Annotated in this window: 45 protein-coding genes (2 of these 45 only partly in view); 27 read left to right on the top strand and 18 right to left on the bottom strand. The window is 66.7% G+C overall.

The annotated features are described in order from the left end of the window. The 7 genes from QEP15_RS16795 to QEP15_RS16765 all read left to right on the top strand — a co-directional run. Window positions 1–1,011 carry the 3' portion of a polysaccharide biosynthesis/export family protein gene (locus QEP15_RS16795; protein WP_062839163.1) on the top strand. The gene continues 126 nt to the left of window position 1, outside the view, so 1,011 of the gene's 1,137 nt are visible here — the last part of the coding sequence; its start codon lies off the left edge, out of view; it ends in the stop codon at window positions 1,009–1,011. 65 nt (window positions 1,012–1,076) lie between these two features. After that, entirely contained in the window at window positions 1,077–3,338 is a 2,262-nt protein-coding gene (locus QEP15_RS16790) for a GNVR domain-containing protein (RefSeq protein ID WP_152384960.1), read from the top strand. Window positions 3,339–3,359: 21 nt separating this feature from the next. Continuing rightward, the gene (locus QEP15_RS16785) at window positions 3,360–4,757 is read left to right on the top strand and encodes a phosphomannomutase/phosphoglucomutase (RefSeq protein WP_152384959.1); all 1,398 of its coding nucleotides are present in this window, start codon (window positions 3,360–3,362) and stop codon (window positions 4,755–4,757) included. A 13-nt stretch (window positions 4,758–4,770) separates the two neighbouring features. Beyond that, a complete protein-coding gene (gene pgi, locus QEP15_RS16780; protein ID WP_056323725.1) occupies window positions 4,771–6,438 on the top strand; it encodes a glucose-6-phosphate isomerase in 1,668 nt (555 codons plus the stop codon). Between the two features lie 12 nt (window positions 6,439–6,450). Continuing rightward, complete coding sequence (gene galE, locus QEP15_RS16775) at window positions 6,451–7,503, top strand: UDP-glucose 4-epimerase GalE (protein WP_056323728.1); 1,053 nt, start codon at window positions 6,451–6,453, stop codon at window positions 7,501–7,503. A 182-nt stretch (window positions 7,504–7,685) separates the two neighbouring features. After that, a complete protein-coding gene (gene epsC / locus QEP15_RS16770) occupies window positions 7,686–8,633 on the top strand; it encodes a serine O-acetyltransferase EpsC (protein WP_056323730.1) in 948 nt (315 codons plus the stop codon). Window positions 8,634–8,709: 76 nt separating this feature from the next. Further along, window positions 8,710–9,528: an NAD-dependent protein deacetylase gene (locus tag QEP15_RS16765; RefSeq protein WP_175155893.1), complete on the top strand. Its 819-nt coding sequence runs from the start codon at window positions 8,710–8,712 to the stop codon at window positions 9,526–9,528. Between the two features lie 159 nt (window positions 9,529–9,687). On the opposite strand, the gene QEP15_RS16760 is transcribed toward QEP15_RS16765, so the two are convergent. The 3 genes from QEP15_RS16760 to QEP15_RS16750 all read right to left on the bottom strand — a co-directional run bounded on the left by QEP15_RS16760 (window position 9,688) and on the right by QEP15_RS16750 (window position 13,538). Beyond that, window positions 9,688–10,542 (bottom strand): inositol monophosphatase family protein, encoded by an 855-nt coding sequence (locus QEP15_RS16760; RefSeq protein WP_056323738.1) that lies wholly within the window; start codon window positions 10,540–10,542, stop codon window positions 9,688–9,690. Between the two features lie 121 nt (window positions 10,543–10,663). Continuing rightward, window positions 10,664–12,133 carry an NAD-dependent succinate-semialdehyde dehydrogenase gene (locus QEP15_RS16755; RefSeq protein ID WP_056323741.1) on the bottom strand — a complete coding sequence of 490 codons (1,470 nt, stop codon included), beginning with the start codon at window positions 12,131–12,133 and terminating at the stop codon, window positions 10,664–10,666. 142 nt (window positions 12,134–12,275) lie between these two features. After that, window positions 12,276–13,538, bottom strand: a complete 1,263-nt coding sequence (locus tag QEP15_RS16750; protein WP_175155892.1) for a 4-aminobutyrate--2-oxoglutarate transaminase — start codon at window positions 13,536–13,538, stop codon at window positions 12,276–12,278. Between the two features lie 96 nt (window positions 13,539–13,634). Here QEP15_RS16750 and pdxR point away from each other — a divergent pair, with 96 nt between their 5' ends. Next, window positions 13,635–15,146 carry a MocR-like pyridoxine biosynthesis transcription factor PdxR gene (pdxR, locus tag QEP15_RS16745; protein WP_425285958.1) on the top strand — a complete coding sequence of 504 codons (1,512 nt, stop codon included), beginning with the start codon at window positions 13,635–13,637 and terminating at the stop codon, window positions 15,144–15,146. A gap of 7 nt (window positions 15,147–15,153) precedes the next feature. On the opposite strand, the gene QEP15_RS16740 is transcribed toward pdxR, so the two are convergent. After that, window positions 15,154–16,068: a DUF72 domain-containing protein gene (locus tag QEP15_RS16740; RefSeq protein ID WP_280147748.1), complete on the bottom strand. Its 915-nt coding sequence runs from the start codon at window positions 16,066–16,068 to the stop codon at window positions 15,154–15,156. 114 nt (window positions 16,069–16,182) lie between these two features. Between QEP15_RS16740 and QEP15_RS16735 the strand changes: the two genes are divergently transcribed. The 8 genes from QEP15_RS16735 to QEP15_RS16700 all read left to right on the top strand — a co-directional run bounded on the left by QEP15_RS16735 (window position 16,183) and on the right by QEP15_RS16700 (window position 27,153). Continuing rightward, a complete protein-coding gene (locus QEP15_RS16735; RefSeq protein WP_280147747.1) occupies window positions 16,183–18,312 on the top strand; it encodes an ATP-dependent helicase in 2,130 nt (709 codons plus the stop codon). Window positions 18,313–18,396: 84 nt separating this feature from the next. Then, window positions 18,397–19,407 (top strand): magnesium and cobalt transport protein CorA, encoded by a 1,011-nt coding sequence (locus QEP15_RS16730; RefSeq protein WP_152384954.1) that lies wholly within the window; start codon window positions 18,397–18,399, stop codon window positions 19,405–19,407. Then, complete coding sequence (locus QEP15_RS16725) at window positions 19,404–20,081, top strand: thermonuclease family protein (protein ID WP_180098308.1); 678 nt, start codon at window positions 19,404–19,406, stop codon at window positions 20,079–20,081. Before QEP15_RS16730 ends, QEP15_RS16725 begins: the two co-directional genes overlap by 4 nt. 101 nt (window positions 20,082–20,182) lie before the next feature. Next, window positions 20,183–22,420 (top strand): ABC transporter substrate-binding protein, encoded by a 2,238-nt coding sequence (locus QEP15_RS16720; protein ID WP_056323755.1) that lies wholly within the window; start codon window positions 20,183–20,185, stop codon window positions 22,418–22,420. Next, window positions 22,417–23,394, top strand: coding sequence for an ABC transporter permease (locus QEP15_RS16715; protein WP_056323758.1), 978 nt, complete (start codon window positions 22,417–22,419; stop codon window positions 23,392–23,394). The genes QEP15_RS16720 and QEP15_RS16715 overlap by 4 nt, the downstream gene beginning before the upstream one ends. A gap of 5 nt (window positions 23,395–23,399) precedes the next feature. Beyond that, a complete protein-coding gene (locus QEP15_RS16710) occupies window positions 23,400–24,911 on the top strand; it encodes an ABC transporter permease (RefSeq protein WP_152384952.1) in 1,512 nt (503 codons plus the stop codon). Beyond that, window positions 24,908–26,599 carry an ABC transporter ATP-binding protein gene (locus tag QEP15_RS16705; protein WP_152384951.1) on the top strand — a complete coding sequence of 564 codons (1,692 nt, stop codon included), beginning with the start codon at window positions 24,908–24,910 and terminating at the stop codon, window positions 26,597–26,599. Before QEP15_RS16710 ends, QEP15_RS16705 begins: the two co-directional genes overlap by 4 nt. 95 nt (window positions 26,600–26,694) lie before the next feature. Continuing rightward, complete coding sequence (locus QEP15_RS16700; RefSeq protein ID WP_152384950.1) at window positions 26,695–27,153, top strand: DUF1178 family protein; 459 nt, start codon at window positions 26,695–26,697, stop codon at window positions 27,151–27,153. Between the two features lie 48 nt (window positions 27,154–27,201). On the opposite strand, the gene efp is transcribed toward QEP15_RS16700, so the two are convergent. From efp to QEP15_RS16685, 3 genes are all read right to left on the bottom strand, one after another. Continuing rightward, window positions 27,202–27,762, bottom strand: a complete 561-nt coding sequence (efp, locus tag QEP15_RS16695) for an elongation factor P (RefSeq protein WP_006225610.1) — start codon at window positions 27,760–27,762, stop codon at window positions 27,202–27,204. A gap of 128 nt (window positions 27,763–27,890) precedes the next feature. Then, the gene (gene earP / locus QEP15_RS16690; RefSeq protein WP_152384948.1) at window positions 27,891–29,003 is read right to left on the bottom strand and encodes an elongation factor P maturation arginine rhamnosyltransferase EarP; all 1,113 of its coding nucleotides are present in this window, start codon (window positions 29,001–29,003) and stop codon (window positions 27,891–27,893) included. 7 nt (window positions 29,004–29,010) lie between these two features. After that, window positions 29,011–30,213 (bottom strand): DUF2863 family protein, encoded by a 1,203-nt coding sequence (locus tag QEP15_RS16685; protein WP_152384947.1) that lies wholly within the window; start codon window positions 30,211–30,213, stop codon window positions 29,011–29,013. A gap of 233 nt (window positions 30,214–30,446) precedes the next feature. Between QEP15_RS16685 and QEP15_RS16680 the strand changes: the two genes are divergently transcribed. Continuing rightward, window positions 30,447–31,220 carry a DODA-type extradiol aromatic ring-opening family dioxygenase gene (locus tag QEP15_RS16680; protein ID WP_226846342.1) on the top strand — a complete coding sequence of 258 codons (774 nt, stop codon included), beginning with the start codon at window positions 30,447–30,449 and terminating at the stop codon, window positions 31,218–31,220. A 234-nt stretch (window positions 31,221–31,454) separates the two neighbouring features. Here the strand turns inward: QEP15_RS16680 and acnA are convergent, their stop codons facing one another. Both acnA and QEP15_RS16670 read right to left on the bottom strand, forming a co-directional pair. After that, on the bottom strand, window positions 31,455–34,160 hold the full coding sequence (gene acnA / locus QEP15_RS16675) for an aconitate hydratase AcnA (RefSeq protein ID WP_280147746.1): 2,706 nt from the start codon (window positions 34,158–34,160) through the stop codon (window positions 31,455–31,457). Window positions 34,161–34,409: 249 nt separating this feature from the next. After that, on the bottom strand, window positions 34,410–35,318 hold the full coding sequence (locus QEP15_RS16670; RefSeq protein ID WP_280147745.1) for a LysR substrate-binding domain-containing protein: 909 nt from the start codon (window positions 35,316–35,318) through the stop codon (window positions 34,410–34,412). 151 nt (window positions 35,319–35,469) lie between these two features. Between QEP15_RS16670 and QEP15_RS16665 the strand changes: the two genes are divergently transcribed. Together QEP15_RS16665 and QEP15_RS16660 are read left to right on the top strand one after the other, a co-directional pair. After that, entirely contained in the window at window positions 35,470–36,378 is a 909-nt protein-coding gene (locus tag QEP15_RS16665; RefSeq protein WP_280147744.1) for a pirin family protein, read from the top strand. 231 nt (window positions 36,379–36,609) lie between these two features. Further along, on the top strand, window positions 36,610–38,838 hold the full coding sequence (locus QEP15_RS16660; RefSeq protein ID WP_280147743.1) for a TonB-dependent receptor: 2,229 nt from the start codon (window positions 36,610–36,612) through the stop codon (window positions 38,836–38,838). Between the two features lie 193 nt (window positions 38,839–39,031). On the opposite strand, the gene QEP15_RS16655 is transcribed toward QEP15_RS16660, so the two are convergent. The 4 genes from QEP15_RS16655 to QEP15_RS16640 form a co-directional block, all read right to left on the bottom strand. After that, complete coding sequence (locus QEP15_RS16655) at window positions 39,032–39,628, bottom strand: transglycosylase SLT domain-containing protein (protein ID WP_056323789.1); 597 nt, start codon at window positions 39,626–39,628, stop codon at window positions 39,032–39,034. A gap of 207 nt (window positions 39,629–39,835) precedes the next feature. Next, window positions 39,836–42,427 carry a bifunctional aconitate hydratase 2/2-methylisocitrate dehydratase gene (gene acnB / locus QEP15_RS16650; protein WP_056323792.1) on the bottom strand — a complete coding sequence of 864 codons (2,592 nt, stop codon included), beginning with the start codon at window positions 42,425–42,427 and terminating at the stop codon, window positions 39,836–39,838. A gap of 233 nt (window positions 42,428–42,660) precedes the next feature. Then, on the bottom strand, window positions 42,661–43,548 hold the full coding sequence (locus tag QEP15_RS16645) for an FxLYD domain-containing protein (protein WP_175155881.1): 888 nt from the start codon (window positions 43,546–43,548) through the stop codon (window positions 42,661–42,663). Further along, complete coding sequence (locus tag QEP15_RS16640) at window positions 43,538–44,416, bottom strand: FxLYD domain-containing protein (protein WP_152384941.1); 879 nt, start codon at window positions 44,414–44,416, stop codon at window positions 43,538–43,540. Before QEP15_RS16640 ends, QEP15_RS16645 begins: the two co-directional genes overlap by 11 nt. A gap of 299 nt (window positions 44,417–44,715) precedes the next feature. Here QEP15_RS16640 and QEP15_RS16635 point away from each other — a divergent pair, with 299 nt between their 5' ends. After that, window positions 44,716–45,480, top strand: a complete 765-nt coding sequence (locus QEP15_RS16635) for a TSUP family transporter (RefSeq protein ID WP_056323801.1) — start codon at window positions 44,716–44,718, stop codon at window positions 45,478–45,480. A gap of 39 nt (window positions 45,481–45,519) precedes the next feature. On the opposite strand, the gene QEP15_RS16630 is transcribed toward QEP15_RS16635, so the two are convergent. The 3 genes from QEP15_RS16630 to QEP15_RS16620 all read right to left on the bottom strand — a co-directional run bounded on the left by QEP15_RS16630 (window position 45,520) and on the right by QEP15_RS16620 (window position 48,229). Further along, complete coding sequence (locus QEP15_RS16630) at window positions 45,520–45,960, bottom strand: CBS domain-containing protein (protein WP_056324612.1); 441 nt, start codon at window positions 45,958–45,960, stop codon at window positions 45,520–45,522. Window positions 45,961–46,064: 104 nt separating this feature from the next. Continuing rightward, window positions 46,065–47,069: an acyl-CoA dehydrogenase family protein gene (locus QEP15_RS16625; protein ID WP_152384940.1), complete on the bottom strand. Its 1,005-nt coding sequence runs from the start codon at window positions 47,067–47,069 to the stop codon at window positions 46,065–46,067. 11 nt (window positions 47,070–47,080) lie between these two features. Then, the gene (locus tag QEP15_RS16620; protein WP_152384939.1) at window positions 47,081–48,229 is read right to left on the bottom strand and encodes an acyl-CoA dehydrogenase family protein; all 1,149 of its coding nucleotides are present in this window, start codon (window positions 48,227–48,229) and stop codon (window positions 47,081–47,083) included. Window positions 48,230–48,441: 212 nt separating this feature from the next. Here QEP15_RS16620 and bktB point away from each other — a divergent pair, with 212 nt between their 5' ends. Further along, the gene (gene bktB / locus QEP15_RS16615) at window positions 48,442–49,623 is read left to right on the top strand and encodes a beta-ketothiolase BktB (RefSeq protein WP_175155879.1); all 1,182 of its coding nucleotides are present in this window, start codon (window positions 48,442–48,444) and stop codon (window positions 49,621–49,623) included. A gap of 57 nt (window positions 49,624–49,680) precedes the next feature. Here bktB and QEP15_RS16610 read toward each other — a convergent pair whose 3' ends face one another. Continuing rightward, a complete protein-coding gene (locus QEP15_RS16610; RefSeq protein ID WP_280147742.1) occupies window positions 49,681–50,460 on the bottom strand; it encodes an IclR family transcriptional regulator in 780 nt (259 codons plus the stop codon). Between the two features lie 112 nt (window positions 50,461–50,572). Here QEP15_RS16610 and QEP15_RS16605 point away from each other — a divergent pair, with 112 nt between their 5' ends. From QEP15_RS16605 to QEP15_RS16580, 6 genes are read left to right on the top strand one after another with little or no spacing between them, the layout of a single operon-like run. Continuing rightward, window positions 50,573–51,436, top strand: a complete 864-nt coding sequence (locus tag QEP15_RS16605) for an enoyl-CoA hydratase (RefSeq protein ID WP_152384937.1) — start codon at window positions 50,573–50,575, stop codon at window positions 51,434–51,436. Then, window positions 51,433–53,517, top strand: coding sequence for an acetate--CoA ligase family protein (locus QEP15_RS16600; protein WP_152384936.1), 2,085 nt, complete (start codon window positions 51,433–51,435; stop codon window positions 53,515–53,517). Before QEP15_RS16605 ends, QEP15_RS16600 begins: the two co-directional genes overlap by 4 nt. Window positions 53,518–53,549: 32 nt before the next feature. After that, window positions 53,550–54,518, top strand: coding sequence for a Bug family tripartite tricarboxylate transporter substrate binding protein (locus QEP15_RS16595; RefSeq protein WP_152384935.1), 969 nt, complete (start codon window positions 53,550–53,552; stop codon window positions 54,516–54,518). Between the two features lie 4 nt (window positions 54,519–54,522). Beyond that, entirely contained in the window at window positions 54,523–55,725 is a 1,203-nt protein-coding gene (locus QEP15_RS16590; RefSeq protein ID WP_175155878.1) for an acyl-CoA dehydrogenase family protein, read from the top strand. A 6-nt stretch (window positions 55,726–55,731) separates the two neighbouring features. Beyond that, a complete protein-coding gene (locus QEP15_RS16585) occupies window positions 55,732–56,751 on the top strand; it encodes an acyl-CoA dehydrogenase family protein (RefSeq protein WP_152384933.1) in 1,020 nt (339 codons plus the stop codon). Window positions 56,752–56,786: 35 nt separating this feature from the next. Further along, window positions 56,787–57,557 carry a class I SAM-dependent methyltransferase gene (locus QEP15_RS16580; RefSeq protein ID WP_152384932.1) on the top strand — a complete coding sequence of 257 codons (771 nt, stop codon included), beginning with the start codon at window positions 56,787–56,789 and terminating at the stop codon, window positions 57,555–57,557. 2 nt (window positions 57,558–57,559) lie between these two features. On the opposite strand, the gene QEP15_RS16575 is transcribed toward QEP15_RS16580, so the two are convergent. Next, window positions 57,560–57,671: the final stretch of a type II toxin-antitoxin system RelE/ParE family toxin gene (locus tag QEP15_RS16575; protein ID WP_152384931.1), read on the bottom strand. Its footprint extends 215 nt past the window's final position; 112 of the gene's 327 nt are visible here — the last part of the coding sequence; its start codon lies beyond the right edge, outside the window; its stop codon occupies window positions 57,560–57,562.

The following is a 57,671-nucleotide window of genomic DNA, read 5'->3' as shown; positions in this document are numbered from 1 at the left end:
CCGAACTCCAAGGCTGTCATCAAGGAAATCACGCCGTCGCTGGTGCTTGATGAGCAGCGCGCGCGTGAAGCGCTGCTGGACAACGAAGGCATTGGCCACCTGGTTGGCAAGCCCGGTCCCTACCTCATCGGACCGGGAGACATCCTGTCGATCGTCGTGTGGGATCACCCCGAGCTCGTGCTTCCGACGCAAACCTACGCCATCGGATCAGGGGCAACGGAATTAGCCATCGGGGATACCGCCTCGGGCATTCCGGGCTATACGGTCTCATCCACGGGATATATCCAGTTTCCGTATACGGGACTGCTGAAAGTGGCGGGGTTGACTGAACTTCAGGCGCGCAATCTCATAGTCAACAGTTCTAGCAAGTACATACAGGACCCGCAGATCACCGTACGCGTTCTGGGATTTCGCAGCAAGCGCATCTTCGTCGATGGCGAGGTAACGACGCCGGGCACGGTTGCGATCAACGATGTTCCCATGACCCTGTTGGAAGCGCTCAACAGGGCCGGAGGCATTCTGCCTACCGGCGATCGCAGTGCGGTTTATGTGATCCGCGATGGCCGTCGTACTCGCGTGAACCTTCCCGCGCTGATCGAGCGCGGCCAGGATCTGAACCAGGTCATGCTCAAGGCAGGGGACATCGTGAGAGTCACGCCGCGCGACGACAGCAAGGTGTTCGTGATGGGCGAAGTCTTCCTGCCCGGCGCCTCGGTCATGCGCGATGGCCGCATGTCGCTGACCGAAGCACTGGGCCTGGCGGGCGGGCCGAACCAGCTCACGGCCGACCCTTCGCAAATTTTCGTCGTGCGCGCCACGGAGGAGGCAAAGCCTTTGGTCTACCACTTGAACGCCGCATCGCCGCAAGCCCTTGCGGTCGGCGCGAAGTTTGAATTGCAACCCAAAGACGTCGTGTTCGTGGATACGGCCAGCCTGGTGCGGTGGAACCGCTTCATCAGCAACCTGTTCCCGAGCGCGCAAACCGTACAGACCGTCAAGTCCATCGATTAGTCCGCCTGAAAAACCCGCCTTTGGGGGCGCCGCTACCGCGGCGGCGCCCTCTCCTGGAGAGCTGCATGTCGTTGCCCATCGAATCGTTCGAGCCGTCAGTACCGGCCCGTCAGCAGGAAACCCCCTTGTCGTCCCACGTGGACGCCATTTTTTCCAACCGCTGGATGATCATTGCGATCACCCTGTTTGCGTTTCTCGGCGCGCTGGCCTACGTGATGGTGACGCCGTCGGTCTATTCGGCTGACATCATCGTGCAGGTCGAGGAGGAGCTTCCGAACGGGCAGGCGCGAAGCCTGCTGGGCGATGTGTCGTCGATGTTCGATACCAAGGCGGAAACGTCCGGCGAAATGGAAGTGCTGCGTTCGCGCATGGTCGTCGGTCCCGCGGTCGACAAATTCCTGCTCTACATCCACGCCAAGCCGCGCTATTTCCCCGTGGTGGGCGAGTGGCTTGCGCAGCGCTATGAAAGCCTGCCGTATCCGTCCGGCTTGCCGCGCGGCGGCTATGCGTGGGGCGGCGAGACCATCGCGATCTCGCAGCTGGACGTGCCCAACGAATGGCTGGGCAAGCCGTTTCGCCTGACCACGCTGGGCGAAGGCCGCTACACGCTCAGCGACAAGCTGACCGGCGCAACGTTCACCGGCACGGTGGGCAAGCCCGAACGCTTCCTGCTGCCGGGCGGCGGCGCCATGGACGTGCATGTGGACGCGTTGTCGGGCCGTCCGGGCACCGAGTTCACCGTGTCGCGCAGCTCGCGCCTGGCGGCCATCGAGAACGTGCAGTCGCACCTGGGCATCTTTGAGCGCGGGCGTACGTCGGGCGTGATCGGCGTCACCCTGGAGGGCAACGATCCGGCGCTGACGACCGCGGTGCTGAACCAGATCGGCCAGGAATACGTGCAGCAGAACGTGAACCGCAAGTCGGCCCAGGCCGAGAAGTCGCTGGTGTTCCTGGAGCAGCAGCTGCCGCAGCTGAAGGCCGAGCTGGACGCCGCGGAAACCAAGTACAACCAGTTGCGCAACAAGCGCGGCACGATCGACCTGAGCGAAGAGGCCAAGCTGATCCTCGGGCAGTCGGTGGATGCGCAGACTCGCGTGATGGAACTGCGCCAGAAGCGCCAGGAACTGATCACGCGTTTTGCGCCGACGCACCCGAGCATCGTGGGCATCGACCGTCAGATCGCGTCCTTGACCGGCGACGTCAACCGCCTGGGCAACAACATCAAGCAGCTGCCCGATCTGGAACAGGACGTGGTGCGCCTGGTGCGTGACGTGCGCGTCAACACCGAGCTGTACACGGCGCTGCTCAACAACACGCAACAGCTCAAGCTGATCCGCGCCGGCAAGGTGGGCAACGTGCGCATCCTGGATGCAGCCGTGCAGCCCGACAAGCCGGTGCGTCCGAAGGCCGCGATCATCATTGGCGTGGCCACCGCGGCCGGCCTGATCTTCGCCATCCTGTGCGCGTTCGTGCGCAACGCCCTGTTCGGCGGCCTGTCCGAGCCGGAAGACGTCGAGCGCCATACCGGCCTGCCGGTGCTGGCGGCCATTCCGTACAGCGACGTGCAGGACAAGCTCTGGCGCCGCAGCCGGCGCAAGAACGCCACCGTGCCCGCGCTGCTGGCCCAGAGCCAGGGCAACTCGCCACCCATCGAAAGCTTGCGGTCGTTCCGCAACGTGCTGCAGGCCTCGCTGCGCCAGTCGGCCAACAACATGGTCATGTTCACGGGGCCGGTGGCGGGCGTGGGTAAATCCTTCCTGTCTGCAAATTTTGCCTTCATCCAGGGCGGCGTCGGCAAGCGCGTGCTGCTGATCGATGCCGACTTCCGCAAGGGCCAGCTCAACCGGTATTTCGGCGTGCCCAAGGAAGATGGCCTGTTCGAAGTGCTGACCGGCACGATCCCGCTCAGCCGCGTCAGAAAGCACAGCGTGTCCGAGGGCGTGGACTTCATCGCCACGGGCGCCGTCACCTTCGATCCGTCCGAGCTGCTGGCGTCGCCCGTCTTCGGCGAAACCCTGCGGGAACTGGCCACGCAGTACGACATGGTGATCCTGGACACCGCGCCCGTGCTGTCCTCGCCCGACGCGGCTGTGGTCGGCACGCACGCCGCGGCCGTCATGGTGGTGGTGCGGTCCGGCATGAACACCGTGGGCGAGATCCGCGAGACGGCCAAGCGCCTGATCCAGGCGGGCGCCCCGGTGGACGGCGTGCTCTTCAATGGCTTGAAGCTGATGCCGGAACGCTTTGGCTTCCGGTCCAAGTACGGCGGTTATCGCTACTCCCGTGCGGCGTACTACGGTGATTTCAAACACAACGGTCCCAAGTGAACGCCACCCGGAGAAACTGGCATGCACGGAACTTTTGGCTGGGACACGCCGCAGATTCTGGATGCGGTTTTCAAGGCCTACGACATACGGGGAACAGTACCGGACGAATTGGATGCAAGGTTTGCCCACAGCCTGGGGATGGCGGTGGGCGCCAAGGCCCACGAGCAGGGCGTGCGGTCGATCGTGGTGGGCCGCGATGGCAGGCTGAGCAGCGTCGAACTGTCCGCGGCGTTGCAGGCGGGGCTGCGTTCGGCGGGCATGCACGTCATCGATATCGGCATGGCGACCACGCCGATGGTGTATTTCACGACCCGGCTGATGGACACCGGCACCGGCATTGCGGTGACGGGCAGCCATAACCCGCCCACGCACAACGGCTTCAAGATCGTGATGGAGGGCGGTTCGTTGTACGGCGACGGGCTGACGGCGCTGCGCGATGCGATGCGCCAGCCGATCGATTCGGCGCCCGTGGCGGGCGGGCGCACGCAGATGCAGATCACCCCGTGCTACGCGGCGCGCCTGGTGGGCGACATCCGCATGGCGCGGCCCATGAAGATCGCCATCGATTGCGGCAGTGGCGTGGCGGGCGCGGTGGCGCCGGGGCTATTTCGGGCGCTTGGCTGCGAGGTCACCGAACTGTTCTGCGAAGTGGATGGCTCTTTTCCGGGGCATCACCCGGATCCGGCCGATCCCCACAACCTGCAGGACCTGATCTATTGCCTGCGCTATTCGGATTGCGAGGTGGGCCTGGCGTTCGACGGCGACGGCGACCGGCTGGGCGTGGTCACAAAATCGGGACAGATCATCTGGCCGGATCGCCAGCTGATCCTGTTCGCCCGCGACGTGCTGGCGCGCAACCCGGGCGCCGAGGTGATCTACGACGTGAAATGCAGCCGCCATGTGGCCCGCGCCATCACCGAGGCGGGCGGCAAGGCGACCATGTGGAAGACAGGGCATTCCCTGATAAAGGCCAAGATGCGGGAGTCGGGAGCGCTACTTGCTGGAGAGATGAGCGGCCACATTTTCTTCAAGGAGCGCTGGTATGGCTTTGACGACGGTATCTACGCCGCCGCCCGCCTGCTGGAAATCCTCTCGTCGGCGCCGGACCCCTCGGCTTTGCTGGAAAGCTTGCCGCAGTCCTGCGCCACCCCCGAATTGAAACTGGAGACCACGGAAGGCGTCGAGCTTGTGCAGGCGCTGCGCGATCAAGGGGAGTTCCCCGGCGCAGTGTCGATCAACGAGCTCGACGGGATCCGTGTGGATTACGCGGATGGCTTCGGCCTTGCGCGACCGTCCAACACCACGCCAACGGTGGTACTCCGGTTCGAAGGAGACAACGTGGCCGCGCTGGCTCGTATCGAGGAGGACTTTCGCAAGGCGTTCAAGCGCATTGCACCTCACATTCGTTTACCGTTCTAAGGAGCATCACGCGATGGGAAAGGCTCAACAGGCGATTGAGGCGTTAAGGGCAGACTCCGGACTGGCAAACAGCCCCGAGTGGATGGCTTTCGCGCAGGCTGCGCAGAACGCCGAACTGGACGCCAGTGCGCTCAAGGTGATCGAGGCGGCAGGCTTGTGCGTGGACCTGACCATGCAGCGCCAGTCGCCGTCGCTGGACGGCGCCGGCATGGCGCTGCTGCAGGCGCGCGGACTGGAAGAGGCGCGCCGCGCGCTGTTTGCCGGGGAACCGGTCAACTGGACTGAAAACCGCGCGGCATGGCATACCGCGCTGCGCGCGGGACGCACGCGCGAACAGCCCGAAGGGCAGGACGCGGATTCCGTCTGCGAGTATTCGCGCATGACCGACTTTGTGCGGCGCGTGGACCAGACGGCGGACTTCTCCACCGTCCTGCACATCGGCATCGGCGGCAGCGACTGGGGCCCGCGCCTGGCGGTGCAGGCCTTCGGCGGACCGCTGCAGCGCCGGCAGATCCGCTTTGTCTCCAACATCTGCGGCCATGCGTTCCATGACGCCGTGGCCGGGCTGGACCCGCGCCGCACGCTGGTGGTGGTGTCGTCCAAATCCTTCACCACGACGGAAACGCTGCACAACGCCCGCGCCGCCATTGCATGGCTCAAGCAGGGCGGGGTGGCCGACGTGTCCGACCATCTGGCGGCGGTCACCGCCAATGCGCCGGCCGCGCGCGCGCTGGGCGTGCCGTCCAGCCAGGTCTTCAAGATGTGCGACTGGGTGGGCGGGCGCTATTCCGTCTGGTCGGTCGCCGGCTTGTCGATCGCGCTGACGGTGGGCGTGGACGTGCTGATCGGCATGCGCGCGGGCGCCGAGGCGATGGACCAGCATTTCCTGCAGACGCCGTTCGCAGCCAACGCGCCGGTGCAACTGGCGCTGGCCGGGCTGGTCAATTGCAGCGTGCTGGGATTCAACTCGCTGAACGTCGCGGCCTATAGCGGGCGCCTCTTGCACCTGGTGACCTATCTGCAGCAGCTGGAGATGGAATCGCTGGGCAAGCGGGTCGCGGGCGATGGCTCGGCAGTCGGCGTGCCGACGGCCCCCATCATCTGGGGCATGCCGGGCACCGACGGCCAGCACACGTTCTTCCAGTGGCTGCATCAAAGCGAGGAAGGCGCGCCGGTCGACTTCATCGCCAGCCTGCAAGGGCATGCCGACAGCCCCGATGCGCATCGCATGCTGCTGGCCAACTGCCTCGCGCAGCGCCAGGCGCTGTTGCGCGGCAAGAGCCTGGAGCAGGCGATGCTGGACGTGGCGCACATCGACAACCAGGAGCGCGCGCTGACGTTGGCGCAGCACATGGTGCATCCGGGCGGCCGGCCGTCGACGCTGATCGTCCTGCGCCAGCTCGATCCGCGCAGCCTGGGCGCGCTGCTGGCCCTGTACGAGCACAAGGTGTTCGTGCAGAGCGTGGTCTGGGGCATCAACCCCTTCGACCAGTACGGCGTGGAACTGGGCAAGCGGCTTGCCAGCGGCATCGAGCGCGAGCTGGCGGTGCCGGTGTCGGCGGGCGTGGTCGACTGGGGCCATGATGCCTCCACGTCGTACTGGATCGACCGCTACCGCAGCCATGCGCAGGCCCCGCGTCCCCGCCATGCGTGGGTGCCGGGCATGGCGGCCCATCTCTGACGGAGCATCGACATGCCGGACACGCACGTGCTGGTGACGGGCGGCGCAGGGTATATCGGCACCCACACGCTGGTGGCGATGATCGCCGCCGGCCTGCGGCCGCTGGTGCTGGACAACTTCAGCAACGGCAGCCGCGAGGCCGTGCGCCGCGTGGAGCAGCTTTGCGGCACGCCGATCCCGCTGGTCGAAGGCGACATCCGTTCGCCCGGGCTGGTGGCCGGCGTGCTGGCGCAGGCGGCGGCACGCGGCATGCCCGTGCAGTCGGTGCTGCACCTGGCCGGGTGCAAGGCGGTGGGCGAATCGGTGGCGAACCCGCTCAAGTATTACGACAACAACGTGCAGGGTTCGCTCGTTCTCTTGCGCACCATGCGTGAGGCGGGCGTGTCGCGGCTGGTGTTCAGCTCGTCGGCCACGGTGTACGGCGAACCGCAATACCTGCCGTTCACCGAGGCCCATCCGCTGGCGCCGGCCAATCCGTATGGCCGCACCAAGCTGATGGTCGAGGAAATGCTGAAGGACGTCTGCGTGGCCGATCCCGCCTTCAGCGCCGTCACGCTGCGCTACTTCAATCCCATCGGCGCGCATCCCAGCGGATTGATCGGCGAGAGCCCGCGCGACCTGCCCAACAATCTCTTTCCGTTCATCACGCAGGTGGCGGTGGGGCGCCAGCCGTTTTTGCGCGTGTTCGGCGACGACTACGACACGCCCGACGGCACCGGCGTGCGCGATTACCTGCACGTCATGGATCTGGCGCGCGGCCATGTGCAGGCGCTGACCTATGCGGAAACCCATCCGGGGTTCGTGGCGGTCAACCTGGGAACGGGGCAGGGCACCAGCGTGATGGAACTGGTCCACGCGTTCGAGCGTGTCAATGGCTGCAAGATTCCGCTGCGCGTCCTGCCGCGGCGGCCGGGCGATGTCGAGCGCATGTGGGCCGATCCGGCGCTGGCGGCGTCGCTGTTGGGCTGGTCCAGCACGCACGGCGTGGACGCCATGTGCGCGGACGGGTGGCGCTGGCAGCAGGGCAATCCGCAGGGCTACGAGGTCGAGCCGGCAACGGCATAACCCCAACGCCATATCGGATGACTTTCGGCCTGCGCGCCAGAGCGGTTACAGTTGACGGAATTATTGCGAAGCAGCATTGCCCGGAGCCTTGCCCCGGGGGCTTCGCACCGTCAGCGAGGCAAACCCATGTTCGTTATTCATCCGACTGCCGGAACCGCCGGCTCCCTGTCCGGAGTCCGGCAATGAGCGGCCCCACCCATTTCCCCACCGCGCACTGGAACCTGGACGGCATCGTGTCCGGCCTGCGTGAGGCCCGCGTCGCCTGGCGCGGCCCGCGCGGCCGCCTGCGCGACGATGCCGGGTTGCGCGAGTTCCCTTCTCAAGAGAGCCTGCGCCAGATCGTCAAGGATCTCTGTGGCGCCTTGTTCCCGATGCGCCTGGGTCCCATCGACCTGCGCGAGGAAGTCGAGGACTTCTACGTCGGCCACACCATTGGCGCCGCGCTCGATGCGCTGCTGCATCAGGTCTGTCTGGAACTGCAATACGAAGGCCGGCATGACCCAGCCCTGCAGGCCGACACGCAACAGCGTGCCACGGAGATCGTGCGCCAGTTCGGCGCCCAACTGCCGGCCGTGCGCGCCGCGCTCGACCTGGATGTGATGGCCGCCTATCAGGGCGACCCGGCCGCGCACAACGTGGACGAAGTGCTGCTGTGCTATCCCGGCGTGGCGGCAATGATCCATCATCGTCTTGCCAATGTCCTGTATCGCCTGGGCGTGCCGATGCTGGCGCGTATCGTGGCCGAGATCGCTCACGCCGACACCGGCATCGACATTCATCCGGGCGCGACCATCGGCCGCAGCTTTTTCATCGACCACGGCACGGGCGTCGTGATTGGCGAAACCGCCATCATTGGCGACCGCGTGCGGCTCTACCAGATGGTCACGCTGGGCGCCAAGCGCTTCCCGCCTGGCGAAAACGGCGAACTCAAGAAGGGCCTGGCGCGCCACCCGCTGATCGAGGACGATGTCGTGATCTACGCGGGCGCCACGATCCTGGGCCGCGTGACGATCGGCAAGGGATCGACCATTGGCGGCAATGTGTGGCTCACGCGCAGCGTGCCGCCGGGCAGCAATGTGACGCAGGCAAGCCTGGTCAGCGACATGCCCGATTGCGGGCTGGGCGGCTGAGGGCCGCGGCTCGCGCGGCGCGAGCTGCGGCGCGCGGGTGTGGCCATCGCGGGTGCGTCAATTCGAGGAGCGAGGATTGGATACAGCAGTTCCGGAGCTGGCCGCGCTGCGCGGCTTCATCGACCGCCATCCGCGGCTCTTCGTCCTGACCGGGGCCGGCGTCAGCACCGACTCGGGCATCCCTGACTATCGCGACACCGAAGGCGAATGGAAACGCCAGCCGCCCATGACGCTGCAGATGTTCATGGGCGGCGAACTGGCCCGCGCGCGCTATTGGGCGCGCAGCATGGTGGGCTGGCGCCGCTTCGGGCACGTTCGGCCCAACGCGTCGCATCTGGCGCTGGCGCGTCTGCAGGCGCGCGGCAACGTCGACATCCTGGTGACCCAGAACGTGGACGGCCTGCACGAGGCCGCGGGCAGCCGCGATGTCGTGGACCTGCACGGCCGCCTGGACGCCGTGCGCTGCATGAACTGCGACTGGCGGGGCGGCCGCCACGACTGGCAGGAAAAACTGCACGCGCTGAATCCGGACTGGATGCAGCTGGAGGCCAGCGATGCGCCCGACGGCGACGCCGACCTGGACGGCCACGACTTCTCGCGGTTCGCGGTGCCGCCCTGTCCGCGCTGCGGCGGCATCGTCAAGCCCGACGTGGTGTTCTTCGGCGAGACGGTCCCGCGCGAGCGCGTGGAGCGCGCCAATGCGGGCCTGGAAAGCGCCGACGCGGTGCTGGTGGTGGGCTCGTCCCTGATGGTGTATTCGGGCTATCGCTTCGTCACCGCCGCGTCGCGTAACGGCTTGCCCATCGCCGCCATCAATCTGGGACGCACCCGCGCCGACAGCCTGCTGACCCTGAAAGTGGAACTGCCCTGCGCGGTGGCGCTGGAAGCGCTTTAAGAAGAAGCGGGTCGGCCGGTTTTTGAGCGGTCTAAGCAAGTGCTTGCCCGGCAACGCTTTTTTCGGCCGGTTACAGACCTTTCCATAGGGTTGTCCACAGGAACTGGGGATAACTCCTAGGGATAACCCCAGTTTTTCGGGGTGGTTTCAAGCGCGCTGTCAAGTCTCGATGGATTCCAATGCGTCCCCCAGCAGCGCCTTGCGCGCCGCATGCCAGCTTCCGGCGTCAGGGGCGTAGAGCAATCCGCCCGTGCGGTGGGTGGGCTTGTAGGGCGAGCCGTCGAAATGCGCCGCATAGCCGCCCGCTTCCCGATGCAGCAGCCAGCCGGCAGCGTGATCCCACGCGGTCAGCTGGTTGTACAGCGCCACATGGCAATGGCCCGCGGCAAGCATGCGGTATTCGTGCGCGGCGCAGCGCAGCGAGGCTGTGCTGCCCAGCTGCGAGAGGTTGCCATTGACGGTGGTACGCAGCGGCTCGGGCAGGGCGCCGGTGGAGATCATGCCGTCCATGTCATGCGGGGGCGCGGGGCTGGCAACCGCCAGCGGCGCCCGCTTGCCGTTTTCGAATTCCAGCCAGGCGCCTTCGCCGCGCACCGCCAGCGCGCTGTCGCGGCTGACCGGGTCGTAGATCACGCCAGCGATCACGTCGCCGCGATGGCAGGCCGCGATCATCATGCCGAACAGCGGCAGGCCCGCGACGTAGTTGCGCGTGCCGTCGATGGGGTCGATGAGGAATGCGAGGTCGGCGTCGACCAGCATGTTCAAGAGGGCGGGATTGCGCGCCGAGGCTTCTTCGCCGATCAGCACGGCGCCGGGATGCAGCTTGGCCAGTCGCGCGGCGATCAGGCGTTCGGCGGCCTCGTCGGCGTCGGTGACCAGATCGCGCGGGGAGGTCTTGCCGCGCACGGCGCCTTCTGGCAGGTTGCGAAACCGCGGCATGACTTCCGCCTGCGCGGTTTCCGCCAGGATGGCCGCCAGCCTGCGGGTGTCCTCAAGGGTGAAGGTTCTGCTCATACGGACTCTTCCAGGGAACGCGCAAATCTAACACGCCTGGATGGTATCGGAATGAACACGGCGCGCACATCGGCCACGCGGTCGACAGGCGCGCGCGGCGGGCCGCCGCGCGCGCCTGATTTCATGCGCCGAGGTCGACGCAGAGGTACTTGATCTCCAGGTACTCTTCGATGCCGTACTTGGAGCCTTCGCGGCCAAGGCCCGACTGCTTGACGCCGCCGAACGGGCCGACCTCGTTGGAGATGAGGCCGGTGTTGATGCCGACGATGCCGTATTCCAGCGCTTCGGACACGCGCCAGATGCGGGCATAGTCGCGCGTGAAGAAGTACGCGGCCAGGCCGAAGATGGTGTCGTTGGCCATGCCGATGACTTCGTCCTCGGACTCGAAGCGGAACAGCGGCGCGACCGGCCCGAAGGTTTCCTCGCTGGCAAAGCGCATCGATTGCGTCACGTCGCGCACCACGGTGGGTTCGAAGAACGTGCCGCCCTTCGCGTGCGGCTTGCCGCCCGCGATGACCTTGGCGCCGTGCGCGGTGGCGTCGGCGATGTGCTCCTGCACCTTCTCGACCGCGTTGCGGTCGATCAGCGGACCCTGCGTCACGCCGTCTTCAAAGCCGTCGCCCACCTTCATGGCGTTGACCTTGTCGACCAGGCGCTTGGCGACTTCCTCGTACACGCCGGCCTGCACGTAGATGCGGTTGGCGCACACGCAGGTCTGGCCGGCATTGCGGTACTTCGAGGCCAGAATGCCGTCGACCGCGCGGTCCAGGTCGGCGTCGTCGAACACGATGAAGGGCGCGTTTCCGCCCAGTTCGAGCGACAGCTTCTTGATGGTGGGCGCGCATTGCTCCATCAGCGTGCGGCCGACTTCAGTCGAGCCGGTGAAGCTCAGCTTGCGCACCACGTCGCTTTCGCACAGGGCCGCGCCGATGTCGCGCGAGCTGCCGGTGATGACGTGAAAGACGCCGGCCGGCACGCCGGCCTCTTCGGCCAGCACGGCCAGCGCCAGCGCGGTCAGCGGCGTCTGCTGGGCGGGCTTGACGATCATGGTGCAGCCGGCGGCCAGGGCCGGGCCGGCCTTTCGGGTGATCATCGCGGCCGGGAAGTTCCAGGGCGTGATCGCGGCGGTGACGCCGATGGGCTGCTTGAGCGCCATCAGGCGTTGGCCGGCCTTGGGGCTTTGCAGGATGTCGCCGTCGACGCGCTTGGCTTCCTCGGCAAACCACTCCAGGAACGAGGCCGCGTAGGCGATTTCGCCGGCCGCCTCGGTGACGGGCTTGCCCTGTTCGGACGTCATGATGGCAGCCAGGTCTTTCTGGTTCTGCATCATCAGTTGCGCCCACTTCAGCAGGATCGCGGCGCGTTCCTTGCCGGTCTTGGCGGCCCAGGCGGGCAGCGCGGCCTGGGCGCTGGCGATGGCCTGTTCGGTTTCCTTGCGGCCCAGCTTGGGCACCGACACGATGGTCTTGCCGGTGGACGGATTGTCGACGGGGATCGATGCGCCTTCGCCGGCGCCAACCCACTTGCCGTTGATGTAGCAGGCGTCGCGCAGCAGGTCGGGACGGGCGAGGGGATGGGACAGTGCTGTCATTTGGGAGTCTCCTTGATGGGTGCGGCGGGCCAAGCGACGACGGGCGCGGCAGGGTTCAGGCTTGAGATCCAAGCCGGGAACCTGCTACGCCCGCAATCGTTATGCCCGCCGGCCGAATAACCGGTTAGTCAGGGCTCGCGCCTCAAGCGGCAAGCGCCTCGGACAGGATGTCCAGCGCGCGTGCGAACTGGGCGTCGGGAATGGTCAAGGGATACAGGAAGCGCAGGACGTTTCCGTATACACCGCAGCTTAGCAAAATCAGGCCGGCGTCGAGGGCGCGCTTCTGCACGCGCTTGACCGCTTCGGCGTCGGGCTTGCCCGCCGCGTCGTTCAGTTCCAGCGCGACCATCGAACCCAGGCCGCGCACGTCGGCGATGCCGGGCACCTTGCCGCGCAGGCCTTCCAGGTGGGCGCGCAGCTTGTCGCCCAATTTGGTGGCGCGTTCGCACAGCTTTTCCTCGGCGATGACGTCCAGCACGGCGTGCGCCGCGGCCACGGCCAGCGGATTGCCGGCGTACGTGCCGCCCAGGCCGCCCGCGGCAGGGCCGTCCATGATCTCGGCGCGGCCGACGATGCCGGAGATGGGGAAGCCGCCGCCCAGGCTCTTGGCCATCGTGATGATGTCGGCCTGCACGGTGTGATGCTCCATCGCGAACAGCTTGCCGGTGCGGCCAAAGCCCGTCTGGACTTCGTCGGCGATCAGCAAGATGCCGTGCTCGTCGCAGACCTTGCGCAGCGCCGTCATCAGTTCGGGCGGCGTGATGTTGAAGCCGCCTTCGCCCTGCACGGGCTCGATGATGATGGCCGCGACGCGCTTCGGATCGATGTCGACCTTGAACAGCAGGTCCAGCGCCTTGAGCGAATCGGCCACGCTGATCGATTGCGTGGCGTTGGGGAACGGCACGTGATAGATGTCGCCGGGCATGGGGCCGAACGACAGCTTGTAGGGGGCGACCTTGCCGGTCAGCGCCATGCCCAGCATCGTGCGGCCATGGAACGAGCCGGAGAAGGCAATGACGCCCGAGCGGCCGGTGGCCGAGCGTGCGATCTTCACGGCGTTCTCGACGGCTTCGACGCCGGTCGTGAAGAAGGCGGTCTTCTTCAGGCCATCGATGGGGGCCACGCGGTTGATGCGCTCGGCGAGCGAGATGTAGCCTTCGTACGGCACGATCTGATAGGCCGTGTGCGTGAAGTTGTCCAGCTGCGCGGCGACCGCGGCCTTGACCTTCGGGTGCAGGTGGCCCGTGTTCAGCACGGCGATGCCGCCTGCGAAGTCGATGTATTCCTTGCCTTCGGCATCCCACAGCGTGGCGTTTTCCGCGCGCACGGCATAGAAGTCGCACATGACGCCGACGCCGCGGGGCGTGGCCAGGGAACGGCGGGTATTCAGATCCTGATTCTTCATCTCGGTCTCGATGAGAGTGATGGGCGGTAAAGCACTTATTTAATGCTACGATGGCCCCACTTGTGGGAACCACTTTAATAATTCAGGTAGAACCAATTGCGGTCCATCGTCGGTGACTTGCTGCTGCTGCGCCTGGCCGATGGCGCCAGCGAGCCCATGAACAAGCGGCTCTACCGCGGCATCCGTGAAGCCATCCTGGATGGATCCATAGCCGCGGACTCGCGCCTGCCCGCCACGCGGGACTTGGCGGCTGAGCTGGGCATTGCACGCAACACGGTCGTGCACGTCTACAGCCAGCTGCTCGCCGAGGGCTATACCCGCAGCCGGCAGGGCAATGGCACTTTCGTCAATGCGTCGGTGCCGGACTCCTATCTGGCCAGCGGCCGCCGCGCGCGCCAGGCGCACGAGGCGGCTTCGCGTCCCTCGCTGTCGCCGCGCGGCGCGGCCATCGTCGATGGCGTGTCGGCCTCGCCCTACCAGTGGGGGGCGTTCATGCCGGGGGTGCCCGACCTGACCGAGTTTCCGCACAAGAAGTTTGGCCGCATCTTCAGCGCGCTATGGCGCAACCCCGCGCCGGACCTGCTGACGTATTCCTACGGCGGCGGGCTGCCGGCGCTGCGCGAGGCGCTGGCGCAGCACCTGGCGTTGACCCGGTCGATCGACTGCGATCCCGAACAGATCATCATCACCGAAGGCTCGCACCAGGCCATCGACCTGACCACGCGCATCCTGGGCGAGGCGGGCGAAACGGCTTGGGTCGAGGACCCCGGCTACTGGGGCGCGCGCACCATCCTGCAGGCCAACGGACTGCGCACGGTGCACCTGCCCGTGGACGAAGAAGGCATGCGGCTGCCAGACACCGTGGGCACGCCGCCGCGGTTCATCTTCGTCACGCCTTCGCACCAGTATCCGCTGGGGCCGGTCATGTCGCTGGCCCGCCGGCGGCAACTGCTGGCGGTGGCGCGGCAATGCGGCAGCTGGATCATCGAAGACGACTACGACAGCGAATTCCGCTTCTCGGGCAGGCCGATCGCGTCGCTGCTGGGCCTGGAGTCCGATGCGCCGGTGATCTACATGGGCACGTTCAGCAAGACGCTGTATCCCGGTCTGCGCGTGGGCTATCTGGTGCTGCCCAAGCCGCTGACCGCGGCATTCCAGGCCGCGCACGCGGAGCTGTACCGCGAGGGTCACCTGATGACGCACGCGGCGCTGGCAACGTTCATTTCCGAAGGCCATTACGCGGCGCACATCCGCCGCATGCGCATGCTGTACGGCCGCCGCCGCGCCATGCTCGTGAACCTGATCGAGCGGCGGCTGGGACCGGACTGGCTGCATCGCGACGCCAGCATGGCCGGCCTGCATCTGGTGCTGACCCTGCCGCCCGACATGGACGACCTGCGCGTGGTCGAGGTGGCCCGCAGCAAGGGCGTGCTGACGCGGGCGCTATCGCGCTACTACGTAAACGACGAAGGACGCCGGCCGGGGCTGTTGCTGGGCTACGCCTGCGTGCCGGAGCACGACATCGCACGCAAGTTCGAGGTGCTGCTGGAGAGTCTGGCCGAAGTGGCGCGGCCCTTGGCGCGGCCTGCCGCCAAGGCGGGAGCCTGATACCCGTTTACACGCCCGGCAGCGTCAGCGCCGAGGCGAAGGCGGCGGCGTTGCGCATGCCCTGGTCTTCGAAGTTGGTGTTGAACACCGCGTGGGCCTGTCCCGATTGCGAGGCCAGCCGGGTGAAGCGGGCGACCAGTTCGGCCAGTTCCGCTTCCGAGTACTCGTACTGGAACCTTCCCGACGACGCGGCGCCCGAGGCGTTCCAGGTAGCCGCGTTGCGCCCGTGCAGGCGCAGCAGCGTCAGGTCCGGATGGGTGCTTTCCCAGACCGCAGGCACCGTGTTGTCAAAGCCTTGCGGCGCGTCCACGACGGTGTGCACCACGCCCAGATCGCGCTCGAAGGCCAGCGTGTTCGCCGTCGCGCTGGCGGTCTCGAACCAGCTGCGGTGGCGGAATTCCACGGACACCAGGTGTTCCTCCATGCGCCGCGCGCAGTCGGCCACGCGCGCCATGCCCCGGGCGTCCCGCCGTATCCAGGGCGGAAACTGGAAATGCACCGCACCCAGCTTGCCCGGCATCCGCAAGGGCTCGATGGCCAACTGGTAGCGCCGCCAGAGTTCGTCGCGCAGGTCGGCGGGCATTCGGTCGTGGTAGATGACCGGATCCGGCCAGTCGGCCAATTCGCGCTGGATGTCGCCGGGCAGGGCGGCGAGCGGCGTCTGGTGGCCGGTAAACAGCCGGAAGGCCTTGATGTTGAAGACGAAATTGTCCGGCGTGCGGGTGGCCCACCGGTGCGCGTTGTCGGGCGTGGGCATCGCGTAGAAGCTGGAGTCGACCTCGGCCAGCGAAAAGCGCGACGCGTAAAAGCGCAGCCGGGATTCGGCGCTGCGGGCGTCGGGCGGATAAAAGCGGCCGCAGGCCAGCAGGGTGGGGTCGGTCCAGGAGGCGGTGCCGGTCAGGATGCGGGGGAAATCGGGCATGGCGCCGGGGCGGTTCAGACGGATTCGCAAAAATTCTGTATAAATATACAGTGTTCATCCGGAGCCAGCCTTGGCTCCTTCCTTTTTGCGGCCGCAGCGCTGCGGCTCCGCGACATGCCAGACCAAGATCCTCTTTCGCATACTCCCGACAACGACAGCGCCGCCGCGCGAGCTGCCGAGCGGCCCGATCCGTTGGCCGACCTGAATCCCGCCCAGCGCGAAGCGGCCGAATTCGGCGTGGCCGGCGCGCCCGGCAACGATGGCCCATTGCTGGTCATCGCGGGGGCAGGGTCGGGCAAGACCAACACGCTTGCGCATCGCGTGGCCCACCTGATCCTGAACGGGGCGGACCCCCAGCGCATGCTGCTGCTGACGTTTTCGCGCCGCGCGGCGCTGGAAATGGAGCGGCGCGTGGGATCGGTGCTGCAGCGGGTGATGAACTTGCGTGCGTCGCAGCAGGCGCCGTCGCTGCCGTGGGCGGGCACCTTCCATGCGATCGGCGCGCGGCTCTTGCGCGACTGCGCCCAGCGCATCGGGTTGTCCGAGGCCTTCACCATCCACGACCGCGGCGATGCCGAGGACCTGATGGGCATGGTGCGCCATGAACTTGGCCTGTCCTCCACCAAATCGCGCTTTCCGCTCAAAGGGACATGCCTGGCGATCTATTCGCGCGTGGTCAACAGCCAGACGCCCGTGGGCGACGTGCTCAAGACCTCGTTTCCGTGGTGCGCCCAATGGGAGGACGAGCTCAAGAACCTGTTCCGCGCGTACGTCGCGGCCAAGCAGGATCAGCAGGTGCTGGACTACGACGACCTGCTGCTGTACTGGTCCGAGATGATGTCGGACGAGGAAATCGCGGCCGACGTGGGTGCGCGATTCGATCACGTGCTGGTTGACGAATACCAGGACACGAACCGGCTGCAATCGGCAATCCTCCTGGCCATGAAACCGGACGGCCGGGGCTTGACGGTGGTGGGCGACGACGCGCAGTCCATCTATTCGTTCCGCGCGGCCACGGTGCGCAACATCCTGGACTTTCCGAATCTCTTTCCAACGCCTGCGCGCGTCATCACGCTGGACCGCAACTACCGGTCCTCGCAACCCATCCTGAACGCCTCGAACGCGGTGATCGCGCAGGCGACCGAACGCTATGCCAAGGACCTCTGGACCGATCGCAAGTCCTCGCAGATGCCCGAGCTGGTGACGGTCAGCGACGAAGCCGGCCAGGCGCGTTGGGTGGCTGACCAGGTGCTTGCGCAGCGCGAGGGCGGCGCGACGCTCAAGTCGCAGGCGGCGCTGTTTCGCACGGCCAGCCACAGCGCCGCGCTGGAACTGGAGCTGACCCGCCGCAACATTCCGTTCGTCAAATTCGGCGGGCTGCGCTTTCTGGAAGCGGCGCACGTGAAGGATCTACTGTCGATCCTGCGATGGGCCGAGAATCCGCGCGGACGCATGGCGGGTTTCCGGGTTGCGCAGCTGATGCCGGGCATCGGGCCGGCGACGGCGGGCAAGCTGATGGACGCCATGTCCGCCTCGGCCGAGCCGCTGCGCACGCTGCGCGAATTCAAGCCCGGCGCGGCGGCCCAGGAAGAGTGGGGCGCTTTTGCAGACACCTACGCCGCGTTGTGCGACCCCACCCTGAAGTGGCCGGCCGACGTGGACCTGGCGCTGCGCTGGTACAACGGCCAGCTCGAGCGCCTGTACGACGATGCGCGCGTGCGCAAGACCGACCTGGACCAGCTGGTGCGCATCGCGTCGGGCTACCCGTCGCGCGAGCGCTTCCTGACCGAGCTGACGCTGGACCCGCCCGACGCCACCAGTGATGAATCTGGCGCGCCGCTGCGCGACGAGGACTACATGATCCTGTCCACCATCCATTCGGCCAAGGGCCAGGAATGGAAGGCGGTGTATGTGCTGAACGTCGTGGATGGCTGCATTCCGTCGGACATGAGCACGGGCACCGCCGAAGAGATCGAGGAAGAGCGCCGGCTGCTATACGTGGCCATGACGCGGGCCAAGGAACGGCTTCAACTCGTCGTGCCGCAGCGCTTTTACGTGCACCAGCAGACGGGCATGGGCGACCGGCACGTTTATGGCTCGCGCACGCGGTTCATCACCAATGCGATGCTGCCGCTCTTTGATCACCTGCCCAAGCTGCCCGACCTGCCGCCCGGACGGGCCGAGCCGCGCGAGCCGCAGGCCCCGCGCATCGACGTGGCCAAGCGGGTGCGCAGCCTTTTCTGAGCCAGCGGCCCGTCAGCGGGCTGGGCTATCATCGGCCGATAACCACACGCTGCGCGGCAGGGATCGATTTGTCCGAGGAAGTCTATGTCTACTGAAGCACAAGCCGCCGACGCGCCCAAGGGCGAGGTCGTGGCATCGATCGCCTACGTGAACGGACGGCGGGACCGCGAGGTCCCCCTTGCAGAAGCCGGCCAGTACGTCGCCCAGCGCCAGGGTCAGAGCATGTTGTGGATCGGCCTGCGCAACCCCAGCCCCGAAACGCTTGCCAAGGTGGCGCGCGAACTGGGCGCCTGCGACAAGAACCAGGAAGAGATGTTGGAAACCCACCGGCGTCCCAAGATCATCGACTACGGCAACATGATCCTGATCGTCGCCATCACGGTCGAGGTCGAGGCTGAACGTCCCATCTTTGGCGAGACGCAGTTCCTGATCGGCGACGGCTTTCTGGTCACGGTGCGGCGCGGCGCCACGGCGGGCCACAGCCCGCTGCGCGAGCGCCTGGAGGCCTCGCCCGACCTGCTCAAGCGCGGCAGCGATTATGTGGCGTCCGAACTGCTGGATTGGCTGGTGGACCGTTATGTCTCGGCGGCCGTCAAGATCGAGAGCGTCGTCGAAGGCGCGGAGCAAAAGCTCCTGATCCGCGGCGCCAAGGACTCGGATATCCGCAGGCTGTACCGTCAACGCCGCGACCTGCTGCGCATCCATACGGTGGTCTCGCCGCTGGCCGAGATCTGCCGCCGGCTGGCGCGGGTCGAAATGTCCGCCGTCGACGAGCACGCGCGGCCCTACTTCGGCGAAGTGGCCGACCGGGTGTTGCGGGTGGATGAACTGTTCAATTCACTGCGCGAGTCGCTGGCGTTCGCCTTTGAAGCCAGCCTGATGATCGGGCAGGCGGCGCAGAACGACACCACGCGCAAACTGGCCTCCTGGGCCGCCATCCTGGCCGTGCCTACCGCCATCGCCGGCATCTACGGCATGAACTTCGAATTCATGCCCGAACTGAAGTCTCCGTGGGGGTATCCGATCACGCTGGGCGTCATCGCGTCCATTTGCTCGGTGCTGTACTGGCGGTTCCGCAAGTCCGGCTGGTTGTGATGCGCCCCAAATCTCCCTTTCGTGGCGGCAGCAAGCTGACCGCCCTTGTCGTTGCCCTGGTTCTGGCGGTGGCGGGTGCCATCGTGAACTGGCTTGAACCGCAGGATTCGGCGCCGCAGCGCCCGGGGCCGACGGCAAGCGGCAAGCCCTCGGCGCCGGCCGCAGGCAAACCGTCGGCCGTGGCGCCTGCGGGTGGTGTGCCACCGGGGAGCTTCACGCTGACCGGCACGATTGTGAACGTGGCGGACGGCGACACCGTGACGCTGCGCGCGCCTGACGGCCAGCGGCGTATCCGGATGGACAGCATCGACGCGCCGGAGGAAGGCCATGGCACGGACCAGCCCGGCCAGCCCGACGCCGAGGCGTCGCGCAAGCACCTGGCAGATCTGGTGGCCGGCAAGACGCTCACGGCGCAGTGCTACGAGCAGGACCAATATGGCCGCGATGTCTGCGCGCTGATCCTGGCCGACGGCCGCTCGGCCAACCGCGTGCAGGTCGAAGCCGGCTACGCCTGGGCCTACACGGCCCGCAAGGGCGATTACCTGCGCGACAAGGCCATGCCGGACCTGCAGCGCCAGGCCAAGGCGGCTGGCCGCGGGCTGTGGGCGCGTCCGGACCCCGTGCAGCCCTGGAAGTGGCGCTACGACTGCTGGCGCCAGCGCCAGTGCGGCTGAAGGCCGCCACCCCCGCATTTCGTCCCTAGGGGGATGCCGGGGTACTTCCCGGGCCCCCCATTTGCTATCCTCTGTCGCTACGAAACGACGGGAAGGTTTCCATGGGTGTACTGAAGCGGCTCTGGGCGTCGGCCATGCTGCTGTCGCTGGCGTTGGCGGGCTGCTCGCAGGAAAGCCCCATCAACAGCCCCTATCCATCCGGCGCCGAAAGCCAGAACACGCTGTATTCCGCTTTCGTCAAACGCTCGCCCAAATACCTGGACCCGGCCAGCTCCTATTCCGGCGACGAGACGCCCTACACCTACAACATCTATGAGCCGCTTTACGGGTATCACTACCTGAAGCGGCCCTACGAGCTGGTGCCGCGCGCGGCGGCGTCGATCGATCCGCCGGTCTACCTGGACAAGGCGGGCAACCCGCTGCCCGAGGACGCGCCCGGCGAGCAGATCGCGCAAAGCGTCTACGACATCAAGATCCGTCCCGGCATACGCTTTGCGCCGCACCCGGCCTTTGCCCGCAAGCAGGATGGCAGCTACGCCTACTATCCGCTCGCCCCGGGCGAACTGGACGACAAGTTCTACATCCCCGATTTCCCCCTTACGGGCACCCGCGAGCTCACGGCCCACGACTACGCCTATGCCTTCCGGCGCCTGGCCAGCCCGCGGGTCGTGTCGCCCATCTATTCGCTCATGGCCGAGCACGTGCAGGGCCTGAAGGACTACGGCGACCGGCTGCGCCAGCGCGACCAGGATCTGCGGCGCGACGTGCCGGGCGGCAGCGGCACGCTGCCGTGGCTGGATCTGCGGGAGGACGACGGCTTTACGGGCGTCGAGGCGCTGGATGACCACACGCTGCGCATTCGCGTCGATGGCAAGTATCCGCAGTTCAAATACTGGCTGGCCATGACCTTCACCGCGCCCATTCCTTGGGAGGCGGACCGCTTCTACAGTCAGCCCGGCATGGCCGCGCACGACCTGTCGCTGAATACCTGGCCGGTCGGCACCGGCCCGTACATGCTGGTCGAGTCGCTGCAGAACCGCCGCCACGTGCTGGGCCGCAACCCCAATTACCACGGCGAGCCCTATCCCTGCGAAGGCGAGCCCGGCGACAAGGCCGCCGGCCTGCTGGCAGACTGCGGCAAGCCCACGCCCTTCATCGACCGCGCCGAGTTCAGCGTCGAAAAAGAAGCCATTCCGCTGACCGGCAAGTTCATGCAGGGCTATTACGACGTGCCGCAGATCGAGCGCGGCGAATACGGCGTGGCGATGCTGGTGGCGGCCGGCGACAGCCAGGACAAGGCCCGCAAATATCAGGAACACGGCATCAAGCTGCCCACCACGGTCGAGACCGCGAACTGGTACATGGGGTTTAACTGGCTGGATCCGGTGGTGGGCAAGGGCGACACGCCCGAACAACAGGAGCGCAACCGCAAGCTGCGCCAGGCGATCAGCATTGCCTTCGACTGGGAAGAATACGTGGCCGTGTTCGAGAACAGCCAGGCGTCCGTCGCATACGGCCCGGTGCCGCCCGGCGTGCTGGGCTATCGCGACCCGCCCGAAGGCATCAATCCGGTGGTGTATGACCTGGTCGATGGCAAGCCCGTGCGCAAGTCCATCGACGTGGCCAAGCGGCTGCTGGCCGAGGCGGGCTACCCCGATGGCCGCAACGCGCAGACGGGCGCGCCGCTGGTGCTGTATTTCGACTCGATGAGCGGCGGCGGGTCCAACCCGCAGTTCGACTGGATGCGGCGCCAATTGGCCAAGATCGGCGTGCAGCTCGACGTGCGCGCCACCGACTACAACCGCTTCCAGGACAAGATGCTGCGCGGCGCCGCGCAGATCTTCCTGTGGGGCTGGAACGCCGACTACCCCGACGCCGAAAACTTCCTCTTCCTGCTCTACGGCCCGAACGCCAAGGCCAAGGGCGGCGGCGAAAACGCGGCCAACTACGCCAGCCCCGAGTTCGACAAACTGTTCGAGCAGATGAAATTCCTGGACGACGGCCCCGAAAAGGCCGAACTGATCGCCCAGATGATCGCCGTCGTCCAGCGCGATGCGCCGTGGATGTTCGGCTACTTCCCGATGTCGGGCGGGGCCTACCAGCAGTGGGTCGGCAACGCCAAGCCCACGCAGATGGTGCGCAACACGCTGCAGTACATGAAGATCGATCCGGCCTTGCGCCAGCAGAAGATCGACGAATGGAATTCGCCCATCTGGTGGCCCATCGGCGTTTTCATTCTGCTGCTGGCGCTGGCGATCTGGCCTTCGTACGTGGCGCTCAAGCGGCGTGAACGCCAGACGGCATTCGTGCCGCCCGAACGCAAGGAGCATCAATCATGATCGGCTATGTGATCCGCCGGCTGCTGTATGGCGTGCTGATTCTGATCGGCGTCAATCTCTTTACCTTCATCCTGTTCTTCGCCGTGAACACGCCGGACGACATGGCGCGGCTGGCCATCGGCGGACAGCGTGTCAGCCAGGACGCCGTCGAAAAATGGAAGGCCGAGCGCGGCTACGACAAGCCGCTCTTCTTCAATGCCCAGGCCCAGGGCACGGCACAGTTGACGGACACGGTGTTCTACCGGCGCTCGGTGCCGCTGCTGGTCATGGACTTTGGCGCCTCCGACGGCGGCCGCGACATCGGCCGCGAGATCAAGACGCGCATGGGGCCCAGCCTGGCGCTGGCGGTGCCCACGTTCTTTCTGGGCCTGTTCGCCAGCATCGTGTTTTCGCTCACGCTGGTGTACTTTCGGGCGACGCGGCTGGATTTCTGGGGCGTCGTGCTGTGCGTGATGCTGCTGTCGATATCCAGCCTGTTCTACATCATTGCGGGCCAATGGCTGTTCGCCAAGCTCTTGCGGCTGGTGCCGTTCTCGGGCTATTCGGGCGGCCTGGACGTGATCAAGTTCCTGGCGCTGCCGGTGCTGGTGGCGATCGTCTCGCGGTTGGGGCCGGAGGCGCGCTTTTACCGCACGCTGTTTCTTGAAGAAATCGGCAAGGATTACGTGCGCACCGCGCGTTCCAAGGGGCTGGCCGAACGCGTGGTGCTGTTCCGCCATGTGCTGCGCAACGCGATGCTGCCCATCCTGACCAGCACCGTCGCCGCGCTGCCGCTGCTGTTCATGGGCAGCCTGATCGCCGAGTCGTTCTTCGGCATTCCCGGCCTGGGCAGCTACACCATCGACGCCATCAATGCGCAGGATTTCTCGATCGTGCGCGCCATGGTGTTCCTGGGCGCGGCCCTGTACATCGTGGGACTGATCCTGGCCGACATTTCCTACACGCTGGCCGATCCCCGCGTGCGTTTCGAGTAGCCGCCATGCCCAAGTTCGTCTTTCTCTGGACCGATATCGCGCTGTGGCTGATGGTGGCCGGCGCGCTGGCCTATGTGTGGCACGTGCGCCGCAGTCCCAACCTGCGCGCCACCTGGGCACGCGTGGCGCGCGATACCCCCGCCATGTGCTCGGCCGTCATTCTGGTCGCGTTTTCGGTGATCGGCCTGCTGGATTCCGTGCACTACCGTCCGCTGCTGCCGCCCGCGCCGGGCGCGGCCGCCGATGCCCCGCCGGTGTATGCGCCGGCGGTGCGGTCGGCGCTGGACGGCCTGTTGGCCGGCACCGTGCTGACCCGCCCCGAAAAAACCTATTCCGAGCCGCTGGCCGCGCATCAGTTCACCAAAGAGACCATGCTGATCGACGACAAGCCGGTGCGCGACTTTCCGCGGCTGCGCGGCGCCGCGCTGCACCTGACCGATCCGGAGAAGGAACGCGGGGGCGACATCGCCATGCGGCTGGGTTGGGGCCTGGCCGCCGGGCTGGCCGTGGCGCTGGCGGGCGCGGTCCTCTTGTTCGCGTGCCTGGCGCGCGCCACCGGGTCGGCGTCCCACGCCGCCGAGGAACTGCTGGCCGGCCGGGCCGACATCCCGTGGCGCGCCATGACGATCACCTTTGCGCTGTTGTGCCTGGCCGTGGGCGCGCTGGCCGGCCTGTCCAGCGGCTACCACGCGCTGGGCACCGACCGCATCGGCAACGACGTGCTGTGGCAGGCGCTGAAAAGCATCCGCACGGCGCTCGTCATCGGCAGCCTCACCACGCTGGCGATGCTGCCGCCCGCCATCGTCTTCGGCATCGCGGCCGGGTATTTCAAGGGCAAGGTCGACGACGCCATCCAATACCTCTACACCACCATCACGTCGATTCCCGGCGTGCTGCTGGTGGCCGCCTGCGCGCTGATGATGCAGGTCTACATAGACAACCATTCCGATCTCTTCGACACGTCCGCCGCGCGCGCCGACCTTCGGCTGTTCCTCTTGTGCATGATTCTTGGGCTGACGGGCTGGGCGGGGCTGTGCCGCCTGCTGCGCGCCGAGACCCTCAAGCTGCGCGAGCTGGAATACGTGCAGGCCGCGCGCGCGTTTGGGGTTTCGCACTGGCGCGTCATGACGCGCCACCTGCTGCCCAACGTCGCGCATCTGGTGCTGATCACCGTGGTGCTGGAATTCTCGGGGCTCGTTCTGTATGAAGCCGTGCTGTCCTATCTGGGCATCGGCGTGGATCCCAGCATGAATTCCTTCGGCTCGATGATCGACGGCGCGCGGCTGGAAATGTCGCGCGATCCCATGATCTGGTGGAACCTGATGACCGCTTTCATCTTCATGCTGGCGCTGGTGCTGGCCGCCAACCTGTTTGCGGACGCGGTGCGCGATGCCTTCGATCCGCGCACGCGCCGCTACAAGCCCAGCCGCCTCGCGCGCCTGGGCTTTATGGGCCGCCGTCCGGAAGCCATGCTGGCGGCCGACGGCCGCGCCTCCAAGACCGGGGAGGCGCCATGAGCGAAGGCACCCCTTTGCTGACCGTGCAGGGCCTGGATGTCGACGTCGCGGGCGAAGCCGGCATCACCCACGCGGTCAAGCGCCTGGCGCTGGCCATCTCCCAACGCGAGACCTTCGCGCTGGTGGGCGAATCGGGCTGCGGCAAGAGCATGACCGCGCTGGCGCTTTTGCGGCTGCTGCCGGATGCCGGACGCATCGTGGGCGGGCAGATCGACCTGGACGGCGAAGACCTCAACCGCCTGCCCGAGAGCGCCATGCGCGGCGTGCGCGGCGGACGCATCGGCATCATCTTCCAGGAACCCGCCACCAGCCTGAATCCGGTCATGCGGGTGGGCGACCAGATCATCGAAACGCTGACCGCGCACACGCCCCTGCGCGGGGCGGCTGCGCGCGCGCGGGCCATCGACTGGCTGCGCCGGGTCGGCATCCCCGAGCCCGAGCGCCGCATCGACGACTATCCCTTCCAGTTTTCCGGCGGCCAGAAGCAGCGCGTCATGATCGCCATCGCACTGGCGGCCGAGCCGCTGCTGCTGATCGCGGACGAGCCCACCACTGCGCTGGACGTGACGGTGCAGGCGCAGGTGCTGGACCTGCTGGCCACCATCCAGCAGGAAATGGGCATGGCCGTGCTGCTAATCACGCATGACCTGGCCGTGGTCAAGAACGTGGCGCACCACGTCGCCTTGATGCGCGGCGGCGAGATCGTCGAGAGCGCCAGCGCCGAGGAATTCTTCCGCGCGCCGCGTCATCCCTACGCCAAACAGCTCTTCGAAGCCATCCCCACGTTCGACAAGCGCGGCGTGCCGCTGACCGAACACGGTCGCGCCGCGGCCGCGCAGGAGCGCGCGCGGGGCGAACCGGCCAAGGCCGGCGGCGTGGTGCTGGACGTGCAGGACCTGAAAGTTCATTACCCGGTGCGCAAGGGGCCGCTGCGCCGCATCGTGTCGTGGGTCAAGGCCGTGGACGGCGTGACCTTCACCTTGCGCGCGGGCGAAACCCTGGCCCTGCTGGGCGAGTCCGGCTGCGGCAAGACCACCACCGGCAAGGCGCTGCTGCGGCTGATCGACGGCGCGCGGGTGTCGGGCCGCGCCATGCTGCAAGGCCAGGACCTGCTGACCGCCGACCGGCGCCAGTTGCAGCGCCTGCGCCAGGACATCCAGATCGTGTTCCAGGACCCGTATGCGTCGCTGGACCCGCGCATGCGCATCGGCGAGATCCTGGACGAGGGGCTGGCGTCGCTCAAGCGCGGCATGAGCCGTCCGGACCGCGAGAAGCACGCCGCGCAGCTCATCGAGCGGGTCGGGTTGCCGGCCAACACGCTGACGCGTTATCCGCACGAGTTCTCGGGCGGGCAGCGCCAGCGCATCGCGATTGCCCGCGCGCTGGCCGTCGAACCCAAGGTGCTGATCTGCGACGAGCCCACATCGGCGCTGGACGTGTCGGTGCAGGCACAGATCCTGGACCTGCTGCGCGAACTGCAGGCCGAACTGGGCATCGCCTATCTGTTCATCACCCACAATTTCGGGGTGGTCGAATACCTGGCGGATCGCATCGCGGTCATGGACAAGGGCCGCATCGTCGAACTGGGACAGGCCGAGGCGGTGTTGCTGGCGCCGCGCCAGGAAGTCACCCGCCGCCTCTTGGCCGCGGTGCCGCGCCTGCACTTCGGGCCGCCCGAAGCGGCCTGATCCGGTCATCAAGGCGTCCCGACAGAAGTGGGGACGTCTTGCAGCGCTGGCCGATCAAATCTTGTATTCTGCGTGCGGAACTCCATATACCCGCCATGGCACTGAAAGTTTTTGACCTCGAGTGCGACCACAGCCACATTTTTGAAGGCTGGTTCGGTTCGCACGAAGACTACGATGCGCAGCAGGCGCGTGGCCTCGTCACGTGTCCGGTCTGCGGGTCGGCCACCATCACCAAGCGCCTGTCCGCGCCCCGCCTGAACGTCGCGCACCTGCATGCGCCTGCCGCTCAGCCCCTGGTGCCGCCCGGCGCGTCCGACGCCGAAAAGATGGCCGCCCTGCAGGCCGCCGTCATGCGTCAGGTCCGGGCGCTGGTGCGCAGCACTGAAAACGTCGGCCCGCGCTTTGCCGAAGAAGCGCGCCGCATCCACGAAGGCGATGCCGACGACCGCCCGATCCGCGGCACCGCCACCGTCGAAGAACGCGCAGCCCTCGCCGAAGACGGCATTGAAGTCATGGCCGTGCCCGACTTCCTGGACGACGAACGGCTGCAGTAATAAAAAAAGCCAGACCGCGAGGTCTGGCTTTTTTGACGCTGGGCCGGATCAGTTGTTGACGCGGCTGCGGTATTCGTTCGTGCGGGTGTCGATTTCGATCTTGTCGCCGATGGCGCAGAACAGCGGCACGTTCAGTTCGTAGCCGGTGTTGATCTTGGCCGGCTTGGTCACCTTGCCCGACGTATCGCCACGGACGGCGGGTTCGGTGTAGGTGATTTCGCGCACGAGCGTGGTGGGCAGTTCAACCGAGATGGCGCGGCCGTCGTAGAAGACCACTTCCACGGGCATCGCTTCTTCCAGGTAGTTCAGGGCGTCGCCCATGCTTTCGGCTTCGATTTCGTACTGGTTGTACTCTTCGTCCATGAAGACGTACATCGGGTCGCCGAAGTAGGAATACGTGCATTCCTTGCGATCCAGTTGAACGACTTCGAACTTTTCGTCGGCCTTGTAGACCGATTCGCTGGCCGAGGCGGTCAGCAGGTTCTTGAACTTCAGCTTGACGACGGCGGCGTTACGGCCCGACTTGTTGTATTCGGCCTTCTGGACCACGAGGGGATCCTTGCCGACCATGACCACGTTGCCGACTCGCAATTCCTGAGCGGTTTTCATCGATAAAACTCCGGGGGTGATGGGTGCACTCGCCGTGCTTGCATAAGCCGCATCAGGCTTTTGCACACCCCGGGAGGCGTCATAGTTGAGGCCCGACACATTCAGGGCGACTCAGAAAACTCTCTATTCTAGCGTTTCTTGGCCAACTCTGCGCAAAATGCGGCCAGATTTTCCGCCAGACCGGGTAGCGCGGACTGGCTGGCGTTCCAGGCGTGCGCCGCGTCCACCCATGCCGGCCAGGCGTCGGGCGCCAGCGCGGCCGTGATGGCCGGGGCCGTGCGGCCTGGTTCGGACTGGTTCCAGGCGCGGATCAGCGCGTGAGCGGACTCGGGGGCCGGATAGCGCGCCAGCCAGGCCTCGAGTTTTTCCAGATGGACGTTTTCGTCCTGCGGATAGATCTGCCAGACCAGCGGGCGCGCGGCCCAGGCGGCGCGCACGAAGGAATCTTCGCCGCGCACGAAATTGAGGTCGGCGCACCACAGCAGGCGGTCGTAATCGGGCTGGGCAAGAAAGGGCAGGCGGACGACGCGTGGCGATCCTGCAGTCTGGCAGGCGGCTTCCAGCGCCGGCGCGACGCCTTGCGGAACCAGCAGCACGGTCGGACGCGCATCGGCCGCCAACGCCTGCGCCAGTTCACCCGCCGGCGCGGACGGGTAGCAGAACAGGGACACGGTACGGGCGCCATCGCGCCGCAGGGCCAGCGCATCGTCCGGCACCCCGGCCGATCGCAGGAAGGCCTCCTGCAAGCCGGCCGACCCTTGCAGCGCTTCGCGTTCCGCGGCCAGGGCCGGCTCGCGCAGCAGGCCGCCGGTGGCGGCAGTGAAGCCGGGGAAGAAAAAGTGCTTCACCAGACCGTCCGGCCGCTGCGACGGCAGGCCGTGGCAGCTTTCGACCCAGGCTTCGGCGCTCAGGTATTCCAGGTTGATCCAGACGGGATGGGTGCGGCGCATGGACGCGATGAATGCCTCGGGCGGGTCGCACGCGAACGCTTCGATCACGACGTCGCGCGCCTGCAGCGCGGCGTCGGGCGTTTCCCGCCAGTGCACGATGTCGACGCCTGCCAGTTGCTGGCGCGCGGCGCCCGGCACGATGCCGGGCTGGATGTGCGCGAAACTGGCCAGGTCATCGACCCACAGGCGGACATCCCAGTGGAAATCGCGCGCAAGCTGGCGCGCCAGGCGCCAGCACACGCCGATGTCGCCGTAGTTGTCGACGACCCGGCAGAAGATGTCCGCTTGCATGGCAGGCCTAGTGGAACTGGGCGGGCGCGGCCTCGGCGTCCTCGGGCAGCTCGGCGTGCACCAGTTCGCCCAGGGGATTGGGGAAGTAGGGCGCGCCGCAGTCCTCGCAGTATTCGGGCGGCAGCACGCCGGGGATGCGGCGCACGTCGGTCACGCCGTATTCCTTCAGCAGCGCCGCGATCTCGTCGACCACGTCGGGCTGGCCCTCGTCCATGACCAGGTCTTCCTCGCGGCCGTACAGCGGCCAGACGCAGCCGTAGTACACGTCGTTGCTGTTGCGCGCGGTAAAGCCGATGCGGTATTCGTCGATGCGGCCTTCGCCGCAGCCGGCCACGACGGCCCGCAATTGCGCGGCTTCGAGGTTGACGGCGCCTTCGAGCCAGCTGACCGCCGCGCGCAGCGACAGCGGACGAACCTGGCGATCAGCTTCGCGATTGCTGACGTAGTAGGCATCGGGCAGCAGGGCTTCAAAACCGCAGCCGGGCAGCAGCGCGGCCAGGGTGGGCTGCGCTTGCGCCGCCCATTGCGCCAGGCACGCATCGCGGCTGGCGTCGGCATCGCCCACGTGTTCCTGCCAGCGGAAGATCGGCTCGCCCTCGGGCACGGCCACCGTGCCGACGATGTAGCGCGTGTCGGCCAGCATGTTGGCCGTTTCGGTGTCGGTATTGAGCGCCGGCTTGGTGGTTTCGGCGCCCAGCGCTTGTGCGCCCAGGCGTTGCAGCCACTGCCAGGTCTCGGAGAACGTGCGCGGCATCTGGTCCACGCTGACCAGCATGGGCATCAGCGCGGTGCGCGCGTTGCTGGAAAGGACGTGCCCATGAAGCTGCGCCAGCAGGGCCTGCTGCGCGCTGGCGGAAATCGGGCCGGTCGGAATGGCATAGCGGGTCCAGGCGACGATGGGCGCGACGATCAGCAGCACGTCGTACCGAACGCCGTTTTTCTCGATCTTCATCGATTCGGACAGGGTTTCGGCCTGTTCGATCAGGACCTCGTAGGCGCCCACGTCGCTTTGGGCAAGGTGGTCCAGCGCCGCTTCAAGCGGCGCATCCTGACCGGCCTTGAGCAGCTTCGGGATCGCTTCGCCAAGCTGGGTCTCCCAAAAGACGTCTTCGACGCGGCTGCCCGAGCGATTCAGCGACTGGGCAAGCGCGACCAGCCGGGTGGCGTCACGGGTCATGCGGGGAGCGGATTGGCTGCGGGATCGGGCCATAACTTCGGGGGACGTCCATTCAGTGTGTAACGACGTAGTTTAACGCCCGCCACTCGCGGCGGGGGCGCGAGGTTCGCCCTGCGCCGGCCGCCGCCGCCGGGGCGGCCGGCAGTATCTGCAAGATGACGGATTGATGCCGATCGGGCAACAGATAATCCCCATGAAGGGGGTTTATTGCGCATTTGAATCGGCTGACAATGTGAGCATCGTTAATTGCTTCTGGAGGCATCGCCATGCGTTGGCCTACGCTTTTCGTTTCCCACGGTTCTCCCATGCTGGCCGTCGAGCCCGGCCGGACCGGCCCCGCGCTGGCCGATTGGAGCGCCGCGCAGGGCCGCAAGCCGCGCGGCATTCTGGTGGTTTCGCCGCACTGGATGGGCGAAGGCCTGGCGCTGTCGACCCGTGACCAGCAGGTTGCCTGGCACGATTTTGGCGGATTCCCGGCCGAGCTCTATGCGCTGCAATACGCCGCGCCCGGATCGCCCGAACTGGCCGCGCGCGTGCAGGCGCTGCTGGCGGAATCGGGCATCACCGCCGACCGCGATCCGCGCCGTCCGCTGGACCACGGCGCCTGGGTGCCGCTGCGCTATCTGTATCCCGACGTGGACGTGCCCGTCGTGCAACTGTCGCTGGACATGGGCCGCGACGCGGCCGGGCAGATGGAACTGGGCCGCGCGCTGACGCGCCTGCGCGACGAAGATATCCTGATCATCGGCTCGGGGTCGCTGACGCACAACCTGCGCCATGTCCGCATGCCGCAGAACGCGCCCGCGGCGGACTATGTGCCGGGATTTCAAGCGTGGTACGCAGACAAGCTGGCGCACCACGACGTGCCCGCGCTGCTGGACTGGCAGGCGCAGGCGCCCGGCGCGATGCAGGCGCACCCGCACGACGACCACCTGATGCCGCTGTACGTGGCGCTGGGCGCGGGCGGAGAAAAGGCAAAGCGCCTGAACGACGAAGTGTCGTATGGCGCGCTGGCGATGGACGCCTATCAGTTCGATTAAAGATGACCAGGTGTCTGACACCCGCTGAAAAATAGCGGCAAGCCCAAGACCATCTCCGGGGGGTGTCAGACACCTGCCGATTCATGGCGCAGGGCCAATGAAAAACGCCCCGGAACCGCAAGGTCCCGGGGCGTTCTGCAGAAGAATTGCCGCCCCGCCGCCCGGCCGCCCGAAGGCGGGGCCGCCCCCTTGGGGGGCAGCAAGCGAGCGAAGCAAGTGCGGCGTGGGGGCCTTTTACGCCGCCAGCAGTTGGCGCAACACGAACGGCAGGATGCCGCCGTGCTGGTAGTAATCCACCTCGATCGGCGTATCGATACGCAGCAGCACGGTCACGTCCTGCTTGGAACCGTCCTTGCGCGTGATCGTCAGCGTCACGTCCTGCATCGGCTTGATGCCGTTTTCCAGGCCGGAGATGTCGTACGTTTCTTCACCCGTGATGCCCAGCGATTGCACGCTGTCGTTGCCCTTGAACTGCAGGGGCAGCACGCCCATGCCCACCAGGTTGCTGCGGTGGATGCGTTCGAAGCTGCGGGTGATGACCGCCTTGACGCCCAGCAGCTGGGTGCCCTTGGCGGCCCAGTCGCGCGACGAGCCGGTGCCGTACTCTTCGCCGCCGAACACCACGGTGGGCGTGCCGGCTGCGACGTACTTCATGGCGGCGTCATAGATCGACATCTGTTCGCCGGTGGGCTGGAACAGCGTTTCGCCGCCTTCGAAGCGGCTGCCGTCGGGCAGCGCCGGAATCATGAGGTTCTTGATCCGCACGTTGGCGAACGTGCCGCGCATCATGATTTCGTGGTTGCCGCGGCGCGAGCCGTAGCTGTTGAAGTCGGCCTTCATGACGCCGTGTTCCTTCAGCCACTTGCCCGCGGGCGAGCTTTCCTTGATGGAACCGGCGGGCGAGATGTGGTCGGTGGTGACCGAATCGCCAAACACCCCCAGCGCGCGCGCACCCATGACCGTGGGCATCGCGCCCGGGGTCATGCCGAAGCCCTCGAAGAAGGGCGGTTCGGCAATGTAGGTGGAATCGGGCCAGTTGTAGGTGTCGCCGGTGACGCCCTTGATGTTTTCCCAGAGCTTGCCGGGATTGCTCTTGACCTGGCCGTAGTTGGCTTCGAAGGCCTCCGGGTCCAGCGCGTACTTGAGCAGCGCGTCGATTTCCTCGGTGGTCGGCCAGATGTTGCCCAGCCACACGTCGCCGTTCTTGCCGCGGCCCACGGGCTCGGTCATCAGGTCGCGCGTCACGGTGCCGGCCAGCGCATAGGCCACGACCAGCGGGGGCGAGGCCAGGAAGTTGGCCTTGATGTTCGGGTGAATGCGCGCCTCGAAGTTGCGGTTGCCCGAGAGCACGGCCGAACACACCAGGTCGTTGCTGGTGATGGCTTCGTTCAAGTCCGGGGTCAGGTCGCCGGCGTTGCCGATGCAGGTCGTGCAGCCGTAGGCGGCCACGTCGAACCCGAGCTTTTCCAGGTAGGGCAAGAGGCCCGTCTTGGTCAGGTATTCAGTGACGACGCGGGATCCGGGGGCGAGCGAGGTCTTGATGTGCTTGGGCACGGTCAGGCCGGCTTCCACTGCCTTCTTGGCCAACAGGCCCGCCGCCAGCAGCACGCTGGGGTTGGACGTGTTGGTGCAGGACGTGATGGCCGCGATCAGGATGTCGCCGTTCTTGATCTTGGTGCCGGCGCTGGTCGTGAAGGTCTGGTCGAGCTTTTCGGCGGGCTGGTTGAAGCCGTTTTCGGCCACCGGCTTGGAGAACAGGTCGATGAACGTGTTCTTGACGTTGCCGATCTCGATGCGGTCTTGCGGGCGCTTCGGGCCCGCCAGCGACGGCGCGACGGTGGACAGGTCCAGCGTCAGCAGCTTGGTGAAATTGATGTCCTTGGACGCGGGCACGCCGAACATCTTCTGCGCTTTGAAATAGGCCTCGAAGGCGGCGATTTCCTCTTCGGTGCGGCCGGTGCCGCGGAAATAGTCGATGGTGCGTTCGTCGACTGGGAAAAAGCCCATGGTGGCCCCGTATTCCGGCGCCATGTTGCCGATGGTGGCGCGTTCGGCCACGGTCAGGCTGGCGGTGCCTTCGCCGCAGAATTCGACGAACTTGCCCACCACCTTTTCACGGCGGAGCATTTCAGTGATGGTCAGCACCAGGTCGGTGGCGGTGACGCCGCCGCGCAGCTGGCCCTTGAGCTCGACGCCCACCACGTCTGGCGTCAGGAAGTACACGGGCTGGCCCAGCATGCCGGCTTCGGCCTCGATGCCGCCCACGCCCCAGCCGACCACGCCGATGCCGTTGATCATCGTGGTGTGGCTGTCGGTGCCCACCAGCGAGTCGGGGTAAAAGACGTTGTTTTTCTTGTCCTGGTGCACGCCGCGCGCCAGGTATTCCAGGTTGACCTGGTGAACGATGCCAAAGCCCGGGGGCACGACGCCAAAGGTGTCGAACGCCTGCATGCCCCACTTCATGAACTGGTAGCGCTCTTGATTGCGCTTGAACTCCAGCTTCATGTTCAGGTCCAGCGCGTTCTTGGTGCCGAAGTAGTCGATCATGACCGAGTGGTCCACCACCAGGTCCACGGGCACCAGGGGCTCGATGCTCTTGGGGCTCTTGCCCATCTTGTCGGCAACCGAACGCATGGCGGCGATATCGGCCAGCAGCGGCACGCCGGTGAAGTCCTGCAGCACGACGCGGGCGACCACAAACGGAATTTCATCTTCGCGCTTGGCGTTGGCTTGCCAGTTGGCCAGCTGACGGACGTGTTCTTCGGTGACCTTCTTGCCGTCGCAGTTGCGCAGCACGGATTCCAGCACGATGCGGATGGAGACCGGCAGCCGCTGCACATCGATGCCAAGCGACTTGCCCAGCGCCGGCAGCGAATAGAACTGACAGGACTTGTTGCCGATCTTGAAATTCTTGAGTGTGTCTAGGGTGTTGTGCGGCATGATGGACTCCGTGGTTTTGCCCAGGCTGAAGGCGGCATTTTCAGGCGTTTCGGCGAGTTTGTCATTGTCTCTTGGACAAGTTTGCCGAGGGTCTATATCTTGGTTTGTGTCTTATATCTTATATAAGACTTGAACGGCACGTCAAAGTTCCGGCCCCGTATCGCGCCAGACCGGTTCGGATTCGGCGAAACCCTTACTTTGGCGGACGCACGCCAAGCCTGCAAGGCCCTGTGCTCCGGAAGGCGCGCTTCAGGTCAGGTACGCGGGCAATTCAGCCGCCGTGAATTCAAGAAAGCGCTTCAAGGCCAGCGGCTCGCCGCAACGTGCCGGCATGACGGCGTAGATGCGGGCGGGCGCGGGCGTCCAGTCGGGCAGGAGACGCGCCAGCCGGCCTTGATCGAGATCGTCGCCGCACAGATAGCGCGGCACCAGCGCCAGACCCAGGCCCGCCACCGCCATGGCGCGCAGCGTGTCCATATTGCTGCTCAGGCTGCGGGGCTGGAATTCCACCGCTTCCATTTCGCCGCCCGGGCCGGTCAAGCGCCAGGTGTGCAGGCCGTCCTGCGTGCCGTGGGCAAGCAGGGGCAGGGTGGCCAGGTCGCGCGGGTGACGCGGCGGGGATTTGGCCATCGCCGGGCTGCACACCAACGCCATCGGCACGGCGGAGATTTCGATCGCATTCAACCGGGCGTCGGTCAGCGACGATGACTGGGCGCGAAAGCCCAGGTCGTACCCTTCGCCGACCAGGTCGATGATCTGGTCGCGCGTGTCCAGCAGCACGCGCACGCGGGGGTGCTCCGCGCAAAAGCGGGCGACCAGGCCGCTCAGAATCCGGGTCGCAAGCGGCGAGGGCGCGGTGATGCGCAGCATCCCGGCGGGCGCATCGCCCATGGACGCGGCCAGGTCGAAGACACTGCGCGCTTCGCGGGCCAGCGCTTTGGCGTGGGCATGAATCTGTTCGCCCATCGGGGTGAGCGACACGCGCCGCGTATTGCGCTGAAGCAGCCGCACGCCCAGGCGCGCTTCCAGCTCGGCGACTCGGCGGCTCAGCTTGGAACGTTGCATATTCAACACACGTGCGGCCGCCGAGAAGCCGCCTTTTTCAACGACTTCGCTGAAAAGCAGCAGGTCTTCAAGGCGGTGAGCGTAGTTAGGCATACAGCGTTTTGATAGGAGAATTCGGAATATTGGCTGGCATTGTCCTGACAGCCGGGACAATTATTCCTGAAATTGGCCCCTACTGTCCGGCGGTCCGAACTCATAAGCTGTCGCGGCAATACATGTTCAGCAACCAGCAAGGCAGCATTTTTTGACTCTTCACCTTAGCGCCGTCGTTCCGGGTTCCAGCCGCTACATGGGCGACGCCTGCACCATCCGCCAGTTTCGCCATACCGATTTCTCGCGATGCATCTCGCCCGTGGTGCTGGTGGATCACTTCGTCATGACCGGGCCAACCTTCGAACCGCATACGCACGCGGGCATCAGCGCCGCGACCCTGATGCTGGAAGACAGCACCGGCGTCATGCAAAGCCTGGACGGCATCGAGAACAACCAGGACATTCACGCGGGCGACCTGCACTGGACGCAGGCCGGGCGCGGCATCGTGCACGCGCAGCGGCCAGTAGGCGAGGCCCGGCTGCATGGCCTGCAGATCTTCATCGATCATCCGGCGCACCTGAAATCCTTGCCGCCCATGACCTCGATGCTGCGCGCCGCGGACATGCCTGCCATCCAGGCGCCTTCGGGCAAGGTCCGGGTCGTGTCCGGCAGCTTCGGGGGGCTGGAGTCGCCCTTGCGCACGCCCGAACCGTTGCTGATCCTGGACGGCTGGCTACGGCCCGGCGCAACCACCCTGGTGCCCATGCCGCCCGGCTGGAACGCCTGGTTTTACGCCATCCAGGGCGACCTGGGCGTGCGCGCCAGGCATTGCAGCAAGGGGGCGGGGCCGCTGCCCAAGGTGGCGGGCGGCGATCCGGACTTTGCGGTCGTGCCCGCCGGCAGCGCCGCGGTAGCGGGCGCCACGCGGGACGGTGAAGAAGGGGTCCTGTTGCTGATGGCCGGCAAGAAGCCCGTGCATTTCGTGCTGGTGGCGGGATCGGCGGTGGGGGAAGTGCGGCAGCAGGGCGACGCGGCGTTGCCCGACGCGGACGGGCCGCTTGCCGAGGCGTTGGCGGCGTATGGGGAAACCGAACCGGCCGATGCGCTGACGACCTGCTGAATCGTTGCGGAATATGTTGCTTGGCTGCAACACCGAGCCTCAATTCTGTTTGAGAGAATCAATGAGAACGATTCTCTTTTGTTAACATCGTCGCGGTCAGACCTCAAGACCCCAATCGCGAATGTGCTTGGATGGCGCCGGTCACCCCGGATAGCCACGCGATTCGAATCGGGTTTTTGCGGATCTCCCCACCGCAACGCGGACCCGCTTCCGCTTTACCAGCGCCCCGATATGAAAATCAGAACTCTCGCTTGCATGGCCGCCGCCTTGCCGTGCTTTGGCGCCGTCCACGCCCAGACCGCTCCCCAGACCGCTCCTCAGACCCAGCCCGCCTCCACCAGCGGCTCCGTGACCTCGATGGACGCCATCCGGGTCGAGGCCAGTGCAGACGCCTCGGCAGGCGGTCTGTCTGCGCCGTTCGCGGGCGGGCAGGTGGCCCGCGGCGGCCGTGTCGGCATCCTCGGCACCGAGGACTTCATGAACACGCCGTTCAGCGTCACCAGCTACACCAACGAGCTGATCCAGGACCGCCAGGCCAAGAGCGTGGGCGACGTGCTGCAGAACGACTCGGGCGTGCGCGTGGCGCGCGGTTTTGGCAACTTCCAGGAGTCTTACTTCATTCGCGGCTTCATTCTGAGTTCGGATGATGTTGCCTACAACGGCCTGTACAGCCTGCTGCCCCGGCAATACATCGCCACGGAGCTCTTCGAGCGCGTGGAAGTGCTGCGCGGGGCGACAGCCTTCTTGACCGGTGCGACGCCCGGTGGCGGCGGTATCGGCGGCGTCATCAACCTGGTGCCCAAGCGCGCGCCGAACGAGCCGTTGACGCGGGTTACGACGGGTGTTTCCAGCGGCGGCCAGTTCCAGTTGTCCACCGACATTGCCCGCCGCTTCGGCCCGGACGACAGCACCGGCATCCGCTTGAACGCGGCGCAGCGTAGCGGCGACACGGCCATCGACGACGAACATAGCCGCACCAGCGTGGTCTCCTTGGGCCTGGACTGGCGGTCCGCCGACACGCGCCTGTCCGCCGACATCGGCTGGCAGGAAAACAAGCTCAAGCGCCCGCGCCCCAACGTGACGCTGGGCGCCGGCGTCACGACCGTGCCCGATGCGCCGGACGCCAGCTCCAACTACGCGCAGCCGTGGACGTATTCCAACGAGCGCGACGTCTTCGGCACGCTCCGCGCGGAACATGACTTCAGCGACAAGCTGACGGCGTACGGCGCGTTCGGCATGCGTCGCAGCGACGAAGCCAACTCCCTGGGCAACATCACGCTTACCAACGGCAGCACCGGCGCCGGCAACTTCTACCGCTTCGACAACACGCGTGAAGACAGCGTCAACACGGGCGAAATCGGCCTGCGCGGCAAGTTGCGCACGGGTCCCGTGGGGCACGAGTTCGTCGTGTCGGCGTCGTGGTTCGATCTGAAGAAAAAGAACGCGTACGTGATGGACTTCCGCAACACGTTCCCCACGAACATTTACGATCCCATCTCGTACGACAAGCCTGCCTTCAGCGCCGGCGCGCTGCGCGGCAATGATCTGGACAACCCCGCGCTGCAGGGCCGTACCCGCCTGAGCAGTTACGCCATCGGCGACACGATGTCCTTTCTGGACGACAAGGTGCTGTTCACGGCCGGCATCCGCCATCAGCGCATGTCGCAGCGCGATTACGCGTACAACACCGGCAACGAAAGCGGCGCCTACGACGCCAGCCACAATTCGCCCGCCTTCGGTCTGGTGGTCAAGGTTGCGCCCAGCGTATCGCTGTATGCCAACTACATCGAAGCCCTGGTTGCCGGCCCGACCGCGCCCGCAACCGCAGGCGGCCGCCCGGTGCCGAACGTGGGCCAGAGCCTGCCGCCCTTCGTGTCCAAGCAGAAGGAAGTAGGCGTGAAGTACGAAGGCGACAGCCTGGGTGGCGGCCTGGCGTTCTTCTCGACGGAAAAGCCGCGCGCGGCCTACAACGCCGCCAACGAGCTGACCAATTCAGGCAAGGACCGCCACCAAGGCGTCGAGCTGACCGTATTCGGCGAACCCGTGCGCAGCGTGCGCCTGCTGGGCGGCCTGACCTGGCTCGACGCCAAGCAGGTGTCGACGGGCAACGCCTCGCTGAACGGCAACCGCGTGATCGGCGTGCCGCGCTTCCAGGCCAACATGGGCGTGGAATGGGACATCCCGGGCGTCGAAGGCTTGGCCGTCGACGGCCGCGTGGTCTACACCGGCTCGTCGTATGCCGATGACGCCAACACGCTCAAGGTTCCGGGCTGGACGCGCTTTGACGCCGGCCTGCGCTACATGATGGACGTGGACGGCCACGTCCTGACGCTGCGCGCCCGCGTGGACAACATCGCCAACCGCAACTACTGGTCGTCGGTGGGCGGCTATCCGGGCAATGGCTACCTCGTCCTGGGCGGCCCGCGCACGTTCTCGCTGTCGGCCAGCATGGACTTCTGATCGCGGCGGGCGACCGCCCACGCAGAAAAAATCCCGGCCCGCCGGGATTTTTTTTCGTTCATGCAGCGCGAGGCGGGTTGACGGTGTCTGACACCCCGGGGAGATGATCTTCAGCCTGCGGTGACGTCTCAGCGGGTGTCAGACACCGGGGCAATTCAGCGGGTCTCAGACACCCAGGCGATTCAGCGGCCCTTCACCAAAACCAGCCGCCCCGCGACAGGCTCGATTCGCAGCTCTTGTACTGCGCCGTGAACTTCTCGGCGCGCGCCTGCACTTTCTGCGAGACGGTTTTCAACCATGCCTTGCGGTCGTAACTGCGGTTGCGGTAGCCGGTCCAGCCCTCGTGGTAGTTCAGATACTGCCCATACGCATCCCACTTCGAGATGCCGTTGATACGCTGCGTCTTGTTCATGTACCAGCCCATGAAGTCCAGCGCGTCGGCGAAGTTGTCGCGGCTGGAGGTCCAGCCGCCCGCTTCGCGTTTGTAGTCGGCCCAGGTCTCGTCCTTGGCCTGCGCATAACCGTACGCCGAGCTCACGCGGCCCCACGGGATGAAGCCCAGGAAGTAGTAGCGCGGCGGCAGCGCGTCGTGCTTGAAGGAAGACTCCTGGTACATCATCGCGATCGGCACCGGCACCGGGGCGCCCCATTTCTTCTGCACCTCCAGCGCCGCGTCGTGCCATTCCGGCTTCTCGCGGAAGATTGCGCAGATGTTGTCGGGATTCGAGGGCGGCGCGGTGGCGCAGCCGGCTAGCGTCAGCAACAGCGTCGGCGGCAATAGCCGGATCATTGGCAGGCTTCCTCCAGGAAAAATGCGCCGGGGCTTTCCCGGCGATGGCGGCCGACGTCTCACCGGCATGCCTGGATTGTATTGAAACGTTTCGTTATACAGGCTGCCTGCTGATCCCAATCGCTCGGACAAAGGCAAAAAAAAACGGCCCCGGGCGATTGCACGGGGCCGTTGTTCAGGCCGCGAGGCCTGGCTGGGGGATCAGGATCAGACCTCGATCACGTCCGCCACGTCCTTGTAGTCGGGGATCTTGTCGAAGTTCAGGTACTGGTAGATCTGGTCGCCGCTCTTGTTGATGACGCCCATGTCGGCCATGTACTCGTCCTTGGTCGGGATGCGGCCAAGCTTCGAGCAGATCGCGGCCAGTTCGGCCGAGCCCAGATACACGTTGGTGTTCTTGCCCAGGCGGTTCGGGAAGTTGCGGGTGCTGGTCGACATGACCGTCGCGCCTTCGCGGACCTGCGCCTGGTTGCCCATGCACAGCGAGCAGCCCGGCATTTCGGTGCGGGCGCCGGCCGTGCCGAACACGCCGTAGTGGCCTTCCTCGGTCAGTTGCGTGGCGTCCATCTTGGTCGGAGGAGCGACCCACAGCTTGACCGGGATGTCGCGCTTGCCTTCCAGCAGCTTGGACGCCGCGCGGAAGTGGCCGATGTTGGTCATGCAGCTGCCGATGAACACTTCGTCGATCTTGGCGCCGGCGACTTCCGACAGCGTCTTCACGTCGTCGGGGTCGTTCGGGCAGGCGACGATGGGTTCATGCACGTCGGCCAGGTCGATCTCGATGACCGCGGCGTATTCGGCGTCGGCATCCGGCTCCAGCAGCTTGGGGTCGGCCAGCCAGGCTTCCATCGCCTTGATGCGGCGGCCCAGCGTGCGCTCGTCTTCGTAGCCGTTGGCGATCATCCACTTGAGCATCACGATGTTGCTGTTGATGTACTCGATGATCGGTTCCTTGTTCAGGCGCACCGAGCAGCCGGCGGCCGAACGTTCGGCAGAAGCGTCCGACAGTTCAAAGGCTTGTTCGACCTTCAGGTCGGGCAGGCCTTCGATTTCCAGGATGCGGCCGGAGAAGATGTTCTTCTTGCCTTGCTTGGCAACCGTCAGCAGACCTTGCTTGATGGCGTACAGCGGAATGGCGTTGACCAGGTCGCGCAGGGTGACGCCGGGCTGCAGCTTGCCCTTGAAGCGCACCAGCACCGATTCCGGCATGTCCAGCGGCATGACGCCCGTGGCGGCGGCAAAGGCCACCAGGCCCGAGCCGGCCGGGAACGAGATACCGATGGGAAAGCGCGTGTGCGAGTCGCCGCCGGTGCCGACGGTGTCGGGCAGCAGCATGCGGTTCAGCCACGAGTGGATGACGCCGTCGCCCGGACGCAGCGACACGCCGCCACGGGTGCTGATGAATTCCGGCAGCGTGTGGTGCGTCTTGACGTCCACGGGCTTGGGGTACGCGGCGGTGTGGCAGAACGACTGCATCACCAGGTCGGACGAGAAGCCCAGGCAGGCCAGGTCCTTCAGTTCGTCGCGGGTCATGGGGCCGGTGGTGTCCTGGCTGCCGACCGAGGTCATCTTCGGTTCGCAGTAGGTGCCCGGACGAATGCCGCGGCCTTCCGGCAGACCGCAGGCGCGGCCGACCATCTTCTGGGCCAGCGTGAAGCCGCGGCCGGAGTCGACCGGATCCTTGGGCAGGCGGAACAGCGTCGAGGGCGGCAGACCCAGGGCTTCACGGGCCTTGGCGGTCAGGCCGCGGCCGATGATCAGCGGAATGCGGCCGCCGGCGCGCACTTCGTCGAACAGCACGTCGGACTTGACTTCGAATTCGGCGATGACCTCACCGTTCTTGATCGCCTTGCCTTCGTAGGGGCGCAGCTCGACCACGTCGCCCATTTCCATCTTGGACACGTCCAGCTCGATCGGCAGGGCGCCGGCGTCTTCCATCGTGTTGTAGAAGATCGGGGCGATCTTGTTGCCCAGGCACACGCCGCCAAAGCGCTTGTTCGGCACGAAGGGGATGTCTTCGCCCGTGAACCACAGCACCGAGTTGGTGGCCGACTTGCGCGACGAACCCGTGCCGACCACGTCGCCCACGTAGGCGACCAGGTGGCCCTTTTCCTTCAGGGATTCGATGAACTTGACCGGGCCGCGCTTGCCGTCTTCTTCCGGCTCGAACGCGGCGCCGTCGCGCTTGTTCTTGAGCATCGCCAGGGCGTGCATCGGGATGTCGGGGCGGGTGGTGGCGTCGGGGGCGGGCGACAGGTCGTCGGTGTTGGTTTCGCCCGGGACCTTGAAGACCGTGATGGTCAGGCTTTCCGGCAGTTCCGGACGGCTGGTAAACCATTCGGCATCGGCCCAGCTTTGCATCACGGACTTGGCGTTGGCGTTGCCCTTGTCGGCCTTTTCCTTCACGTCGTGGAAGGCGTCGAACATCAACAGGGTCTTCTTGAGCGCATCGGCGGCGATGGTGCCGATTTCCGCATCATCCAGCAGGTCGACCAGCGGGCCAATGTTGTAGCCGCCGAGCATCGTGCCCAGCAGTTGCGTCGCCTTGGCACGGCTGATCAGCGCACAAGCTTCCTTGCCCAGGGCCACGGCGGCCAGATAGGAGGCTTTGACCTTGGCGGCGTCGTCCACGCCGGCCGGCACGCGGTGCGTCAGCAGCTCGACCAGATTCTGCTCCTCGCCAGCGGGCGGATTCTTCAGCAGTTCGATCAGTTCAGCGGTTTGTTTGGCCGTAAGGGGCAGCGGGGGAATCCCCAGAGCCGCGCGTTCGGCAACGTGTTGGCGGTAAGTATCCAGCATGTGAGGCCTGCTCAAAGTCGGGTTGGAAGAAGGGTTGTCGGCCGGAATTGTAGAAGCAAGTGGGGGCAGGTAGCAAATGTCTTATATCTTATATAAGACTTGACCCGATAGCCTGTTGCTCGGCGGCGACGTCCGGGAGGGCGGGGCGGCGCTGACCGGCGGATATCAGGCCAGGCGCCATGAAAAAGGGCGGCCGCATGGCCGCCCCGGGGAAACGTCTTTCAGTCGGGAGATCAGGGCGCGGTGGCGTCGTAGACCACCCCGACCCGGGTGAAATTGCCGCCGTACTGCTTGACCTCGACCTCGAAGGGCGCGCTGTCGCCAGGCGGCAGGCGCGGCACGCGCAATTCCTTGAAGGTGGCGCCGGTAAGCTGGTCCTGGGCATCGTACAGGCTGACCCAGACGCGCACCTTCTCGACCTCGCGCTCGCTGTCGTTGCGCACCCGGCCATGCACCGTCACGTACTTGTAACGGAAGCGGTAGGTGAAGTTCAGCGTGCCGGTGCCAATGGCGGCTTCGGTGTTTTCCACGGTCACGGCAAGCTGCGGCCGCGGGCCGGGCAGGGCGGCGCGCTTGGCGGGCAGCCAGTTCGTCTTGACCTCGGAAAAGCGTTCCACGCGACCGGTCAGCGCCACGGGCACGCGCTCGCCGGGATACAGATACGCCGGCAGGCTCCAGGACTGGCGCAGATCGAGCGGGCGCGAACCGTCGAACACCGCGATCTCGGCGCGCGGCGACAGCGCCACGTATTCCTTGCTGGTGTTGACCAGTTCCGCATACAGCACGGGCCGTTCGATCTCGTCGAGCAGGCGGCGCGGCGCCGACAGCTTCAGCGCCCCGGCGTCGAACAGCGCGAAGTCCGGGTCCAGCAATTCCTCGGTGGTCAGACGGACATGGTCGATCACCCGCGTGTTGGCCGGGCTGACGCGCACGATGCGGCTGGCGGGCGGTTCGGCCGCGGCCGGCGCGGCCTTGGCGGCGGTTTGCGCGGGGGGCTGGCTGCGCGGCCCGAGGGCGGTGAACTTCCAGGCGGCGTAGGCGCCCGCCGCAAACAGGATCAGCGCCAGCGCGGCCAGGGCCGGTCGCGTCAGGCGCCGGGAGGGGGAGCGATCAGCTTTCACTTTGCACCATGTAATCGTAGGCGGCGACCTCGCCGTCGCGCAGCATCTCGCAGCGCACGTCAAAGGACGTCAACGCATCCGGGGCCAGCGGGCTGGCGGTGGCGTAGCCGTTGCCGGTGCCGATCAGCCTGCCGTCGGCGCCGTACAGCATGACCGTGATCTGCGTGCTGCTGACCGGCTGGACGCCCTGGTTGCGGATCAGGCCAACCAGTCGGTAGGTGCCGTCGTTGCGGACGAGCTGCACCTTGCTGGCGGCCACGTCGTTGTTCTTGCCACGCGCCGGCGACGGCGTGGCAACCTGCAGGTCATAGCGGCTGAACGCCTTGTCCGGCGCCGAGATCTTCAGGGGCGTGTATTCCCCCGGTTGCAGCGAGCGCGCGGGCGCCGAGCCCGACACGGTGGCCAGCGACAGGTCGCCCTGGAAGAACGATGCCGACACACGCGGCACGTCGATCTTGCGGCCCGTTTCGTTGCGCACGATCATGACGAGTTCGGTGCGCCCGCGAGTCTTGATTTCCTGCACGTCGGTCAGCTTGACCAGCGAAGCGTCGATGGGCGGCTCGGCAATGCGGGTGGGCGCGGATGACGGGCGCGAACCCAGCGTGGAGACGACCAGGGGGACGATCACCGCGGCCAGGACCGCCACCGAGATCGCCACGAGCGCCACGGGCTTGATGGGCGCCGGCTGAGGCTTCTGGATGTTGCGCAGGATTTTTTCCAGGCGCTGCGCCACGTTGTCCTCGACCAGCGTGACGGCGTGGCAGTGGCTGCACTGGTATTCGTTGGTGTCCAGCTTGGTGAACTGGGCGCTGCCGCAGGTGGAGCAGGTCAGCGTCACCGTATTGATGGTGGTCTGTTTGGGCGTCATTCTCGGTACGCAGGCCCGCGCGATCCAGGTCGGGGTGGCGGGCGGCAGGGGATAGCCGGGCGGCAAGGATAGCGGTCGCGCGGCGTGCCCGGGGTGCATGAGCGCATCAGATTGTGACCAACTGTGTGCATTCGGCGCGGCGGGGGCCGGATCACCGCGTTTCCCCGGTGCTATCATTCCCGCCGAAAAGCATTAGCCCGTTAACTCGTTAACCTGTTACCACGCCGTTTCCCGTCGATCCGCTCACTGCCGCCCTGGCGCGCAGCCGGGCAGAGCCGAGGTCTGGCTCCACCCGTCGCATGAGCATCGATCAACACCTGCTGTTTTTGGCCTGCGTGGCGCTTGCCACCTATGCCCAGACGATGACGGGCTTTGCGTTTGGGCTGGTGCTGCTGGGCCTGTCGGGCGTGTTTCAGCTGGCCTCGGTCGCCGAGGTCGCCAACGTGGTCAGCGTGCTGTCGCTGGTCAACGCAGGTGTCACGTTGCTGCGCGCCAGACCGCAGGTGAACTGGTCCCTGCTGACGCCCGCCGCGGTCAGCAGCCTGGCCGGCGTGGGGGTGGGCGTGGCCGCGCTGACGTGGATCAGCGGATCCATGGCGGTGCTGTTGCAACTGCTGCTTGGCGTCACCATCCTGGCCTGCGCCATCTTGCTGGTGACGCGCACCCAGCCGCTGGCGCAGTTGTCATCGCGCACGTCCAGCGTGTTTTTCGGCGGGGTGTCGGGCGTGCTGGGCGGCCTGTTTTCCAGCGCCGGTCCGCCCATGGTCTATCACCTGTACCGCCAGCCGCTGCCGCTGGCCACCATCCGCAACAGCCTCTTGATCCTCTTTTCCCTCAACGCCACGGTGCGGCTTGCGCTCGTGACCGGACAGGGCGCCTTCATGGCGTCATCGTTCTGGATGAGCGTGCAGGCGCTGCCGGTCGTGATTGGCGTGACGTGGTTCGCGCGCCGCTACAGCACCGAGAATTCGATGAAGACGGTCAAGCGCATGGTGTTCGTGCTGCTGCTGGCCGCCGGCCTGGGCCTGATCGTCCCCGCGTCGAGAATGTTGGCGGCCGGCTAGGTGCGGCCGGCTAGGCGCGGCCGGCCACGCCTTGCGTCTTTAACCCCGTTCGCCCGTGATGTAGCGTTCCAGTTCGTGGATGATGAACTTCTGCTCGCTCATCACGTCCTTGACCAGGTCGCCGATGGACAGCAGGCCGATGAGCTTGTCGTTGTCGATGACGGGCAGGTGGCGGAAATGCCGTTCGGTCATCATCGCCATGCAGTGTTCCCGCGTGTCGGCGGGACCGACGTAGTAGACCGAGTCCGTCATGATGTCGCGCACCTTGGTCGTGCGCGATGAGCGGTCCTGCAGGACGATCTTGCGCGCGTAGTCGCGTTCGGTCAGCATGCCCAGCACCACGTCGCCTTCCACCACCACCACCGCGCCGATGCCGCGGTCGGCCATCGTCTTGATCGCGTCAAAGACCGACGAATCCGGAGAAACCGTCACGACGGCGTGATTGGCCTTTTCCCTGAGAAGCTCAGCAACTGTCTTCACGATGTGCTCCCGAAACGAACCATGCTCCATCCTAAGCCTGCCTGCGGGATTGCCGCAAGCGCGACGCGTGGTTTCGCGTTGTTGTCGCGAAACGCATGGCGGGGCTAGGCGGCTGGCCGGGCGTACAACGCCGTGCGCAGGTAGGTCAGCGCATCGGCCCCGCTGGCGATCGCGTCCGCCCCGATGCGCTCGTGCCAGTGGGCTTCCGATCCCGCCGCCAGCCGCCAATCGCGCAGCCGGCGGGTGTAAAGCTGCAAGTCGTATTCCTCGGTGACGCCGATGGCGCCGTGCACCGCGTGCGCGATGTCGGCCACCTGCGGCACGGCCTGGCTTGCGCGGGCCTTGCCCAACGCGGCAAGCAAGGGGCGGGGCAGGCCGTCGTCGCCTTGAAAGGCCAGCTCTGCCGCCATGCGGGCGGCCCACACCTGTTCGGCCATCACGCTGATCTGCTGTTGCACCGCCTGAAAGCGGCCGATGGGCTTGCCGAACTGCGCGCGCTGGTTGGCGTACGCCAGCGTCATCGCCAGCACCCGGTCCATCGCGCCGGCGATCAGGCCGGCATAGGCGGCGGCTGCCAGCGTGTCCAGCGGCGCGGGCCCCTCGATACGTTCGGCGTCGCCAAGCGCCCACGACGCGCCGCCGTCCAGGCTGCCGTGCACGCCGTTTGGTTCGACGCGCGCCGCCTGCATGGGCAGCAGCCAGGTCTGGCCGCCGATGCCCGCCAGCACGTAGTCGGCGCTGCGCGCCCAGGCCACACTGACGCCGGCGATGCGTCCGCCATCGATGGCAAGGCCATGCGGCGCAAGCGCGATCGACCCGGCCGCTTGCGGGCGCTGCGCGCGGCTTAGCCAGGCGCGCGCGAGCAGGGTGTGGGCAATGGGGTAGGGGCACAGGTGCCGGCCCGCCGCCAGCACGACCGGCAGCGCGTCTGCGAGGCCCAGGCCCGCGCCGCCGTGCGCTTCCAGAACCAGCGCGTCCGCAAAGCCCGCGTCCTCGCAGGCCTGCCACGCGGCGGCGGGCGGCTGGCCCTGTTCGGTCCGGCGGATTACCTCGGGCGTGCAGGTCTGGGAAAAAAGGCGTTCGGCGGCATCGCCAAAAATGTTGTCCATGGCGGTCGTCCTTATCGAAGGCCAAGTCCGCGGGCGATGATCCCGCGCAGGATTTCACGGGTGCCGCCGCGCAGCGAAAAGGTGGGCGCAACCTGTTCCAGATACGCCAGCGTACGCAGCAGCGGCAGGGGCACGGGCCGGTCCGGATGCCGGCCCAGCGTATCGCCGATAATGCGCGGGATGGCCTGTTCAAGCTCGGTGCCCAGGTCCTTGACCAGCGACGCCTCCGTGGCGGGACTCAGGCCGGCGGCCAGCTTGCCGGCAACCGCCAGCGACATGGCGCGCAGCACCGCCATCTGCGACAGGATGGCGCCCAGCGTGGCGCGGCTTGCGGCGTCGGCGTCGTGCTCGCGGCAGTGCGCCAGCCAGCATTCCAGCAGCGCGATGCTGGAGTACAAGCGCTCGGGGCCGCTGCGCTCGAAGGCCAGTTCCGCATTGACCTGCGCCCAGCCCGCGCCTTCCTCGCCGATCAGCGCATCGGCCGGCAAGGCCACGTTGTCGAAGAACACTTCCGAAAAATGCGCGTCGCCCGCCAGATCTTCGATCGGCCGCACCGACACGCCGGGCAGCGACAGGTCCACGATGACCTGCGACAGCCCCTGATGCCGATCGTCCACGGTGCCCGAGGTGCGCACCAACGCGATCATGTAGTGCGAGCGGTGCGCGTTGGTCGTCCAGATCTTGCTGCCGTTCAGGCGCCATCCGCCGCCATCGGGCTCGGCCCGCGTGCGGATGCTGGCCAGATCCGAACCGGAGCCCGGTTCGCTCATGCCGATGCAGAAGAAGGCCTGCGCGGCGCAGATGCGCGGCAGGTAGAAATCCCGTTGCGCCGGCGTGCCGTACTTCAGGATGAGGGGCGCGCTCTGGCGGTCCGCGATCCAGTGCGCAGACACGGGCGCGCCCGCGCCCAGCAATTCTTCGGACAGCACGAACCGCGCGAATTGGCCGCGCGCCGCGCCGCCGTATTCGCGCGGCAACGTCAGACCCAGCCAGCCGCGTTCGGCAAGCTGGCGGCTGAATCCGGCGTCAAACCCCATCCAGGAGCGCGCGCGCTCATCGGGCTCCAGCCCGTCCAGCGCATCGGCCAGGAAGGCGCGCACCTCGGCGCGCAAGGCTTCGTCCTCGGGGGGAATGGCAGTCAGTTCCAGCGTATCGATCATCGGGCGCTCCGGGTCGGACAAAGGCGCCGCAAGGGGCGCCGGTGGCCACTATCGGGGAACGCGTCGAACGCTGTCCAATAGTATTTTTTGCCTTTCCGATACGGCTTCGGTATCGGCGGCCGAAACGCGGGCGCCGCGGCCCGGCAGTATGATGGACCGCACTTCAAGCAACGCATCGCGCGACTCAAAACGCACCACAAGGAGGAAACACCATGAATGAAGTCATCGTCGCTTCGGCCGTCCGCACCGCCATCGGAGATTTCGGCGGCGCGCTCAAGGATGTGCCGCCCTGCGATCTGGGCGCCACCGTCATCCGCGCCGCGCTGGAACGCGCGGGCGTCTCGGGCGACGAAGTGGGCCATGTGGCCGTCGGCCACGTCATCAACACCGAGCCGCGCGACATGTACCTGTCGCGCGTGGCCGCCATGAATGCCGGCATCTCCAAGGAAACGCCCGCTTTCAACGTCAACCGGCTGTGCGGCTCGGGCCTGCAGGCCATCGTGTCGGCCGCGCAGTCGATCATGCTGGGTGACGCCGACATCGCCGTGGGCGCTGGCGCCGAAAGCATGAGCCGCGCGCCGTACATCGCCCCGGCTCAGCGCTGGGGCGCGCGCATGGGCGACAGCGTCATGCTGGACATGATGACCGGCGCGCTGTCCGACCCGTTCGGCAAGATGCACATGGGCGTCACGGCGGAAAACGTGGCCGCAAAGTTCGGCATCAACCGTCAGGACCAGGACGCCTTGGCCGCGGAATCGCACCGCCGCGCCGCGGCCGCGATCGATGCTGGCCACTTCCGCGACCAGATCGTGCCCGTGAAGATCAAGTCGCGCAAAGGCGAGATCGTGTTCGACACCGACGAACACGTGCGCCGCGACGTCACGGCCGACAGCCTGGCCAGCCTGAAGCCGGTGTTCCAGAAGGAAAACGGCACGGTCACCGCGGGCAACGCGTCCGGCCTGAACGACGGCGCGGGCGCGCTGGTGCTGATGAACGCATCGGTCGCGGCCAAGCGCGGCATCAAGCCGCTGGCGCGCCTGGTCGCCTACGCCCACGCCGGTGTGGACCCGGACATCATGGGCATCGGCCCGGTGCCCGCCACCCAGGCGGCGCTCAAGCGCGCGGGCCTGACGGTCGACCAGCTGGACGTCATCGAGGCGAACGAGGCATTTGCCGCCCAGGCTTGCGCGGTGTCGCGCGAGCTGAAGCTGGACGCGGCCAAGGTGAACCCGAACGGCAGCGGCATCGGCCTGGGCCACCCCATCGGCGCAACCGGCGCCATCATCGCCACCAAGGCCTTGCATGAGCTGCAGCGCGTGCAAGGCCGCTATGCGCTGGTCACCATGTGCATCGGCGGCGGCCAGGGGATCGCAGCGATCTTCGAACGGATCTGATTCTTTTCGCGCCGCAAGCCCGCAACGTCCCGGTAGCGCCGGGGCGTTGCGGGCTTTTTACTTGGCGTCCTGACCCAGGTAGTCCTTGGCCCACGCCTGGCACTCGGCGTGCAGCAGGGCGCCCATCTGCGCGCGCCGGGGCGCGTCGAGCCGGCTGCTGATGGCGCCAAAGCTGAACGCCACCCACGTCAGCTCGGACACGGGAAACGCCACGCCCACGCCCGACACGCCCGGCGTGATGGTGTCCACGATCTCGGCGTAACCCGCGGCCCGGGTCTGCCTGACCGCCTTCATCAGCGCGGTGCTGGACACGCGGATGTGCGCGTAGCTGGCGGCGTGCCGGACATACAGCGCTGCGATCTCCTCGTCGGGCAGTGCCGCCATCAGCGCCAGGCCGCCCGCGCCCACGCCAAGAAGGCGGCGCTCGCCCTGGTCGATGGTGAAAACCTTGACCGGGAACGAGCCGGCCTCGCGCAGCAGGCATAGCGCGTAGTCGCCCTGGCGGATTACCAGAAAGACCGTGTCGCCCGACAGGCGGGCGAGCTTCTGCGCGAAGGGTCGCAGCGCGTCCAGCAGCGGCGTGCGGCGCAAGGCGGCAAACCCCAGTTGCATCGAATCCACGCCCAGCCGATAACGGCGGGTGGCGCGGTCGCGTTCGGCGAATTGTTCTTCCAGCAGGCAACTGAGCAGGCGGTGGGCGGTGGAGCGCTCCAGGCCGGTCGCGGTCATCACACCCTGCAGATCGATGCCGTCCTCCTGATGCTGCGCCAGCACGCGCAGCAGGCCGAGCGCGCGGCGCATGCTCTGGGTTCCCCCGGTTGATCCTGTCGTGTTCATATTGTGGGAATAATTGATTGAATATTTTGTATTTTAGGATTCGTGGTGCGTTAATTCAATCCAGCCGATCGCGCCGCATTCGATGGCGCGGCATTACAAGGACGAGGAGACCATGGAATACGCCACCCTGGCCGTCGAACGGTTTGACGCGGTATGCCGCATCAGCCTGGCCCGCGAATCCGCGCGCAACGCGCAAAGCCAGCAGATGCTGGACGAGCTGGACCACGCGCTGGCGCGTGCTGAAGAGGACGACGACATCCGGGTGGTGATCCTGGCCGGCCGTGGCGCGCATTTCTCGGCCGGGCACGACCTGAAGGAAGCGCAGGCCAAGCGCGCGGACTTTACCGTCGAGGAACGCTGGGCGTACGAGTCGCGCCGCTACTACGGCTATTGCCTGCGCATCTGGGACTTTCCCAAGCCCGTCGTGGCGCAGGTGCAGGGCGCGTGCGTGGCCGGCGGCTTCATGATCGCCAACATGTGCGACCTGGTGGTGTGCGCCGACACTGCGTACTTTTCTGACCCGGTGGGGCATACCCTGGCCGCGGCCGCCACCGAGGTGCTGATCCATCCCTGGGTGATGGGGCTGCGCAAGGCCAAGGAAATGCTCTACACCGGCGAAAAGGTCGGCGCCGAGGAAGCGCTGCGCATCGGCATGGTCAACCGGGTGGTGCCCGAGGCGGATCTGGAGGCTGCGACATTTGAACTGGCGCAGCGCATTGCGCAGGCACCGCCCTTCGGGCTGCGCCTCCTGAAGCGTTCGCTCAATCGCACGGCCGACGCGCAGGGCTTTCGCACGGCCTTGTCGGCGCATTTCGACACGCATCAGCTCTCTCACCTTACCGAGGAATTCCAGGCGGTGCGCCAGCGAGGCCTGGCCCAGGCCATCCAGCGCAACAAGGACCTGCCTGCCCGCGATGCGCGCGAGGCGGCCGGACAGTCCGGCGCGGTCTCGGGAAAGACGGGTGAAACCGCATGACGTCCCGCCTTGAACCGTTGCTTAATCCCCGTTCGATCGCCATGATCGGCGCCAGCGGCAATCCGGGCAGGATCGGCGGCATGCCGCTCGAATTGCTGACCCGCTTTGGCTTTGAAGGCGGCATCTATCCCGTCAACCCGAAGTACCAGGAAGTCTTTGGCCTGCGTTGCTGGCCTGACATCGAAGCCGTGCCCGAGCCGGTGGACCTGGCGGTGCTGGCCATCGCGGCGGCGGAGGTAACGCCCATGCTGCGCCGCTGTCACGCCAAGGGCATTCCCGCTGCCATCGTCTATGCCGCGGGATTTGCCGAGGCGGGCGGCGAGGGCGCCCGCCTGCAGGCCGAGCTGGAAGCCTTTGTGGCGGAAAGCGGCATGGCGGTTGCCGGCCCGAACTGCATGGGGTTTGCGAACCTGAATACGCAGGCGCACACCGCCTTTGCCTCGGTTTTCAAGACTGCGCCCGCGCAGGACGGGCCGGGGTCGGTCAGCCTGCTGACGCAGAGCGGCAACGTGTGCGCCGCGGTGTACGCCATCGCGCGCCGTGTGGGGCTGCCGTTCTCGCACTTCATCAACACGGGCAACGAGGCCTGCCTGGATTTTTCGCAGTATCTGGAATATCTGGCGGCCGATCCGCAGACCGAGATCGTGCTGGGCTACATCGAACAGCTGCGCGATGGGGGCCGCTTCGTGCAGGCGTGCCGCGAACTCGAACGGCGCGGCAAGCTGCTGATTGCGCTGAAGGCGGGCGCCACCGACAAAGGCGCGCAGGCGGTGCAGTCGCACACGTCTGCGCTGGCCGGCGATCGCCGCGTGTATGCGGCGGCGTTCCGGCAACTGAACGTCATCGAGGCCACGGACTTCGCGCAGATGGCGCATCTGGCCAGCCTGGCGACGCTGCGGCACCGCGCGGCAGGCAAGCGCGTGGCCGTCTTGACGATGTCGGGTGCGCTGGGCGCCATCCTGGCCGACAAGTTCATCGGTGCGGGGCTGTCGCTGCCCGATTTGCCGCCGGACCTGCAGGAGGTGCTGCGCGGGGGAATTCCCGACTACGGCATGGTGGGCAATCCGGTGGACGTCACCGGCAATGTGGTCAACGATCCGGCGTTCGTGCGCACCGTGCTCCAGGCGCTGGGAACGTCGGACGCCATCGACGTGGTGGTCGTGTATGCGCCCGGCTACATGCTTGACCGCATGGCCGACGCGCTGGCCGAGGCATCGCGCCAGCACCGGCGTTTGTTCGTGGCCATCGACACGGGCCTGGCGCAAAGCCGTGCGGCGCTGCGCGAGGCCGAAGTGGCGGTGTTCGAGGACCTTGGGCTGGCCGTGGCCGCGCTGGCGCCCTATCTGTTGTGGTGCGAAGCCCGCGCCATCCGGCGCCAGGCGGATCAACCAGTATTGGACACGGTGGCCGTGCCGGCCTTGCCGTGCAACGAGGCGCAGGCGCGCGCCTACGTGGCCGCGTTCGGTGTGCCCGAGGCCGCCAGCGGGGTGGCGCGCAGCGCGGACGAGGCGGTGCGCGATGCGCGCCGAGTGGGCTATCCCGTCGCCGTGAAAGTCCTGAGTCCCGACATTGCCCACAAGACCGAGGCTGGCGGCGTTGCGCTGAACCTGGCGGACGACGAGGCAGTGCGCGCGGCCTGGGCGGACGTAACGCAGGCGGCCGCCCGCGCGCAGCCGGGCGCGCGCATCGACGGCGTGATGGTCCAGAAGATGGAACGTGGCGTCGCCGAGATCATCGTCGGCGCCACGCGCGATCCGGTCTTCGGGCCGGTGCTGACCGTTGGGCTGGGTGGCGTGCTGACCGAAATCTACCAGGACACCAGCCACCGCCTCTTGCCTGTGGACGAGGACATCGCCTTGCAGATGTTGCGCGAACTCAAGGCGTTTGCGTTGCTGGACGGCTTTCGCGGCAAGCCGCGCGGCGACGTGGCGGCGGCGTGCCAGCGCATCGTGGCGATCGGCAACGCCTTGCTGGCCGCGCCCGCGCACGTGTCTCAGATCGAAGTGAACCCACTGCTTATCAAAGAGGCAGGGCAGGGCGTCGCGGTGCTGGACGCCCTGATCCTGCCCGCAACCCCGTAGCGCGATCGCGCACCCCCCAGGAGGAGACAAGCATGATCAAGAAAGCATTGGCCGGCGTCGCACTGGCTTGCATGGGCATCACCGGCGCCGCCCACGCCCAGGACAACTACCCCAGCCGCCCCGTGCGCATCGTGGTGCCGTTCTCGCCTGGCGGCGCGACCGACATCATGAGCCGCCTGCTGGCGGAAAAACTGAGCGGCAGGCTGGGCCAGCCGGTGATCGTGGAGAACAAGCCGGGCGGCGGCACGATGATCGCCTCCGACTATGTCTCGCGCGCAGAACCGGACGGCTACACGTTGCTGATGGCCGCGTCCTCGCTGGGAATCGCGCCCAGCATCTACGCCAAGGTCAACTACGACCCGATCAAGGACTTTGCGCCGATCTCGCAGGTGGCGTCGGTGGTGCACGTGCTGGGCGTTCATCCGTCGGTGCCGGCCAAGAACGTTGGCGAGCTCATCGCCTACCTGAAGGCCAATCCGGGCAAGGTCAGCTACGGCTCGGTCGGCACGGGCAGTTCAACGCACCTGGAGGCCGAGCTTTTCAACAGCATGGCCGGGGTCCAGATGGCGCACATTCCTTACAAGGGCAGCGCGCCGGCGCTTAACGATCTGGTGGCCGGACGCCTGCAGGTGATGTTCGACGCGTGGGCCTCGTCCGGCCCCTTCGTCAAGGACGGCAAGCTGCGCGCCCTGGCGGTTACGACCGCCAAGCCGTCGGCCTCGGTGCCCGAGCTGCCGACGGTGGACGCCTCCGGCCTGCCCGGCTATTCGGCCATGCCGTGGCTGGGCCTGGTGGCGCCGGCGCGCACGCCGCAGCCGGTGATCGACAAGCTCTACCAGAACATCGCGCAGATCCTGCAGCAGCCCGAGGTCAAAAAACAGTTCGTGGATCTGGGGCTGGACATCATCGGCAGCGACCCCAAGGCCTTCGGCGCGTTCATCCAGCAGGATGTGGCGACGTGGGCCAAGGTCGCGCGCGACTCGAACATCCGGCTGGAGTGACCGCATGACGAGGCTGGAAACCGCCGCGCAGGACGGCGCGGCGCAGGAAGACGAAGCGTTCCGGCGCGACCTGCGCCGCTGGCTCGACGCGGCCTACGCCGGCTTTGCGCAGTCGTGGCCCGGGGGCGCCGATCCGCGCAACCTGGACTACCGGCGCGCCTGGGAAGACACGCTGTGCGCAAACGGCTGGTCCGGGCTGGGCTGGCCGCAGGCTTACGGCGGGAAGGCGCTGCCCTTGTCGCGCCAGGCGGTCTTTCATGAAGAGCACGCCCGTTGCGGCGCGCCGCTGGGTGTGAACCTGATCGGCCACGGCATCCTGGCGCCCACCGTGCTGCATTTTGGCACCGAGGCGCAGAAACAGCGCTTTCTGCCTGGCATCCTGACAAATCGCGAGGTGTGGTGCCAGGGCTATTCGGAGCCGGGCGCGGGGTCCGACCTGGCTGCCGTGCGCACGCGGGCGCAGGCCGAGCCGGGCGGCTTTCGCCTGAACGGCCACAAGATCTGGACGTCGTTCGCGGACCGGGCGCAGTGGTGCTTCGTGCTGGCGCGCACCGATCCCGACGCGCCCAGGCACAAGGGGTTGAGCTTCCTGCTGGTGGACATGCGCAGCGCGGGCGTGCGCGTGGAACCCATCCGGCAGATCACGGGCGAGGCCGAATTCTGCGAGGTGTTCTTCGATGACGTCTTTGTGCCGCAGGACGCGCTGCTGGGCGAATTGAACCAGGGCTGGCGAATCGCCATGGCCGCCGCCAGCTTCGAGCGCGGCACGTATTTCATTCCTCGGCTCGTGCGCTTTGCGCAGGAACTGCGGCAGGTGCGCGAGCTGGCCTTGCAGCCCGACGCTCATGGGCGCACGCCCGCCTCGTCGGCGCCGGTGCGCCACCGGTGGGCGCGGCTGGCCGCCGACAGCCATGTGCTGGCGCTCAAGTCACAGCGCGCGCTGGCGGGCGCGATGCGCGGCGATCCTCCTGGACCGGAAGGGTCGTCCACCAAGATCCACTGGAGCGAGGCGCACCAGCGTCTGCTCGAGCTGTCCCTGCAACTGCTGGGCGAAGACGCCAGCCTGGGCGTGGACGCCGCCGATGCGCGCGCCGCGCAACTGACGCACGCTTATCTGTGGTCGCGCGCCGAAACCATCCTGGCCGGCACGTCCGAGATCCAGCGCAACATCATTGCCGAGCAGATGCTCGGCCTGCCCAAGGCCTGACGCCTCATGAATCTGCATCTCAGTGAAGACCAGCGCATGTTGCGCGATGCCGCGCAACGTTTCCTGTCGCAGCGCCATCCCGTGGCCGTGGCGCGCGCCGCAATCGGGCAGGACACGGCGGCGCGCCATGCCCTGTGGCGCGACCTGGCGGAGCAGGGCTGGCCGGCCTTGCTTGCGCCCGATACCCACGGCGGGCTGGGGTTGGGCATGCGCGAGGCCTGGATCGTGGCCGAGGAGGCGGGCCGTCATCTGCTGAGCCTGCCGCTCGTGGCCAACATGGCGTTGCTGCCCACGCTGTGCCACGCACGGGGCGTGCCCGCCGGGTGGACCGGCGGCATGATGGCGGGTGACACCTGGTATGCCGACGCGGCCCTGCGTCCCGACGGGTCGGCCTTCATCGAAGGCGCGTGCGACGACGTGCGCGCACTGGCCGTGCGTAAGACGGGCGCGGCGTCATTGCGCCTGATGCTGCTGTCGCCCGTGCGCGGCGTGGGCGGCCTGGATCCCACGATGCCCGTCGCGGTCGCGGCCAACCCGCACGTCGTGGCCAGCGCGGATATCGAAACCGATCCCGGCACGTGGGAGGTTCTGCGCACGCGCTTGCGCGTGCTGCGCGCTGCCGAAATGCTGGGCGCGGCGTCGGCGGCGCTGGATATCGCCACGGCATATGCCCGCGAACGCCAGCAGTTCGGCCGCGCCATCGGCGCCAATCAGGCAATCAAGCATCGTCTGGCCGAGGACTGGATGGCGCTGGACGACGCGCGGCTTGCGGGGTGGGCAGCCGCGGCCGCGTTGGATACCGGCGCGGCGTCCGCGCCGCGCGATTGCCTGTTCGCGCCGCTGCTGGCCGGGCAGGCCAGCCGGCGCGTCGCGCAAAACGCCATACAGGTCCACGGCGCGCTGGGAGTCACGTGGGAATGCGATGCGCATCTTTACCTAAAGCGCGTGTTGCGGCTGGATGCCAGCCTGGAGGCCGAGGTGCCGGGCCCCGATCTGCTGGAACGCATCTGGGAAGCGGCGGCGTAGCCGAAGAGGCTGGCCGCGGGCCTACAATCGCGCCCATGCACAAATCCAACTTTCCCTCCGAACTCGACCAGCCGACGCTTTCCGAAGTGGACGGCGTGCGCTATCTGCACTTCAACACCGAATGGGTGCAGGGCGCGATGCACATCAAGAATCCGTCTGCGCTGGTGCTGGAGTACACCGCGCAGATGATGGCGTGGCTGCTGTTCCTGGAGCCGCCGAAGGAAGAGGCCATCGGCATGCTGGGCCTGGGCGCAGGCTCGCTGGCGCGCTTTTGCGCCAAGCACACGCGCAGCCCGCTGCTGGCCGTGGAATGGAACCCGCGCGTGACTGCTGCCTGCCACATGTTCTTCCGCCTGCCGGGCGCCAACCGGCTGCAGGTCGAACACACCGACGCCGGCGCCTGGGTAGCCGACCCGCTGAATGCCGGACGCTGCCCCGTGCTGATGGTGGACCTGTACGACGCCGCCGCCGAAGGGCCGGTGCGCGACAGCGTGAAGTTTTACCGCGACTGCCGCCGCGTGCTGGGCGAGGTCGGCATCCTGGCGGTGAACCTTTTTGGCCGGCACGAAAGCTTCGGCAAGAACATCGACAACCTGTCCAAGGCGTTCGATGACCGCATCGTGCTGCTGCCCGAAGTCGAGGCCGGCAATCAGATCGTTTTGGCTTTTTCCGGCCCCAGCCTGGCGATCACGCCCGCTGACTTGCTGGCCCGCGCCGAGGTGGTGGAAGGCAAGTACGGGCTACCCGCTCGCCGCTGGGCGCGCTCGCTGACGCGGCATGCGGTGGACGGCGTTTTGCATTTTTGAAGTCAGGGATGCAGCGTCCTGAGTGGCCGGCGGGCAAGTTTGATCTTCAAGTCCTGTCGGCTATCGCAGATAAGGTGGATATACACCTTGTCCGCGACAACTTCATAAATGACC

It is taken from the genome of Achromobacter mucicolens (genome assembly GCF_029866465.1).
In the GTDB taxonomy this organism is placed as follows: Bacteria; Pseudomonadota; Gammaproteobacteria; order Burkholderiales; family Burkholderiaceae_B; genus Achromobacter; species Achromobacter mucicolens.
Note: the sequence above shows the minus strand (reverse complement) of the source record. Positions and strands in the feature narration are given on the sequence as shown.

Excerpts from the sequence above, each read along its gene's own strand:
- QEP15_RS16790 (WP_152384960.1), top strand. The coding sequence starts at position 1,077 with ATGTCGTTGCCCATCGAATCGTTCGAGCCGTCAGTACCGGCCCGTCAG.
- QEP15_RS16785 (WP_152384959.1), top strand. The coding sequence starts at position 3,360 with ATGCACGGAACTTTTGGCTGGGACACGCCGCAGATTCTGGATGCGGTT.
- pgi (WP_056323725.1), top strand. The coding sequence starts at position 4,771 with ATGGGAAAGGCTCAACAGGCGATTGAGGCGTTAAGGGCAGACTCCGGA.
- galE (WP_056323728.1), top strand. The coding sequence starts at position 6,451 with ATGCCGGACACGCACGTGCTGGTGACGGGCGGCGCAGGGTATATCGGC.
- epsC (WP_056323730.1), top strand. The coding sequence starts at position 7,686 with ATGAGCGGCCCCACCCATTTCCCCACCGCGCACTGGAACCTGGACGGC.
- QEP15_RS16760 (WP_056323738.1), bottom strand. The coding sequence starts at position 10,542 with ATGAGCAGAACCTTCACCCTTGAGGACACCCGCAGGCTGGCGGCCATC.
- QEP15_RS16755 (WP_056323741.1), bottom strand. The coding sequence starts at position 12,133 with ATGACAGCACTGTCCCATCCCCTCGCCCGTCCCGACCTGCTGCGCGAC.
- QEP15_RS16750 (WP_175155892.1), bottom strand. The coding sequence starts at position 13,538 with ATGAAGAATCAGGATCTGAATACCCGCCGTTCCCTGGCCACGCCCCGC.
- QEP15_RS16740 (WP_280147748.1), bottom strand. The coding sequence starts at position 16,068 with ATGCCCGATTTCCCCCGCATCCTGACCGGCACCGCCTCCTGGACCGAC.
- QEP15_RS16735 (WP_280147747.1), top strand. The coding sequence starts at position 16,183 with ATGCCAGACCAAGATCCTCTTTCGCATACTCCCGACAACGACAGCGCC.
- QEP15_RS16730 (WP_152384954.1), top strand. The coding sequence starts at position 18,397 with ATGTCTACTGAAGCACAAGCCGCCGACGCGCCCAAGGGCGAGGTCGTG.
- QEP15_RS16720 (WP_056323755.1), top strand. The coding sequence starts at position 20,183 with ATGGGTGTACTGAAGCGGCTCTGGGCGTCGGCCATGCTGCTGTCGCTG.
- QEP15_RS16715 (WP_056323758.1), top strand. The coding sequence starts at position 22,417 with ATGATCGGCTATGTGATCCGCCGGCTGCTGTATGGCGTGCTGATTCTG.
- QEP15_RS16710 (WP_152384952.1), top strand. The coding sequence starts at position 23,400 with ATGCCCAAGTTCGTCTTTCTCTGGACCGATATCGCGCTGTGGCTGATG.
- QEP15_RS16705 (WP_152384951.1), top strand. The coding sequence starts at position 24,908 with ATGAGCGAAGGCACCCCTTTGCTGACCGTGCAGGGCCTGGATGTCGAC.
- QEP15_RS16700 (WP_152384950.1), top strand. The coding sequence starts at position 26,695 with ATGGCACTGAAAGTTTTTGACCTCGAGTGCGACCACAGCCACATTTTT.
- efp (WP_006225610.1), bottom strand. The coding sequence starts at position 27,762 with ATGAAAACCGCTCAGGAATTGCGAGTCGGCAACGTGGTCATGGTCGGC.
- earP (WP_152384948.1), bottom strand. The coding sequence starts at position 29,003 with ATGCAAGCGGACATCTTCTGCCGGGTCGTCGACAACTACGGCGACATC.
- QEP15_RS16685 (WP_152384947.1), bottom strand. The coding sequence starts at position 30,213 with ATGGCCCGATCCCGCAGCCAATCCGCTCCCCGCATGACCCGTGACGCC.
- QEP15_RS16680 (WP_226846342.1), top strand. The coding sequence starts at position 30,447 with ATGCGTTGGCCTACGCTTTTCGTTTCCCACGGTTCTCCCATGCTGGCC.
- acnA (WP_280147746.1), bottom strand. The coding sequence starts at position 34,160 with ATGCCGCACAACACCCTAGACACACTCAAGAATTTCAAGATCGGCAAC.
- QEP15_RS16670 (WP_280147745.1), bottom strand. The coding sequence starts at position 35,318 with ATGCCTAACTACGCTCACCGCCTTGAAGACCTGCTGCTTTTCAGCGAA.
- QEP15_RS16660 (WP_280147743.1), top strand. The coding sequence starts at position 36,610 with ATGAAAATCAGAACTCTCGCTTGCATGGCCGCCGCCTTGCCGTGCTTT.
- QEP15_RS16655 (WP_056323789.1), bottom strand. The coding sequence starts at position 39,628 with ATGATCCGGCTATTGCCGCCGACGCTGTTGCTGACGCTAGCCGGCTGC.
- acnB (WP_056323792.1), bottom strand. The coding sequence starts at position 42,427 with ATGCTGGATACTTACCGCCAACACGTTGCCGAACGCGCGGCTCTGGGG.
- QEP15_RS16640 (WP_152384941.1), bottom strand. The coding sequence starts at position 44,416 with ATGACGCCCAAACAGACCACCATCAATACGGTGACGCTGACCTGCTCC.
- QEP15_RS16635 (WP_056323801.1), top strand. The coding sequence starts at position 44,716 with ATGAGCATCGATCAACACCTGCTGTTTTTGGCCTGCGTGGCGCTTGCC.
- QEP15_RS16625 (WP_152384940.1), bottom strand. The coding sequence starts at position 47,069 with ATGGACAACATTTTTGGCGATGCCGCCGAACGCCTTTTTTCCCAGACC.
- QEP15_RS16620 (WP_152384939.1), bottom strand. The coding sequence starts at position 48,229 with ATGATCGATACGCTGGAACTGACTGCCATTCCCCCCGAGGACGAAGCC.
- bktB (WP_175155879.1), top strand. The coding sequence starts at position 48,442 with ATGAATGAAGTCATCGTCGCTTCGGCCGTCCGCACCGCCATCGGAGAT.
- QEP15_RS16610 (WP_280147742.1), bottom strand. The coding sequence starts at position 50,460 with ATGAACACGACAGGATCAACCGGGGGAACCCAGAGCATGCGCCGCGCG.
- QEP15_RS16605 (WP_152384937.1), top strand. The coding sequence starts at position 50,573 with ATGGAATACGCCACCCTGGCCGTCGAACGGTTTGACGCGGTATGCCGC.
- QEP15_RS16600 (WP_152384936.1), top strand. The coding sequence starts at position 51,433 with ATGACGTCCCGCCTTGAACCGTTGCTTAATCCCCGTTCGATCGCCATG.
- QEP15_RS16595 (WP_152384935.1), top strand. The coding sequence starts at position 53,550 with ATGATCAAGAAAGCATTGGCCGGCGTCGCACTGGCTTGCATGGGCATC.
- QEP15_RS16590 (WP_175155878.1), top strand. The coding sequence starts at position 54,523 with ATGACGAGGCTGGAAACCGCCGCGCAGGACGGCGCGGCGCAGGAAGAC.
- QEP15_RS16585 (WP_152384933.1), top strand. The coding sequence starts at position 55,732 with ATGAATCTGCATCTCAGTGAAGACCAGCGCATGTTGCGCGATGCCGCG.
- QEP15_RS16580 (WP_152384932.1), top strand. The coding sequence starts at position 56,787 with ATGCACAAATCCAACTTTCCCTCCGAACTCGACCAGCCGACGCTTTCC.